Source organism: Aeromonas sp. ASNIH4, assembly GCF_002934425.1.
GTDB lineage: Bacteria > Pseudomonadota > Gammaproteobacteria > Enterobacterales > Aeromonadaceae > Aeromonas > Aeromonas hydrophila.
In genome coordinates, this window is record NZ_CP026217.1 from 2263749 (window position 1) to 2320540 (window position 56792).

A 56792-nucleotide genomic window follows, 5' to 3' on the forward strand; every position below is an offset into this window, starting at 1 on the left:
GGTGCGTGCCCTCGATGAGGCGGGCCTCAAGGTCTATCCGGGTCAGGTGATGGCCCTGCTCGGCGAAAACGGCGCCGGCAAGTCGACCCTGATGAAGGTACTGACCGGCATCTACCAGGCCGATGCGGGCAGCATCAGCTATCGCGGCCAGCCGGTTCACTTCAAGGGCCCTCGCGACTCTCAGGATCAGGGGATCAGCATCATCCACCAGGAGCTGAACCTGCTGCCGGAATTGTCGATTGCCGCCAACATCTTCCTCGGCCGCGAACCCCGTACCCGTTTTGGCAGCATTGACCACAAGCAGCTGCGCGAGCGGGCCAGCGGTCTGCTGGCTCGGCTTGGCGTCAAACACGGCCCGGATACCCGGCTCGGGGATCTCTCCATCGGCGAACAGCAGATGGTGGAGATCGCCAAGGCGCTCTCCTTTGATGCCAGCGTCATCATCATGGACGAGCCCACCGATGCCCTCACCGACACCGAGACCGAGCAGCTGTTCGTGGTTATCCGCGAGCTGCGCGAGCAGGGCTGCGGCATCGTCTACATCTCCCATCGCTTGAAGGAGATCTTCGAAATCTGTGATCGGGTCACCGTGCTGCGCGATGGCAAATGGATCGGCGAGCAGGCGGTGAGCGAGCTCGACGAAGACAGGATCATCGAGATGATGGTGGGTCGCCGGCTGGAAGAGCAGTACCCGCGCCTCGCCCGCGAGCTTGGCCCGGTCAGCCTGCAGGTCAAGGATCTGGCCGGCCCCGGCGTGCGCGGCGTGAGCTTCTCCCTGCGTCAGGGGGAAATTCTGGGCTTCAGCGGCCTGATGGGGTCCGGGCGTACCGAGCTGATGAAGCTCATCTACGGTGCCAGCCCCATCAGCGCCGGTGACATTACCGTGGATGGCCATGCTCTGGTCCCCAAGAGCCCGGCCGATGGCCTGGCCGCCGGCATCGCCTACATCTCCGAGGATCGCAAGGGCGATGGCCTGGTGCTGGAGCTGTCGGTGCGCGAAAACATGAGCCTGTGTGCCCTTGGCGAGTTCATCAACCACGGCAAGATTGACGGCCAGGCCGAGCGCCAGGCGGTGGGCGACTATGTGCGTCTGTTCAACATCAAGACCCCGAGTCAGGATCAGCTGATCAAGCTGCTCTCCGGCGGCAACCAGCAGAAGGTGGCCATCGCCAAGGGGCTGCTGACAAGGCCCAAGGTGCTGATCCTGGATGAGCCGACCCGCGGCGTCGATGTCGGCGCCAAGAAGGAGATCTATCAGCTCATCAACCAGTTCAAGAAGGAGGGGATGAGCATCATCCTGGTCTCCTCCGAAATGCCGGAAGTGCTCGGCATGAGTGATCGCATCATGGTGATGCACGAAGGGCGCATCAGCGCAGAATTCAACACCCGCGATGCCAATCAGGAGAAGCTGATGGCAGCGGCAGTCGGTAAACAGTGGCAAGCAGAGCAAGAGGCAGCACAATGACAACCCAAACCCTTTCCCGCCGCGGCGTCATGAGCAAGGCCTGGTGGATCGAGAACAAATCCTTGGTCGCGCTGCTGGTGCTGATCGGCGTGGTCTCCTTCCTGAGCCCCAACTTCTTCACCGCCGACAACCTGCTCAACATCCTGCGCCAGACCTCGGTCAACGCCATCATGGCGGTCGGCATGACGCTGGTCATCCTCACCGCCGGCATCGATCTGTCGGTCGGCTCGGTACTGGCACTGTGCGGCGCCCTGGCCGCCACCATGGTCGCCATGGAGCTGCCCATCGCCCTGGTGATCCCCCTCACCCTGGGGGCCGGCGCCCTGCTTGGCGGCATCAGCGGCCTCATCATTGCCAAGGGCAAGGTACAGGCCTTCATCGCCACCCTGGTCACCATGACCGCCCTGCGTGGCGTCACCATGGTCTATACCGAGGGGCGCCCAATCTCCACCGGTTTCAGTGACGGCGCCGATCACTTCGCCTGGCTGGGTACCGGTTATCTGTTCGGTCTGCCGGTGCCCATCTGGCTGATGGCCATCGTCTTCCTGCTGGCCTGGTTCATGCTCAACCACACTCGCCTGGGTCGCTACATCTATGCCCTCGGCGGCAACGAATCGGCCACCCGCCTCTCCGGCATCAATGTGGACCGGGTGAAGCTCGCGGTGTATGGTCTGTGCGGCATGCTGTCGGCACTGGCCGGGCTCATCGTCACTTCCCGCCTCTCCTCCGCCCAGCCGACCGCCGGCATGGGGTACGAGCTGGATGCCATCGCCGCCGTGGTGCTGGGTGGCACCAGCCTGATGGGGGGCAAGGGCCGCATCATGGGTACCCTGATCGGGGCGCTCATCATCGGCTTCCTTAACAATGCCCTCAACCTGCTCGACGTATCGTCCTATTACCAGATGATCGCCAAGGCCAGCGTGATTTTGCTCGCCGTGATGATCGATAACAAAAGCAAGTAAGCACACACAAGGAATGAAATGATGAAAAAGCTCAATACCCTGCTCGCTGCCGCCATCATGTCCGTGCTGGGCACCGCCCAGGCCGCCGATCACACCCTGGCCATGGTGGTCTCCACCCTCAACAACCCCTTCTTCGTCACCATGAAGGAAGGGGCCGAAGCCAAGGCCAAGGAGCTTGGCTACGAGCTGGTGGTGCTGGACTCCCAGAATGACCCGGCCAAAGAGCTCTCCAACATGGAAGATCTCACCGTGCGCAAGGTCAACGCCATCCTGATCAACCCGACCGACTCCGAAGCGGTAGGCAACGCCATCCGGCTGGCCAACAAAGCCAACATCCCGGTGCTGACCCTGGACCGCGGCGCGGCGCAGGGTGACGTCAAGGCCCACATCGCCTCCGACAACGTGGCGGGCGGCAAACTGGCCGGCGATTTCATCACCCAGAAGCTGGGTGCCGGTGCCAAGGTGATCCAGCTGGAAGGGATCGCCGGTACCTCCGCCGCCCGTGACCGCGGCGAAGGCTTTGCCCTGGCCGTGGCCGCCAACAAGCTGGAAGTGCTGGCCTCCCAGCCCGCCGACTTTGACCGCACCAAGGGTCTGAACGTCATGGAGAACCTGCTGGCCGCTCACCCGAGCGTACAGGCGGTGTTCGCTCAGAACGACGAGATGGCGCTGGGTGCCATCCGCGCCGTGCAGGCCGCCGGCAAAGAGGTGATGATCGTCGGCTTCGACGGCACCGACGATGGCAAGGCCGCCGTGGCCAAGGGTAAACTGGCCGCCACCGTGGCCCAGCAGCCCGCGCTGATCGGCGCCATCGGCGTGGAAACCGCCGACAAGGTGCTCAAAGGCCAGCCGGTGGAAAAATCCATCCCGGTTCCGCTGCAAGTGGTCAGCAAGTAAGTTGACGGGGGAGGTTCGCCTCCCCCTTTTCACTCAAGGTTTACGGTGCCTCCCGGCCTGGATCCGGCTTTCGTGTCCATGCCAAGATGCATCAGGAGTACTCAACATGAATCGTCTCGTCGTTCTGGGCAGTGTCAATGCAGACCATGTGCTGCGCGTTCCCCATTTTCCTCGCCCGGGTGAAACCCTGACCGGCCACAGCTATCAAGTGGTGCCCGGTGGCAAGGGCGCCAACCAGGCGGTGGCCGCCGCTCGGCTAGGTGCTGAAGTCTCCTTTATCGCCCGCATCGGCGATGACGCCATCGGCCACCAGATGAAGACCGGCTTTGCCAAAGACGGCATCGACGTGAGCGCCATCGAGCTCGACCCCAAGCTCCCCACCGGCATCGCCATCATCTATGTGAGCGATGAGGGGGAGAACAGCATCGGCATCTCCGCCGAAGCCAACGGCGCCCTCACCCCGGCCGTAGTGAAAAGCCACCAGGCGATGATCGCCGCCGCCCACACCCTGCTGCTGCAGCTGGAAGTGCCGCTGGAGAGCGTGCTGGAAGCCGCCCGGCTGGCCCGTGCCCACGGCACCCGGGTGGTGCTCAACCCCGCCCCCGCTCGCCCGCTCTCAAGCGAACTGCTGGCACTGGTCGACCTCATCACCCCCAACCAGACCGAAGCCGAGCTGTTGACCGGCGTCAAGGTCACCGACGAGGCGAGCGCAGCCGAGGCGGCTGCCCGCTTCCACCAGATGGGTATCGGGGAGGTGATGATCACCTTGGGGTCGCAAGGAGTCTATTGCAGCAAGGGGCAGCAACAAGCGCTCATCCCGGGTTTTCGGGTGAAAGCAGTAGACACCACGGCGGCCGGCGATACCTTCAACGGCGCCTTGCTGGCAGCCGAATTGGCCGGCGCCGACTTTGACGCAGCCGTGCGCTTTGCCCACGGCGCCGCGGCGCTCTCCGTCACCCGGTTTGGTGCCCAGAGCTCCATCCCGAGCAAGCAGGAGGTCGACGCCTTCCTGCTTGAGCAGACTGCGCAGGGGCACTGATGGCCAATATCAAGGAGGTGGCGGCGCTGGCGGGGGTGTCGACCACCACCGTCTCCCACGTCATCAACGAGACCCGCTTCGTCGCCGAGGAGACCCGCGAGCGGGTCTTCGCCGCCATGCGTGATCTCAACTATGCCCCGAGCCTGGTGGCCCGCAGCCTCAAGGTGAAGGAGACCAACAGTATCGGCATGCTGGTCACCACCTCCAGCAACCCCTTCTTCGCCGAGGTGGTGCGCGGGGTGGAGCGTTACTGCTTCGAGCAGGGCTACAACCTGATGCTGGGCAACACCGAGGGCCAGGCCGAGACGGCGCTCTCCTACCTCAAGATGATGCTGCGCAAGCGGGTCGACGGCCTGCTCATCATGTGCAGCGAGGGGCAGGAGGTGTTCAACCAGCTCGACTGGCTCAAGAGCCTTCCTGTTGTAGTGATGGACTGGGGAATGGAGAGTGCCGACGTGGATCTCATCGCCGACAACTCCCATCGCGGTGGCTACCTGGCGACCCGCCACCTGCTGGAGCTGGGTCACACCGCCATCGGCTGCATCACCGGCCCCCACAGCCGCGCCCCCGCCAACCAGCGTCAGGCGGGCTTCGAGCAGGCGATGCAGGAGGCCGGGCTCACCGTCAACCCACAGTGGGTCCAGGAGGGTGACTTCGACTGCGCCAGCGGCCATCAGGCGATGACCCGCCTGCTGGCGCTGCCCGCGCGCCCCAGCGCGCTGTTCGTCTGCAACGACATGATGGCGATGGGGGCCATCAGCGCCGCTCATCAGGCTGGGCTGGTGATCCCGCGCGATCTCTCCATCGTCGGCTATGACAACGTGGCGCTGGCCGAATTCATGTCGCCACCGCTCACCACCGTCAATCAGCCGAAAGAGGAGTTGGGTCGGCTTGCCGTCACCCGGCTGCTGGCGCGCATCAATGGCGAGGCGGTGGCGGATCATCTGATCACCGTCGACCCCGACCTGGTGATCAGGGATTCCTGCGCCCCCTGCCCCTGACATTCACCTGCAATAAAAGCGCAAGGCGACCCTGGGGTCGCCTTGCTGTGTTTTGTCTCTGGCCTGTTCAATACCGCTCTTTGTGTTCAGGCCAGCTGCCTTGCCTCACTGCCCGCCAGCACCTGCAGTTGAACCAGCCCCAGTCGCCGGGCGAGCGGCTGCAACAGCTCGCTGTGCTCCGCGTCATCTGGCAGCCAGTAACGGACAGGCCAGCCGGCCGCCAGCTGGGCCGGGGTGGTGCTGCCAATGTCTCTGAGCGCCAGGGCGCAACCCTGCTGCCGCAATCCCGCCAGCAAGGCTGTATCCGGCAACAGCGTTGGCACCAGCAGCACCCGCGGCGTGCGGGAGGCGTCCGGCAGATAGGCCACGACATGGGCCAGCTGGGCCTGGTTGTCGAGCGGAAGCAGCAACGCCCGCCCATCGGCATGCTGCGCCTCGTGCGCTTGCAGCAACCGGGCCAGCACGGGCCCCAGCACGCCGCACTCCTGCAGCCAGCGCATCTGGCATGGCGCCCCCTGCTCACGCCAGTAAAGCGTCATTTGCCACAGGTCATTGCCCTGCCCGTCCGTCAACCCCTGCAACGCCACTCGCAGCGGCGCAGGCTCGCGCCCGGCCAGCCAGTCGCGCAGCTGATGAAGCTGATGCTGGCTCAACTGCAACTGTTGCAGCATGGCCGGCTCAAACCAGCAGATGTCCCCCTCCTGGCTGCGTTTGGCCTGATTGAGGGCCAGAATGGCCTGATCCAGCAGCCGGCCGGCATCTTGCTGCTGCGCCTTGGCCACCCCGAGCCGACAGGCCAGATCGAAGCTACACTCCCGGGTCACGAACTCGAAATGGAGCAGGCTCACCAGCTCATGAATGCGGGTTTCCAGCGCGCCATCCGCGCTGGTCAACACCACCGCAAACTCGTCGCCACCGAGTCGGTAGGCGTGGCCACCGTGGACCTGCTGCAGCTTGTCGGCCACCGTCTGCAACAACCGATCACCTACCTGATAGCCGAGCAGATCATTGACCTGCTTGAAGCGCTTGAGATCGAGCACCACCAGAGCGCTCGCCTCGCCGGCATGCAGGGCGCGGGAGAGCTGCTCCTGCAGGGCACGGCGGTTGCCAAGCCGAGTCAGGGGATCGAGCAGGGCGAGTCGGCGATTCGCCAGATTGGCGCGAATGAGGGCAGCCACCAGGGCGCCGCCGGTCAGCAACAGGATCAGTTGCCAGATCTGCAGCCAGAACAGGCTGCTGCGGATCTGGCTGACCGAACGCTCCCGCTCCTGGCCGGAGAGGATCTGATCCCCTATCTGTTCGATGAGGTGGGTCTGGCTGGCGATCGCCTCCTGCAAGCGGGCAAGCTCGGCCCCCTCGCGCAGCGCACCGGCCTCCATCTGAGGTTCGAGCTGCTTGAACTGCTCGAACAGTCCGGCCAGCGCCTTGCCAAGCCCGTGCCGCTGGCGCGCCTCGGCGGTTTCGCTGCTGATGAGAAAGATATCGAGCCGGTTCCACAGCAGATCGTAATCCAGGCTCAGGGTCTCCATTCCCAACCTGCCGGCCCGATAGAGCTGCAGATCGTAGAGGAAACGCTGGGATTCCAGCATCACCTGGCTGATGTTCCAGTGGATATTGCGGTAGAAGGTATCGACCAGCTGCTCCTGGCGATGCTGCAGATAGAGACTGCTGCCCGAGGAGAGCAGAAACAGCAGCGACACCGCAACCAACAGCAGTTTGTGGCGGGATAGCCCCATCAATCGACGATCTCGATGCGGGTCACCTGCCACACCATGCAATTGTGGATTGCGGGCACGTCCAGCTTGGGATAGGTGGTGAACGGAATGAGCAACCAGAGCGGCCCCTTGTTGCGCCGGGTCAGCGGCTTGCCGTCCTCCTGGCGCACCAGGGTCAGCGGCACGCCGTCGAACAGGGCCAGATCCACCACCTGCTGATAGCCGTTGAGGGCCGAGACGGCGATCTTGCGGGCATCCAGGGTCCCTTGCGCCGCCAGCACGGCTGCCAGGGTCGGCCCGCGATAGTGGTGGGCGCCCTGGGTCCAGGGGGTGGTAGTGGTGAATTCGGTCTGCGGCAGGGCGGACAGGGCCGCCTCATCGAGGGTCACTTGCTGGCCACTTGGCAGCACTAGGGTCATCAGGGGGGTCGAGGCCGATGCACCGGCACTGGCCAGCATCAGGAGGAAAAAAGCGATCCATTGCTTTACTGCGGTCATGGTAATTTGCGCCAACTGCGTCCCATTTTTTGTGGCTGCCAGTGTGGCGATTTCACCGGTTCATTGCAACTGTCCAGTCGCACAATAGCTCAGGGACCGCGCATCTCCATCCAGTTGTGGCCCTCGATCTGCGCCGGCTGGTGGACGCCGCAGCTTTGCAGCAGCTCATCCACGTAGGCCGGCACCAGCAACGAGGCCGGGCCGTAGCGTTTCTCGTCAAACTGGCTGCCCACTTCGCTCGGTTCGAGATTGAGCTCGATGGTGTGGGCCCCGTTCAATCCCGCCTCGTGCACGAAACCGGCTGCCGGATAGACGGCGCCCGAGGTGCCGATGGAGATGAACAGATCGCACTGGGCCAGCGCGCTGTAGATGCGATCCAGCCCGAGCGGCATCTCGCCGAACCAGACCACGTGCGGGCGCAGCGGCTGGGGAAACTGGCAGCAGGTGCACAGCTCCTCCTGCTGCAGATCGCCGCGCCACTCGATCACCTGGCCCGAGCCCGGGCAGCGCGCCTTGAGCAACTCCCCGTGCATGTGAATGAGGTTCTTGCTGCCGGCGCTCTCGTGCAGGTTGTCGATGTTCTGGGTCACCAGGGTGACGCAGCCCGGCAGCAGGCGCTCGAGCCGGGCCAGCGCATAGTGGGCCGGATTGGGGTGGATGTGGGGTTGCTGCAGCTGGTGGCGGCGGGAGTTGTAAAAGCCCTGCACCAGGGCGGGATCCCGTGCGTAGCCCTCCGGCGTCGCCACGTCTTCGACCCTGTGCTCTTCCCACAGACCGTCACAGGCGCGAAAGGTCTTGATGCCCGACTCGGCCGAGATCCCGGCACCGGTAAGAATGACGATGTGTTTCGCTGACTGCACCATGACTGACTCCCTCTGACGACCTCTCTGGCTGACCTTAGCACAGGGTGAAAAACCGGCCTATTCGCCCTTGGTCTTATGACGCGGTTACAGGGTGTCGAGTGCGCTCAGATCGAGTCGCACGAACACCAGCTCACGCCCTGTCACCAGGGTGAGCGGCAAGCCCAGCCCGCGCAGCAGCGCCAGCATGGGGCGATTCTGGGGCAGCACCTCCGCCGTCCACTCGCGAATGCCTTCGGCGCGCGCCAGCAGGGCCAGCGCCAGCAGGATGCGCCGCCCCGCCCCCCGGTGCTGGAAGTGCTGGGCGACGATGCAGGAGAACTCGGCCCGATCCGGGTGCAATCGCCGCCGGATGGACTGGGCCTGAGCCAGTGGTCGCCCCTGACCGTCGGTCAGCAGCAGCCCAATCTGCTGCTCCTTGGGGTAATCGAGGAAGAAGGCGAGCTGCTCGTCACTCGGGATCTGCTTGGCGCGCATGAAACGCAGGTAGACACTCTGTTCGCTGAGCTCGCCATAGGCGGCCCTGATCCGCTCGGGCTCGGTCCCCGCCAGCTCCTGCAAACGGCAGGGAATGCCCCCCACCTCCATCATCAGTGGCAGGGCAGCCCGGGAATGAGGATGCAGCCAGCCGGTCAGGGCGCGCCGCAAGCGGGCCTCGTCCGGTGGCCAGCAGAGGTAGCGGGCCATAGTCTACCAGCGCCCCGCCACGCCCTGATCGCGCCACAGATTGCTGTCCAGCAGGTTGAAGGGATCGTCCAGATAGAGAGCGATCCCAAGCTCCCTGGCCCGGTTGATGAAGCGCCCCAGCAGGGAGTCCGGGGTCATGGCTTCCAGCCCGGGCAGCAGACTCTGTCCCAGCAGCAAGTGCTGCAGCGGCATCCGCTCCAGCAAGTCGAACGGAATGTGCTGATCGTTGTCCAGCAGCAGTGCCAGCTTGGCCCCCGCCAGACTGGCCTGCAGCACCAGGGCAAAACGCTCCGCCTGGCTCAGCAGGTGGTCGCGCCGGTGGATGAGCAGGGTGAGTTCGCCAGGCTCCCGGCCCTGCTGGAGCAGCCACTCGCGCACCCGCTCCCAGCGCGGCGGCAAGCCGGTCACCGCCAGCCAGATGGGCAAGGGCGACGGGGGATCGGACAAGAGCCCGAGCAGCCCTTTATCTTCTCCCTGCCAGGTGCGGATGGTACGGCGCAGGCCGCTCAACCGGCGCTGACGCTGCGGCCCCAGATAGAGCGTCTTGAGCAGCCGCAGCAGATCGTCGGCCAGCAGCGGCTTGGCCAGGGCGGCCAGCACGTTGAAGCCGGCGTCGTGCAGCAGGCGGCGGGCCCCGTCGATCAAGGTCTGATCGTGGGCCGAGAGCAGCACGATGGGCAAGCCACTGTGCTGGTATTGGGGCTGGCTCATCAGCAGGCTGATGGCATCCTGCTCCACCAGACTGAGATCGCTCACCAGCAGCTTGACCTCGCCGTCGGCCAGCGCCTTGATGCAGGCGTTGCCATCCTGCACCCACTGACAAGGCACCCCCAGCCCCTTGATCTCCTGCTGGATGTGAGCCCCCTGAAACGGGTGATCCTCCAGCAGCAGCACCTGGGTCTGGGCCAGCCACTCCTGCCACGCCAGGTAGCGGCCATTGACCCCTGCCAGCCAGTCGTCGGTGAGGCGATAGACACCCTCGGCCTGCGCCGTCAGCTGCGGCAGATAGTCAGCCCCCACATGGGAGTCGGGATCGAACAGGGCGATGGCACCGGCGGCAAACAACCCTTCCCACTGCCAGCAGGCATCGGGACGGGTACGGCGCAAGGTGGCAAACTCGGGCAGCTCGACGGCCTTTGCCGTCCGATAGGCGACCCCATCCAGGGCGTAGATGGTCACGGGGTGGAACAGGCGCTCGTCCGTCTCTTCCGAGTTCAGCAACGCCAGTAACTCTTCATCTGTGATGATCATGTCAGAGCCTCTCACGTAGTCGCCGGCACACCTCATCCAGAGCTTGCCGCAGCGGGGGTAGCAGGGGTTGCCGTGGATCCCGTTTCCACTGCTCGATCACCTGAACAAGCGGGGTGGCTCCCACCATTTTGGCGGCCCCCTTCATCTTGTGTAAAGCGGCTTCAAGCGCCATCTCGTCCCCTTGTGTGACGCAGCGCTCAATGTCGGCCAGATCCTGCCCGGTCGCGTCCAGATAGAGGGGAATAAGCTCCGGCGCCAGCAACGACACTTCCCGCGCTGCCCAGACCTCCCCTTCTGCCGACACGTCGCTTTGAGGGGGCGGCTCGGGTGCGGGCACCTGATCGGGCTCGCCCAGGCTGCGCAGCAGGTTGGCCAAGTCTTTGAGCAGCAGCGGTTTGTCCAGATGCCCACGACAACCACAGCTGGCCAGCTGCGCCGCCGCCTGCTCGCTGAGATCGGCGGTGATGACATAGGTGGGCAGATGCTGCCAGCGCGGCGAATCGCGCAGCTGGCGGCAGAGCTCGGCGCCGTCCATCACCGGCATCTGCAGGTCGGTCAACACCAGATCGACCGTCTCATGCTGCAGGATGTCGAGCGCCAGCTGGCCGTTGGCGGCGCTGATCACCTTGGCCCCCAGCTGGGTCAGCTGCATGCTGATCAACACCCGGTTCACCTCGTGATCTTCAACCAGCAGCACCCGCATCCCCTGCCCCGGCAGCGTGATCATGCCCTGGCTAGAGGGCACCAGCCTTGGCTGCATCAGACTCACCACCGAGCCCGGCACCCAGGGTTCCCCCTGCCAGTCCCAGTAGCGCAGCCCCTGCTCATCCAGCCGGACGCTCAATACCGGGCCGGCCGGATCGTCCTGCAGATCCAGTTCGCCCAGCCAGGGCAGCAGATAGTCCCGCTCCGCCTCGCCGAGTTGCACGTGCACGCTGGCCACCCTTGGCCGCCAGCGCGGCATCTCCTGCAGCAACACCAGTGGCAGCGCACAGAGGAAGCGGCTGCCGCCGGTCGGCCGCGGTTCGACCCGGATCTCGCCCCCCATCTGCTCCATCAGCTGGCGACAGATGGCAAGTCCGAGCCCGGTGCCCTGGGCCCGCGGCTGACCCGCCTCCCCGCCCTGCTCAAAGGGCAGGAACAGCCGCGGCAGCAGCTCGGCACTGATGCCGGGACCCTCGTCGTCCACTCCGCACAACAGCTGGGAGCCAGCGCGGCGGGCCCACAGCACCACCTCGCCACGGGAGCTGAACTTGATGGCATTGGCCAGCAGGTTGTGCAGCACCTGCTGCACCCGGTGGGGATCCAGCTCCACCTGGGCGGGCAGTCGATGATCGAGATCCAGCCGCAGTTGCAGTCGCTTGGAGCGGGCCTTGGACCAGTGCACGGCCGCCACGTGCTCGCACAAATCCACCAGATCGGTGGGTTGCAGCGAGAGCGCCAGCTGCCGGTTCTCGTTGCGACTGAAGTCCAGCACGTCGTTGAGCAGGCCCAGCAGCTCGTCCCCCGCCTGGCGGACGTGGGCCAGTGCCGAGCGCTGCTCGGCATTGAGGGAGGTGTGGCTGAGCCACTCCAACAGCCCCAGAATAGCGTTCATGGGGGTACGAATTTCGTGGCTCACTGCCGCGAGGAAGCGCCCCTTGGCCAGCACCGCCTGCTCGGCCCGCTCGTGGGAGGCCTGCAGCGCCTGCTCCTGCTCGACCCGGGTCGTCACATCCTGCACCACCCCGTACACCCGCCAACCCTGCTCGGACTGGCTGCGTCCCCGGCCGTAGAACTGCAGCCAGCGGGTACCCTTGCCCGGGTGCTCATAGCGCAGCGCGTAGGAAAAAGGCTGACCGGCCTGCAGCATCTCCAGCATGGGGATCTGCATCTTGCGCCTGTCATGTTGATCCAGCCGGCCCAGCGCCTGACCGGGATTGCGGCGGATCTGCTGGCTGGCCAGCCCCAGCAACTCGTAGCTGCCACGGCTGATGAACTCTACCTGGGCGATGCCTTCCCGCTGCAGCAGGAACTGGATCACCACCCCGGGCACCGTATTGGTCAATGCCCGCAGGCGGCGCTCGGCCTGACGCAGCAAGCGGGTGCGCTCACGCAGGGCGCTGATGTTGGAGAGCGCGATGAGATCCCCCGCCGGCGACTGCTTGCCAAGCTGAAGCGGGATCTGGGCATAGGAGTAGACCTGATCGCCCAGGGCCATCTCCCCCTCGCCCCCCTGCAACTGGGCCTCTGGCAGGTGCAGCTCGGCCAGGTAGCGCGCCTCCAGCCGCTTGGCCTGCTTGTTGCGCTTGATGATCTCGCCCTGGTTGTCTCGCAGAAACACCGGCACCGGCAGCGCCTGGAACAGGGACTCCCTGAACTGGCTCTCCAGCGCCAGGGTCTGCTCCATCTCCTGACGCTGGCTCACTTCCCGGGCCAGCTGCTGGCGGGAGCGCCAGATCAGCCAGATGACGCCAGCACTGATCAACAGCGCCAGCGACACCGACCCCAGCCAGATCCCGTAGCTGACGCCGGCTTGCTGGGTCAGCACCAGCCGGCGCCAGCGCTGATTGAGATCGTCATTCTGCCTGCTGGTGAAGGCCATCAGGCTCTGCTCCATCACCCCGGCGAGTCGCGGGCTGTGATGACTGATGGCAAACCCCAGCCCGAAGCGTTGAGGCAGATCCCTGATATCCAGCCCGTCCAGCTGGTTGTTGCGAAGCGGGTATTGCAGCTGGTAGAGCTCGGCCAGCATGGCGTCGGCCTCACCGCTTTGCACCGCCGCAAGCCCCTGCGCCAGGGTGTCGCTTTTGCGCCAATGATGTTCGCCATCCAGCCGGGCCAACATCCCTTCGTCATAGAGGGTGGCGGGCACCACGATGTCGCCCTTCACCGCCGCCAGCGTGTCGAACGACTTCGCCTTGCGACTGACCAGGGCATAGCGATTGAGCGCCATGATGCGGGTGAAGTCGAAGGCATCGGTCAGCGCCGGCGTCTCCAGCAGGCCGGCCATCATGTCCGCCTCACCACTGCGCAGCTTGGCCAGTGCCTCTTCCTTGCTGGCGGTCGGGATCACGTGGAAGTTGAGGCCGGTCTGCTGGCTCACCTGCCGCAGTACGTCGGCGCTCCACCCCTTGAGTTCTCCCTGCTCGTCGAGGCCGCTGTAGGGCATGAAATCCGGGTTGACGACCAGCTTGATGGCACGGGAGGTGCCGACCAGCCAGGCCTGCTCCTTGTCGGTGAAGTGCAGCGGGTTGATGTCCTGCTCCCCCTGTGCCAGATAACGGTCCAGATCCTTGTAGAGGGCGCCGGGCGGCAGATAGCGGATGGCGGTATCGATGAGCTCGCGCAGTTCCGGCTGGTCGCGCATCATCAGCCGGTAGCTCACCACCAGTTCATCGCTGCGCAGGCGGCGCAGCCGCAGCCCCTGATCCGGATATTCGCGCATCAGGTAGCGCAGTTGCAGATAGTCACCGAGGTAGGCGGTCCCCTTGCCCGCCGCCAGCGCCGCGTACCAGTTGTCCGCCTCGGTCAGGGGCAACTGGGTTGAGCGGGGATAAAGCGCCTTGAGCACCTCATTCGCCTGCCAGATGGGGGATACCAGGAAGGTCGCCCGCTCCAGATCGCCGCGATAGAGGATGGCGGATTCGGCCTCCAGCATGGCACGGCTCAGTGCCATGCCCGGCAGGGCCTGCAACGAAGGGCCGACATTGGGAATGAGATCGCAGCGCCCCTCCTGCAAGCCGCGCTGCACCGCCGACCAGTTGGGCAGCTTCTCGTGCAGGAGCGGAAAAGGGAGCTGCTCTGCCAACCGCTCCATCTGATCGATCAGCAAGCCTCCCGACTCCTCGAGATAAGGCGGCCGGATCAGCGCCGGATAACAGATGGTCAGCGACTTGGTGGCATCGGCATACGCCTTGGCCGCCGGAGAGAGGGGGAGATCCATCGCCTGCAGTGGCGCGGCCAGTAGCAGGCCTAACAATAGGCTGGTTTTTCTCATGAAAAAATAAAAGCCAGGCGGCTGCCTGGCTTTTTGTCACTCGTTGGGCTCAACATTTTCGACCCTGGCCTTGAGCTTCTGACCAGGGCGGAAGGTGACCACCCGCCGGGCGCTGATAGGAATATCTTCGCCGGTTTTCGGGTTACGTCCAGGACGCTGGTTCTTCTCACGAAGATCAAAGTTACCGAAGCCTGAAATCTTGACTTGTTCACCACGCTCAAGCGCTTGTCTGATCTCTTCAAAGAAGGCTTCCACCATATCTTTGGCTTCACGCTTGCTCATCCCGAGCTGGGTGAACAGGTGCTCTGCAATGTCGGCTTTGGTAAGCGCCATAGATCAATCCCTCAAGGATGCATTCAACTCTTCACCAAGGGCCCGCACGACATTGTCTACGGTCTCGGCAATCTCTTTCTCCTCCAGAGTGCGCTGGGTGTCTTGCAGAACAAGACTGATGGCCAGGCTCTTCTTGTCCTCTGCCATGCCAGCACCCTGGTATACGTCAAACAAGTTTATTCCAACTACCTGATTTCCGCCAACTTTTTTAATTACTGCGAGGACATCACCGGCCAGGACATGACGATCAACCACCACGGCGATGTCACGACGGTTGGCAGGGAACTTGGAAACCTCGGCAGCAACCGGCACCTTGGCCGGGGTCAGCTTGTCCAGCTCCAGTTCGAACATGACGGCGCGACTCTTCAGACCCAGCTTCTTCTCGAGGCTCGGATGGATCACGCCGATGTGGCCGATGACCACGCCATTGCGCAGGATGGCCGCGCTCTGGCCCGGGTGCAGGGCACTGTGCTCGGCACGCTCGAAGCTGAAGGTAGCCCCTTCGGCGGTCAGATCCAGCACCGCTTCCAGATCCCCTTTCAAATCAAAGAAGTCGGCAGCGCGGCTCTTGATGTCCCAGTGCTCGTCGCTCTGGTTGCCGGTGATGATGCCGGCCAGCATGGGCTCCTGACGAATGCCGTTCTCGGCATTTTCATCCTTGATGAAGCGCAGGCCCTGCTCGAACAGGCGCACCCGCGGCTGCTGGCGGTTCTGGTTGTAAACCACGGCCTGCACCAGACCCGGGAACAGAGAGACGCGCATGGCGGACATCTCGACCGAGATCGGGTTCGGCAGCACGATGGCATCGCTCTGCGGGAACAGGGTCTGCTGAGCCTTGGGATCGACGAAGCTGTAGGTGATCGCTTCCTGGAAGCCGCGATCAACCAGCAGGTCGCGCATGCGCTTCAAGGTCACCTGCCCTTCTGCCTGCTCCACCATCGCCAGAGAGGCAGCGGGTTTGAGATTCGGGATGTTGTTGTAGCCGTAGATGCGGGCTACTTCCTCGATGAGGTCTTCCTCGATGGCGATATCGAAACGCCAGGAGGGGGCCAGCGCGGTCCAGCCGTCGGCTTCAATGGTTACCTGCATGCCCAGACGGGTCAGGATCTCGACCACCTGAGCATCTGCCACGCTGATGCCGATCACCTTGTCGAGCTTGGTACGACGCAGCCTGATGGGGGCAGCCTTGGGCAGATGGGCATCGGATTTGACTTCGATGACCGGGCCCGCTTCACCGCCGCAGATATCCAGCAGCAGACGGGTGGCTCTGTCCATCACCTTGGTCTGCAGCTGCGGATCCACCCCGCGCTCGAAACGGTGGGAAGAGTCGGTGTGCAGACCGTAGGCACGGGCACGGCCGGTGATGGAGAGCGGCGCGAAGAAGGCGCACTCCAGCAGGATGTCGGTAGTGGTCTCGGAGACACCGGTGCGATCGCCACCGAAGATGCCGGCCATGCAGGCAGGACCTTTGGCATCGGCAATCACCAGAGTCGTCTCTTTCAGCTTCACTTCATTGCCATCGAGCAGAGTCATCGGCTCATCGCTACGAGCGCGGCGCACCACCAGTTCCCCTTCAAGCGTCGCCAGATCGAAGGCGTGCATCGGCTGACCGTATTCCAGCAGCAGGTAGTTGGTGATGTCGACGATGGCATCGATGGAACGAATGCCGCCACGGCGCAGCTTCTCCTGCATCCAGAGCGGGCTCTGGGCGTGCAGGTTCAGCCCCTTGATGACACGGCCGAGATAACGGGGGCAATCTGCCGGCGCTTCAACCCGGATCGGGAAGGTAGCGTCGATGGTGGCAACAGCCGGCGCCCAGGTCGGCTCGACCACGTCCACGCTGTTGAGCACGCCGATTTCACGGGCCAGACCCGCGATGCCGAGGCAGTCGGCACGGTTCGGGGTCAGATCCACATCGATGCTGACGTCGTTGAGCGCGAGATATTCACGGATATCGGTCCCGATGGGGGCATCCAGCGGCAGCTCGATGATGCCATCGGCTTCGACGTCGATCCCCAGCTCGCTGAAGGAGCAGAGCATGCCGTGAGACGGCTGGCCACGCAGCTTGGCTTTCTTGATGGTGAAATCACCCGGCAGGGTCGCCCCTACTTTGGCCACGCAGACTTTCAGGCCTTGGCGACAGTTCGGCGCGCCGCAGACGATGTCCAGCAGCTCGGCCTCGCCCACGTTGACCTTGGTCACCCGCAGCTTGTCGGCGTCCGGATGCTGGGCGCACTCGACTACTTCACCCACCACCACGTTGTTGAACTGGCCGGCCACCGCTTCCACGGCATCCACTTCCAGACCGGCCATGGTGATCTGCTCGGCCAGTGCATTGTCACTCAACTCGGTGCGGACCCACTCCATCACCCAGGATTTACTGAATTTCATGTTCTCTCGCCCTTACTTGAACTGCTTGAGGAAGCGCAGGTCGTTTTCGAAGAAGGCACGCAGGTCGTTGACCCCGTAACGCAGCATGGTCAGGCGCTCAACGCCCATGCCGAAGGCAAAGCCGGAGTATTTTTCCGGATCGATGCCGACCGAACGCAGCACGTTCGGGTGCACCATGCCGCAGCCCAGCACTTCCAGCCACTTGCCGTTCTTGCCCATCACGTCCACTTCGGCGCTAGGCTCGGTAAACGGGAAGTAGGAAGGACGGAAGCGAATGGTCAGGTCTTCCTCGAAGTAGTTGCGCAGGAAGTCGTGCAGGATCCCTTTCAGCTCGGTGAAGCTGGCATGCTCGTCGACCAGCAGGCCTTCGACCTGGTGGAACATCGGGGTGTGGGTCATGTCGTAGTCGTTACGATAGACGCGGCCCGGCGCGATGATGCGGATCGGCGGCTGCTGATGTTCCATGGTGCGGATCTGCACACCGGAGGTGTGGGTACGCAACATCAAATCAGGATTGAAGTAGAAGGTATCGTGATCGGTACGCGCCGGGTGATGAGCCGGGATGTTCAACGCATCGAAGTTGTGGAAGCCATCTTCAATCTCGGGACCACGGGCAACCTTGAAGCCCATCTCGCCAAACAGGCGTTCGATGCGCTCGATGGTGCGGGTCACCGGGTGCAGACCGCCATTCTCGATGCGGCGGCCCGGCAGGCTGACGTCGATGGTCTCGGCGGCCAGCTTCTGGTTCAGCACGGCGATTTCGAGGGCTTCACGACGCTCGTTCAGGGCATCCTGAACCTGCTGTTTGGCCTGGTTGATCACGGCGCCCGCGGCGGGACGCTCTTCAGCGGACAGGGCGCCCAGGCCCTTCATCTGCTCGGTAAAAAAGCCCTTTTTACCCAGATATTTGACCCGGATTTCGTCAAGGGCGGCGATGTCGCTTACGCCCTCAATTTCGGCCCTGGCTTGGCCGACTACTTCTTCAAGCTGTTGCATGTCTTCCTCGTCACCACTCCCGATACAGGAGCCTTTAGGCTAAATAAGGTCAAGAGGGGAATAATACAAAAAAAGCCCCTTCACTGACCATAGTTAAGGTGCCCTTTTCTCCCTAGAAATCATTTTGTTATCAAGTAGGGCTTCGAGCCGGACCGGGTTTTTCTTTGCGATTGGCTACACAATTTTAGTTTGATGGCATATGTGGCCATATGTATGGCTATCATGATGGTAAAGTCATCACTGCCTGCAAACGACAAATGACAGACAACAAAAAAGGAGGCCTGAGCCTCCTTTTAGCATTTATAACAGAACCGGATTAGACCAGAGCTGCTTTGGCCTTTTCAACCAGGGCGGTGAAAGCCAGCTTGTCGTGAACGGCGATATCGGACAGGATCTTGCGATCGATCTCGATGGAAGCCTTCTTCAGACCGTTGATCAGACGGCTGTAGGACAGACCGTTCTGACGGGCTGCTGCGTTGATACGAGCAATCCACAGTTGACGGAACTGACGCTTTTTCTGGCGACGGTCACGGTAGGCATACTGACCAGCTTTGGTTACCGCTTGTACCGCTACGCGGTAGACACGGGAACGGGCGCCGTAGTAACCCTTGGCGGCTTTCATTACTTTCTTGTGACGAGCGCGAGCGGTCACACCACGTTTAACTCTTGGCATTTTTCACATCCCCCCTTATGCGTACGGCAGACAAGCGACAACACGTTTGTGGTCGGCAGCGGAAACAAAGAACTTCGGTCCCAGCTGACGCTTACGCTTACTGCTCTTCTTGGTCAGGATGTGACGCAGGTGGTTGTGCTTGCACTTGAAGCGACCTGAGCCAGTCTTCTTGAAGCGCTTTGCGGCGCCCCGGTTGGTTTTCATCTTCGGCATTTCATACTCCGCATTGTGAGTGACAACAAAATCGCAAGGCGAACCGACTCATGGGGCCAGCCCCATGAGTCAATTTCTTGTGGGCCTTAAGATTTCTTCTTAGGTGCGAGGACCATCACAGCTTGACGGCCTTCGACTTTCGGGAACGATTCGACTACGGCCAGCTCTTCCAGATCGTTCTTGACTCGCTCCAGAACCTTGATACCAAGTTCCTGGTGGGCCATTTCACGACCACGGAAGCGCAGGGTGACCTTTGCCTTGTCCCCGTCTTCCAGAAAGCGAACCAGGTTGCGTAGTTTTACCTGATAGTCGCCTTCGTCGGTGCCAGGACGGAATTTGATTTCCTTGACCTGGACGACTTTCTGCTTTTTCTTCTGTTCTTTGGTGGTCTTGCTCTTTTCGTAGAGGAATTTGCCGTAATCCATGATCCGACAAACGGGCGGCTCAGCGTTCGGACTGATCTCGACCAGATCCACTCCGGCCTCAAGGGCCAAGTTCAGAGCATCCTGGATGGAGGTGATGCCAATGGCTTCACCATCCAGACCAGTCAGACGAACTTCTTTCAGACGGATCTCTTCGTTGATCCGGTGAGCGCGGGCTTGCGGTTGCTTGCCCAGTTTTTTTCCGCCTTTTATAGCTTATTCCTCCACTTTCTTTTGTCCGCGGGTCTGAACTTCCTGGGTCAACAGAGCAATCAGCTCTTCAACAGGATAAGTGCCCAGGTCAGCCCCTTTACGAGTACGCACTGCAATCTTGCCGGCTTCTACTTCTTTATCGCCGCAGACCAGCATGAAGGGTACTCGCTTCAAAGTATGCTCGCGGATTTTAAAGCCAATCTTCTCATTTCTCAAGTCCGCTTTTGCGCGAAGGCCCGCATCATTCAATGCTTTGGCTACTTTCACTGCATAATCGGCCTGATTGTCGGTGATATTCATGACCACGGCTTGAGTCGGTGCCAGCCAGGTCGGGAACAGTCCGGCGTACTCTTCGGTCAGGATCCCGATGAAACGTTCCAGCGAGCCCAGAATGGCGCGGTGGATCATCACGGGAACATGACGTTCGTTGTCTTCACCCACGTAGGTGGCGCCCAGACGGCCCGGCAGGGCAAAATCGAGCTGCACGGTACCACATTGCCACGCACGATCAAGGCAATCGTGCAGGGTAAATTCGATCTTGGGACCGTAGAAGGCTCCCTCACCCGGCTGCAGATCGTACTTCAGACCGTTCAGCACCAGGGCCTCGGCCAGCGCGGCCTCGGCGCGATCCCAGGCCTCATCGGAGCCGATACGCTGTTCCGGACGAGTGGAGAGCTTGACCACGATGTTCTCGAAGCCGAAGGTGCCATAGACGTCGTAGACCATGCGGATACAGGCCGACACCTCTTCCATGATCTGCTCTTCGGTACAGAAGATGTGCGCGTCATCCTGGGTGAAACCACGTACCCGCATCAGGCCATGCAGGGAGCCGGACGGCTCGTTGCGGTGGCAGGAGCCGAACTCGGCCATGCGCAGCGGCAGATCGCGGTAGGATTTCAGACCCTGGTTGAAGATCTGCACGTGACCCGGGCAGTTCATCGGCTTGATGGCGTACTCGCGGTTCTCGGACTGGGTGGTGAACATGGCCTGGGCGTATTTCTCCCAGTGACCTGAACGCTCCCACAGCACGCGATCCATCATGAAGGGGCCTTTCACCTCCTGATAGTCGTACTCTTTGAGCTTGCCGCGGATGAAAGTCTCCAGCTCGCGGAAGATGGTCCAGCCATCGTTGTGCCAGAACACCATGCCGGGCGCTTCTTCCTGCATGTGATACAGGTCGAGCTGCTTGCCGATCTTGCGGTGGTCGCGCTTGGCGGCCTCTTCCAGGCGCTGCAGGTAAGCCTTGAGCTGCTTCTTGTCGGCCCAGGCGGTGCCGTAGATGCGCTGCAGCATCTTGTTGTTGGAGTCGCCGCGCCAGTAGGCGCCGGACATCTTCTGCAACTTGAAGTGGTGGCAGTGACGCATGTTGGGCACGTGCGGGCCGCGACACATGTCGATGTACTCTTCGTGATGATACAGACCGGGCTGGTCATCACGGGCAATATTCTGATCCAGGATCTCGACCTTGTAGGTCTCGCCACGGGCTTCGAACACGTCGCGTGCTTCCTGCCAGGAGACCTTCTTCTTGATGACGTCGTAATCCTTGGCGGCCAGCGCCAGCATGCGCTCTTCCAGCGCCGCCAGATCTTCGTCGGTCAGGGTGCGATCGAGATCGATGTCGTAGTAGAAACCGTTGTCGATGACGGGACCGATGGCCATCTTGGTCTGGGGCCAGAGTTGCTTGATGGCATGACCCAGCAGGTGAGCACAGGAGTGGCGCAGGATGTCCAGACCTTCTTCGTCTTTGGCGGTGATGATCGCCAGGGAGGCATCGGCTTCGATCAGCTCGCAGGCATCCACCAGTTCACCGTTTACCCGACCGGCAATGCACGCCTTGGCGAGACCGGGACCGATGTCCGCGGCCACATCCATGACGGAAACGGCGTGGGCAAATTGACGTTGGCTGCCATCAGGCAGAGTAATGATTGGCATTGTGTGTTTCCTTATACAGTGGTGCCCCCTACCAAAGGGCACATGCGGGATGGAAAGATTCATTCAAAAATGGGTGATGTTCTGGCTCTCCACAGCACTTTGCGAAGGCGCCCCGCGACGCAAACAACCCGTTCAACGTCGCAAGACAAACCAAAAACCGGACCATGCTACCAGAAGTAGGCAGGGCTGTATCGGGTTTGCTGAGATTTTCTACAGTCAGATGAAGTGCTTGGCAGCTATTCCCCCAGCAGGGACTGCCAGTTAAAATCGAACGTGGAGCTCCCCTCCTGCGCCAGTTCCAGCTCCTGCAGCACCTTGAGCGCCAGCTGATTGCCCTGCTTGGCGGCCTGATAGAGCCACTCCTTGGCACGGGGCAGATCGACCCGCCCGCTGACCCCCATCAGATGCAGTACGCCCACCTTCAACATGGCGGGTACATCGCCGTTCTTGGCAGCCAGCTCCATCCAGTGAAACGCCTCGCGCAGATCCCGCCTCACCCCGGCCCCCCGCAGGTAGACCTCCCCCAGCCGGTATTGGCCGAAGGCATCCCCCGCCTGCGCCGCCTGACGATAGAGCGTGATGGCCCGGCTGATATCCTGCTCGCTCCCCTGCCCCACTTCATGGCTCCAGCCCATCAGCGCCTGGGCCCGTGGCTGGCCCTGTTCGGCCAGCGGCGACCAGATCCGGGTCGCCTCATCGAAGTGACCGGTGCGCCAGGCGCGATTGGCCGAGGCCAGCTCCTGCTCGGTGGAGAGCGGGATCAGACGCCAGATAACCAGCGCAATGACAGTGATGAAGAGCCAGCGGGAGGTGATGGGTGCCATGATGATTTCCGTGATCCAGTTCGCATTTCGTCTATGTAAACGAAATGTAGCGCCGCGATCAAGCAAGAGATCCCTTTGACATGCTTTTTATGGCGGCCTAGGTCGGCAGCGCTTGCATTCGGCAATGGAGGTCAGCATGATAACTGTATATATAAACAGTAGTGGTAGGGTGCGATGGCTGGTCGAGGCAGTTCTCACAATGTTGATCACCGTTTCAGCGGCCAGCGGGTCGATGCGGTCGACGACGGCTGGTCCCAACCCGAGTGGGAAACGGCATTTACCGCCAGCGATCCCCGCACTGAGGTGACGGAGATCAGCGCCCGCAGCATCATCAGTTACAACAGCTCTCCCGACGTCCCTTTCAGCCGCTCCATCAACCCCTATCAGGGCTGTGAACACGGCTGCATTTATTGCTACGCCAGACCGAGCCACGCCTATCTCGAGCTCTCCCCCGGCCTCGACTTCGAGACCCGCTTGTTCGCCAAACTCAATGCCGCCGAGCTGCTGCGCCAGGAGTTTGCCAGACCTGCCTATCAGCCGCAGACCATAGTGCTGGGAGCCAATACCGACCCCTATCAGCCCATCGAGCATCGCTATCGCCTCACCCGCCAGCTGCTCGAGGTGATGCTGGCCCACCGCCATCCGGTCGGGATCATCACCAAGAGCGCCATGATATTGCGCGACCTCGATCTGCTGACGGAGCTGGCCCGGGAGGAGCTGTGCCAGGTGATGGTGTCGGTCACCACCTTGAATGAGACGTTGCGGCGACAGCTGGAGCCAAGAGCCAGCACCGGGGCCGGCCGGCTCAAGGTGGTGGAGAAACTGGCCGGTGCCGGTGTGCCGGTCGGCGTGCTGGCGGCGCCCATGATCCCGCGCCTCAACGAGCCCGAGCTCGAGCAGATCATCAAAGGCGCTGCCGAGGCCGGCGCCCACTGCGCCGACTATATCCTGTTGCGACTGCCCCACGAACTGGCACCGCTGTTCAGTGACTGGCTTGAGCAACACTATCCCGGCCAGAAGGAGGCTATCCTCAACCAGCTGCGGGCCAGCCGGGACGGCGCCCTCAACAGTCCCGCCTTCGGCAGCCGGATGCGGGGAGAAGGCCAGTTTGCCGATCTGCTGGCCCAGCGCTTTCGGTTGATTGCCAAGCGGCTCGGGCTCGGCAAGCGCCATTTTCAACTGCGCCAGGATGCCTTCATCCGCCCTGGCGAGCAGTTGCGGCTGTTCTAGGCGCCCGTCAAGCCCGCCACGGGCAAAGCCTCAGCCCCTTGGTCGCGACGCACTGGCCTTGCTGCGGTGGGCAATCAACTCGGCGGGCAAACGGGCTGGCTCATGTGCCACCTCAGGTTCATGTTCGCCTGCGTGGGCATCCATCTCTGCCTCGCCCCATACCCGGCTCCACCAGATCTCCCACATTACCCAGCTGGTCATGACATGCTCCTGGCAGGCGTTACCTGCGTTTATGGTGGTTTCTCTCCAACGGGAGCAGCATGGCTGGCCGCCATGACAGAGCAATGACATTCACATGAAGGAGCCGTGTCGAGGACATTCGCCCTTGGGAGCAGCCTGGCAAGCGGGTAGTGCCTGTTCTTCCTGCCATGGCAGGCAAGACTGGACAGGGGAAAAAGGAAGAGAAGGAAGGAGGATAACGGGGGACGCCAGCGACAAGCGAGCCAATGAAAAGAGCGGCCATGTGGCCGCTCTTTGGTATCGGGTAAAGAGGAGCGATTATTCGTCGCCCGCTTCACCTGCATCGACAGCACCGGTGTCCGCTGCGGTATCGGTGCCTTCAGACACCTCCCCTTCAACGGCCAGCACTTCGTTTTCGTCTTCGTCGCTCTCGGCAACCCGCTGCAGACCGACCACGGTCTCGTCTTCACCGGTACGGATCAGACGCACACCGCCGGTGTTGCGGCCGATGACGCTCACCTCGGACACCCGGGTACGTACCAGAGTACCGCCGTTGGTGATCAGCATGATCTGGTCGGTATCTTCGACCTGGATCGCATCGATCACCTTGCCGTTGCGCTCATCCACCTTGATGGAGATGACGCCCTGGGTGCCGCGGCTCTTGGTCGGGTACTCGTCCAGCGCGGTACGCTTGCCGTAACCGTTCTCGGTAGCGGTGAGGATGGCCCCGTCGCCACGCGGCACGATGAGGGACACCACCTTGTCACCGGCGCCCAGCTTGATGCCGCGCACACCGGCAGCGGTACGACCCATGGGACGTACGCCCTTGAAGGTGCCCTTGCTTTCGGTGCCTTCGCCGTTGTCGCTGCCATCATCGTCGTTGCCGGCGTCGTCGTCGGTGTCGACTTCGTCAGTGGCATCGGCATCAGCGCGACCGCTGCCTTCCGCGAAGCGAACAACCTTGCCCGCATCGGAGAACAGCATGATCTCGTTGCTGCCATCGGTGATGTCCACCCCGATCAGCTCATCACCCTCTTTGAGGTTGATGGCGCGGATGCCGGAGGAGAGCGGACGGCTGAAATCGGACAGGCTGGTCTTCTTCACGGTACCGTTGGCGGTGGCGAAGAACACATACTTGTCGGCGTCATATTCTTTAACCGGCAGGATGGCGGTGATGCGCTCACCCTCATCCAGCGGCAGCAGGTTGATGATCGGACGACCGCGGGCGCCACGGGACGCCTCCGGCAGTTGATACACCTTGAGCCAGTAGACCTTGCCACGGGTGGAGAAGCACAGAATGGTGTCGTGGGTGTTGGCCACCAACAGACGTTCCACAAAGTCCTCTTCCTTGATCCGGGTAGCCGACTTGCCACGACCACCGCGGCGCTGGGCCTCGTAGTCGGAGAGCGGCTGATACTTCACGTAACCCTGGTGAGACAAGGTCACGACCACGTCTTCCGGGGTGATCAGATCTTCGATGTTGATCTCGGCACTGGACATGCTGATCTCGGTGCGACGCTCGTCGCCGTACTGCTCGCGCACGGCCAGCAGTTCGTCACGGATCACTTCCATCAACCGCACCGGGCTCGCCAGGATGAACAGCAGCTCGGCGATGAGATCCAGCAGAGACTGGTACTCTTCCAGGATCTTCTCGTGCTCGAGGCCGGTCAGCTTGTGCAGACGCAGGTCAAGGATGGCCTGGGCCTGCTGCTCGGTCAGGTAGTAGTGACCTTCGCGGATGCCGAACTCGGGTTCCAGCCACTCGGGGCGGGCTGCGTCGTCACCGGCTTTCTCCAGCATGGAGGCCACGTTGCCGAGCTCCCAGCCACGGGCAACCAGGCCCGCTTTCGCATCGGCCGGGGTCGCGCTGTGGCGAATGAGCTCGATGACCGGGTCGATGTTGGCCAGCGCCACCGCCAGGCCTTCCAGGATGTGAGCCCGATCCCGCGCCTTGCGCAGTTCGAACACGGTCCGGCGGGTCACCACTTCACGGCGGTGCAGCAGGAACGCATCCAGGATCTCTTTGAGGTTCATCACCTTGGGCTGGTTGTTATCGAGCGCCACCATGTTGATGCCGAACGTGGTCTGCATCTGGGTGTGCTTGTAGAGATTGTTCAGCACAATCTCGCCGGACTCGCCGCGCTTGATCTCGATAACGATGCGCATGCCGTCCTTGTCGGACTCATCGCGCAGGGCACTGATACCCTCGATCTTCTTCTCTTTCACCAGCTCGGCGATCTTCTCGATCAGCCGCGCCTTGTTCACCTGATAGGGGATCTCGTGAACGATGATGGTCTCGCGACTGGTCTTCTCGTCCACCTCCACTTCGGCCTTGGCACGCACATAGACGGAGCCACGACCGGTACGGTACGCCTGCACGATGCCGGAACGACCGTTGATGATGCCACCAGTGGGGAAATCCGGGCCGGTGATGTAGGTCATCAGCTCGTCGATGGTGAGGTCGCCGTTCTCGATCAACGCCAGACAGCCGTTGACTATCTCGGTGAGGTTGTGAGGCGGAATGTTGGTCGCCATACCCACCGCAATACCGGAGGAACCGTTGACCAGCAGGTTGGGAACCTTGGTGGGCATGACAGCCGGGATCATCTCGGTGCCGTCATAGTTCGGCACCCAGTCCACGGTCTCTTTGTCCAGATCGGCCAGCAGCTCGTGGGAGATGCGGGCCATCCGCACTTCGGTGTAACGCATGGCGGCGGCGCTGTCGCCGTCGACCGAACCGAAGTTGCCCTGACCATCGACCAGCATGTAACGCATGGAGAAATCCTGCGCCATGCGAACGATGGTGTCATACACGGCTCTGTCGCCGTGCGGGTGATATTTACCGATTACGTCACCGACCACACGGGCCGATTTTTTATAGGGCTTGTTCCAGTCGTTCCCCAGCTCGTTCATTGCATACAGAACGCGGCGGTGAACCGGTTTCAAGCCATCACGCACATCCGGCAGAGCTCGTCCTACGATCACGCTCATGGCGTAATCAAGATAGGAACTCTTGAGCTCTTCTTCGATGTTGACCGGCGTGATCTCTCTGGCCAGATCGCTCATAGAAAGCCTTAATCCCTAATTAGTTGTTCTTTGGCTTAAACAGCGCGACATGGTAACACACTGAGCCAAATACCTTAAGCCACAAATCCGGTAACAAGTCGGGCTGGTGTGACAAAGTCCGTCCGTTATAATGCCCGCCAGGACAACAGATTGCGCGCGCCCCACCCAGCCTGCGCGCCCTTGCCACAGGATCATCAAAAAATGCACAGTGATGCCAATGTCGATCTGACAGAAATTGCCAAATTCGAAGCCATCGCCTCCCGCTGGTGGGACATGGAGGGAGAGTTCAAGCCGCTGCACCAGATAAACCCGGTGCGCCTTGACTGGATCACCGACAAGAGCAGCGGCCTGTTCGGCAAGCGCATCCTCGACATCGGCTGCGGCGGCGGCATTCTCGCCGAGAGCATGGCCCGCCGGGGCGCCAAGGTCACCGGCATCGACATGGGCAAGGAGCCCCTCGGGGTCGCCCGCCTCCATGCCCTCGAAGCGGGCGTGGAGCTCGAGTATCGCCAGATCACCGCCGAAGCCCACGCCGATGAGGCCCCCGCCCAGTACGACGTGGTCACCTGCATGGAGATGCTGGAGCATGTGCCGGACCCCGCCTCCGTGCTGCGCGCCATCGCCACCCTGGTACGCCCGGGCGGCAAGGTGTTCGTCTCCACCATCAACCGCAACCCGAAAGCCTATCTGATGATGATCCTCGGCGCCGAGTACCTGATGAAGATGGTGCCCAAGGGTACCCACGACCACAAGAAGTTCATCACCCCCGCCGAACTGTGTCACATGGGTGAAGCGGCAGGCCTGCTGGTACGGGACATGAGCGGGGTGCACTACGCACCGCTCTCCAACAGCTTCAAGCTCGGTCGCAACGTCGACGTCAACTACATGGTGGCGTTCGAGCGCCCGGAGCAAGGCTGATGACGACTCACTCCGCTGCACCCCTTGGCTGCGTGCTGTTCGATCTGGACGGCACCCTGCTCGACACCGCGCCCGATCTGGGGGCTGCCGTCAACCACGTGCTGATAAGTGAAGGCTTTGCCCCCCTCTCTGACGACATCATCCGTCAGACCACCTCCCACGGGGCGCTCGGGCTGCTCAGGGCCGGTCTTGGTGACGAGCTGCTCGAAGAGCTGGGCGCCACCCGCCTGCGCACCGCCCTGCTCGACTACTATGCCGCCAACCTCTGCGTTGGCACCCGCCCCTATGAGGGGATGGTGGATCTCATCGAGTGGCTCGACGAGAAGCAGCTGCCCTGGGGCATCGTCACCAACAAGCCAGGCTTTCTCACCGAGCCGCTGCTGGCTGCCCTGCCCGAGTTCGCCAGTTGCGGCGTGACCGTCAGCGCCGACACCCTGCCGGTGCGCAAGCCCGACCCCGCCCCCATGTACTTTGCCTGCGACCAGCTGGGCGTCGAGGCGAGCCACTGCCTTTATGTAGGGGATCACGTGCGCGACATCGAGGCCGGCCGCAACGCCGGCATGCGCACTGCGGTCGCCGGCTGGGGTTATCTCAATGACGACGAGGATCCGGCCCAGTGGGGCGCCGATCTGCACTTTGACACCGTGCAGGCCCTGCACCACTGGCTGCGCTACGAGCTGGGCTGAGATTGCCAACCCGTGCCGGGCCCCCCTGGTACAGGAAGCAGACAACAGAGATGGATCACAAAGGCAGCTTTGCCGCCAAAGGGTGGCCAGATGAGCACTGTTGACTGATCGCGGCAGAGCCTTGCCAGTACCAATGGGGGATCCCCAGCGATCCCCCGTTTTGGCGGTTTGACAAGCAGGGAAGCGGCGAGATCGGACACCTTTTGACCCTTGCTGCACAAGGGATAATCAGGCTGAATTTGCTAGTAAAAACACCCCCTTTTCGCAAGCAAAAAAAGTTATTTAAATTTTCCATGTTCGATCATCAGACTTGCATTTACCGGATCGGACGGATGAAAACCCACTCGCTGTGAGCGTCCACTAACACAGAGCGGAACACCCACAATTTATCCACAGCTAATCCCTTATCCACAGATTGCAAAGCCGGGCCGACCTCACTATCTTGTAGCTCGAAATCAAAATAACACTATATCTTGTGATTCATCGCACAATAGGTCCCCACCTCCCACGCCTCTCACAGGCCTGGAGGCGAACGCCGTGCGATGGTTTTTCGGGAATCAACTAAAGGTCATCAGCCAATGAACTTGTTTGTGACGAAGCGTAACGGCCACAAAGAACCCATCGATCTGGATAAAATTCACCGCGTGCTCGACTGGGCTGCCGAGGGTCTCGACAACGTGTCGGTCTCCCAGGTGGAACTCAAGTCCCACATCCAGTTCTATGACGGCATCCGTACCGCCGATATCCACGAAACCGTCATCAAGGCCGCTGCTGACCTGATCTCCGAGCAAAGCCCGGACTACCAGTACATGGCCGCCCGCCTGGCCATCTTCCACCTGCGCAAGAAGGCCTACGGCCAGTTCGAGCCGCCCCACCTCTATCAGCATGTCGCCAAGCTGGTGGACATGGGCAAGTACGACAAGCACCTGCTGGAAGACTACAGCCAGGCCGAATTCGAGGAGCTGAACCAGCACCTGGATCACTGGCGCGACATGGACTTCTCCTACGCGGCGGTCAAGCAGCTGGAAGGCAAGTACCTGGTCCAGAACCGCGTCACCGGCGAAATCTATGAGAGCCCGCAGTTCCTCTACATCCTGGTAGCGGCCTGCCTCTTCTCCAAGTATCCGAAAGATACCCGTCTGGACTACATCAAGCGCTTCTATGATGCGGTCTCGACCTTCAAGATCTCGCTGCCGACCCCGATCATGAGCGGCGTGCGCACCCCGACCCGTCAGTTCAGCTCCTGCGTGCTGATCGAGTGCGACGACAGCCTGGATTCCATCAATGCCACCGCCAGCGCCATCGTGCGTTACGTATCCCAGCGCGCCGGTATCGGCATCAACGCCGGCCGCATCCGTGGTCTGGGCAGCCCGATCCGTGGCGGCGAAGCGTTCCACACCGGTTGCATCCCCTTCTACAAGTACTTCCAGACTGCCGTGAAGTGCTGCTCCCAGGGCGGCGTGCGCGGCGGTGCGGCCACCCTGTTCTACCCGCTGTGGCACACCGAAGTGGAGAGCCTGCTGGTTCTGAAGAACAACCGCGGCGTGGAGGAGAACCGGGTCCGTCACATGGACTACGGCGTGCAGATCAACAAGCTGATGTATCAGCGCCTCATCAAGGGCGGCGACATCACATTGTTCTCCCCGTCCGATGCACCTGGCCTGTACGATGCCTTCTTCGCGGATCAGGACAAGTTCGAAGCGCTCTACGTCAAGTACGAGCAGGACCCGAGCATTCGCAAGAAGACCCTCAAGGCGGTCGATCTCTTCTCCCTGATGATGCAGGAGCGCGCCGGTACCGGTCGCATCTACATCCAGAACGTGGACCACTGCAACACCCACAGCCCGTTCGATCCGAGCGTGGCGCCGGTACGCCAGTCCAACCTCTGCCTCGAGATTGCGCTGCCCACCAAGCCGCTCAACAACGTGGATGACGAAGAGGGCGAGATCGCGCTCTGTACCCTGTCTGCCTTCAACCTGGGTGCCATCGAGAAGCTGGAAGATCTGGAAGAGATGGCGGATCTCGCCGTGCGCGCTCTGGATGCCCTGCTCGACTATCAGGACTACCCGCTCAAAGCCGCGATGAAGGGCAGCATGAACCGCCGTACCCTGGGGATCGGCGTCATCAACTACGCCTACTACCTGGCGAAGAACGGTGCCCGCTACTCCGACGGTTCCGGTCTGGCGCTGACCCACCGCACCTTCGAGGCGATCCAGTACTACCTGTTGAAGGCTTCCGTGCAGCTGGCCCGCGAGTTCGGCCCCTGCCCGGCCTTCAACGAGACCACCTATGCCCAGGGGATCCTGCCCATCGATACCTATAAAAAGGATCTGGACAACCTGTGCAACGAGCCGCTGCACCTGGACTGGGAAGCGCTGCGCGAAGAGATCCGCACCGTGGGTCTGCGCAACTCCACCCTGACCGCCCTGATGCCGAGCGAGACCTCCAGCCAGATCTCCAACGCCACCAACGGCATCGAGCCGCCGCGCGGCCTGGTGTCGGTCAAGGCCTCCAAGGACGGCATCCTCAAGCAGGTGGTGCCCGAGTATGACCGCCTCAAGGATCAATACGAATTGCTCTGGAAGCAACCGAGCGTCGATGGTTACCTGCAGCTGGTCGGTATCATGCAGAAGTTTGTGGATCAGGCGATCTCCGCCAACACCAACTACGATCCCGCCCGTTTCGAAGGCAACAAGGTACCGATGAAGCAGCTGCTGAAGGACTTGCTGACCGCCTACAAATACGGCCTCAAGACCCTCTACTATCACAACACCCGTGATGGTGCGGACGATGCCCAGACCGATCTGCAAGATGACGGTTGTGCCGGCGGCGCCTGCAAGATCTGATGAACCGGGCGGGAGCATGAAGCTCCCGCCCTCCTGTTTCCCCTTATTCAAGACATTCAAATCACCATGGCCTATTCAACGTTCTGCCAGACCCAAAACGACCAGCTCAAGGAGCCGATGTTTTTCGGCCAATCGGTCAACGTGGCCCGTTATGACCAGCAAAAACACGAAGTGTTCGAACGGCTGATCGAAAAGCAGCTCTCCTTCTTCTGGCGCCCGGAAGAGGTGGACGTCTCCCACGACCGCATCGACTTCCAGGCTCTGCCGCCCCACGAGCAGCACATCTTCATCTCCAACCTGAAGTACCAGACCCTGCTGGACTCCATCCAGGGTCGCAGCCCCAACGTGGCGCTACTGCCGCTGGTCTCCATTCCAGAGCTGGAAACCTGGATCGAGACCTGGGCCTTCTCGGAGACCATCCACTCTCGCTCCTACACCCACATCATCCGCAACATCGTCAACACCCCCGCCCAGGTGTTCGACGACATCGTCACCAACGAGCAGATCTTGAAGCGCGCCGGTTCCATCAGCCACTTCTACGACGATCTGATCGAGGCGACCGCGCTCTACAACCTGCACGGTGAAGGCACCCACCGGGTGGCCGGTCGTGACGTGACCATCACCTTGCGCGAGCTGAAAAAGAAACTCTACCTGTGCCTGATGAGCGTCAACGCGCTGGAAGCGATCCGCTTCTACGTCAGCTTCGCCTGCTCCTTCGCCTTCGCCGAGCGCGAGCTGATGGAGGGCAACGCCAAGATCATCAAGATGATCGCCCGCGACGAAGCGCTGCACCTGACCGGGACCCAGCACATGCTGAACCTGATGCGCAGCGGCCAGGACGACCCCGAGATGGCCGAGATTGCCGCCGAGTGCGAGCAGGCCTGCTTCGAGCTGTTCAAGGAAGCCGCCATCCAGGAGAAGGAGTGGGCCGAGTACCTGTTCCAGGACGGCTCCATGATCGGCCTGAACAAGGACATCCTCTGCCAGTACGTGGAGTACATCACCAACCTGCGCATGAATGCGGTGGGTCTGCAGCCAGCCTTTGCCGGGGCCAAGCAAAACCCGATCCCCTGGATCAACACCTGGCTGTCGTCCGACAACGTGCAGGTCGCCCCGCAGGAAGTGGAAGTGAGTTCCTACCTGGTGGGTCAGATCGACAGCGAAGTAAATGCCGAAGACCTGGGTGATTTCGAGCTGTGAGTGACGCCACCGGCATGCTGACCCCTGCCCCGCACGCGGCCCCCGCCCAGAGCGACGCAGGCTCGCCACGGGTGCATACCCAGGATGGCGTGCTGCACGCCCATCCCGGCGAGAGCGTGCTGGAAACCCTGGAGCGCCACGGTCATCACGTGGAGTTCCAGTGCCGCAGCGGCTATTGCGGCGCCTGCCGCACGCCGCTGCTGGCAGGCAAGGTGCACTATGCCGCCGTGCCGCTCGCCTTTGTCTCAGAGGGAGAGTGCCTGCCCTGCTGCTGCAAACCGGTGGGCGCCATCCGGCTGGACATCAAGAAGCGCTGAGCCTCCCTCAGGTTCGCGTCAGCAAACAAAAAGCCGCCGGATTGCTCCGGCGGCTTTTTTACATCCATCTCTATGCCTGGTGGGCGGGCGGTAGATGCGCCATCCGCCCCCGCAGGGTCTTACAGCCAGGGCGCGGCGGTCGGCCCATGGTGCAGACCCAGCTTCCAGACCCGGCCGAAGTGCTTGTAGTGACCGGCCGCGACACCGGCCTTCTCACCCATGCCGTGGTACAGATCGAGGTGACCCTTCTTCACCGCACCGCCCACATCCAGCGCAATCAACAGCCGCAGCTGATGCTTGCCGGTCCAGTTGCCCTCTTTGTCCAGCAACGGCACTTCCGCCAGGATAGGCGTGCCCATCGGCAGCAGGGTCTTGTCGGCGGCCACTGCCGCCATCGGCAGCAGCGGAATGCCGGCGGCCCCGATCACGTCGTTGGTGGGGCGACGCTCGAAGAAGACATAGGAGGGGTTCTGCTCCACCAGCTCCTTGACGCTCTCCTCCGGCTGGCGGTTGGCCCACTCCTTGATGGCCTTCATGGACATCTGTTCCTTGGGCACTTCGCCACGATCGATCAGCACCCGGCCGATGCTGACGTAACCGTGACCGTTCTTGCCGCTGTAACCCAGATATTGCAGCCGATCGTCGTCACCATAGTGGACGAAGCCCGAGCCCTGCACGTCCATCAGGAAGTTGTCGATGAGGGATTTGCTGTAACCCAGCTCCAGCCCGCGGTTGGCCAGGGCCCCCTGATGGATCTGGGCCCGACTCGGGCAGCGTCCGCCGCATTTGGGCATGGCATAGATGGGGTACTTGTACTTGGCATCCGGGCGGTGACGCACCTCCAGCACCGGCGAGTAGTAACCGGTGAACAGCACGTTGCCCATCCGATCCGAGCCACCCAGCTGGGCCAGGCTGATGCCGTAACGGGTGATCTGAGCGGGATCGCCGCCATTGGCCACCCAGCGGGAGAGTTGATGGTAAAGCTCGCCATAGCGGCGGGTCATCTTGCCGGAGCGCTCCAGCACCAGCCGGCTCTGGGGGCCGAACTTGCTGTAGTCGGCGCGCTGTCGGCTGTTGACCCGCTCCACTCGCACCAGATCATCAGGCAGGGGACCGTCCAGATACTGCTTGCCCAGATTTTCCGGCACCTCGCAGTTGAGAAAACATCTGGCATCAGGTTTGTTTTTGGGCACCTGGGCTTGCTCAGAGTTGCCCGCACAACCGGCCAACCCCAGCACTGCGGCGGTCAGCCAGTAAGCGTGTTTATTCATATGTCCTCATATAACACCAAGGGTTATGTTCGGCGGGGAAGATGCCAAATTTGCAGGGGGAAAGCAAACGCCTTCAGGCCTGGGACGGCGGATTTCTCCAAAGGGGATCTTCTGGGTTATAACAAGGTAACAGGGTGTGAGAGGCCATGGATGGAACAGCTCGAAATCTTCCCGCTGCAGAGCCCCTGCATCGGGGTCTGCGAAGTAAACAACAAGGGCTACTGCAAGGGGTGCCTGCGCAGCCGCGAGGAGCGTTTCAACTGGCTCACCATGAGCCATGCCCAGCAACAAGAGGTGATGCGCCTGTGCCGGGGTCGCAAGGCGCGGGTGGAAGCCGCCCGCCGCAAGGCGCAGGAGGGGCCCCAACCCGAGCCGCCGGAGCAACCGGGCTGGGATTTTTAAACCCCGCCCCTCTCTTATCCCTCTTTACCCCTCCCTTTGCGCCACCCGCACCAGCTCGCTGAACGCCACGAACAGGTGATAGAAGGTGCTGGCCGGTGCATGGCCTGCCAACGGCGCCCCCGTCACATCCACCTGATCTAGCCACTGACCCGGCAGGGCCGGCATCAGGTAATAGCCAAAGATCCGCCCCACCACGGCGCCAATCCGGTGGGCTGTCTCAGCCTCCCCTCGCCGCTCGTAGGCTGCCAGCAGCGCCTTGAGCTGCTCGGTCTGACACCAGAGCCGGCTGGTCGCCCGATGGGGCCGCCCGTCATCGGTGAGCTCATCCAGCACCAGCCCGGTCGGTCCGTGGCCGTGAGCAGCGGCAAAACCGGTCAGGATGGCGATCCCCTCGTCTATCTCGCGCTCACTCGGCCCACATTCCCACCTTTGCGCCAATGCCCGGTAACGGGCCAGCAGCCAACACCACTCGTAATGATGGCCCGGGTCGATCAGGTGCGAATCGGGATGGGTCGGGAACAGCCGCTCATCGAAGAACTCCCGCAGCAAGGCGGGCTCAAGAAAGCGCTGGCGAAACAGCTGATAGAGCCGATGGGCACGCCCTTGCCAGCGCGGCTCATCAAAGCTCTCCGCCGCCACCAGCAGCGCTTCGAACAGATGCATATGGGGGTTTTGACTGCGCAGCGCGCTTGCTGGAAAGCGGGAGTGAAACCCGCCGTACAGGTGATCGGCAAAGAGCAGTTCGATGGCCTGATAACGCGACTCGGCCTGTTGCTGCCAGCGCGGCTCGCCGCTCAAGCGGTAGAGCCAGCACTCGGCCAGCAGGGCAAAGGCGTATTCGTAGCAGCACACCGCACTGTCGGCGGGCGAGCCATCGGCATTGAGGGAAAACAGCTGGTTGCCGGCACCATCAGCAAAGTGCCTCATGCCGAACATGGCGCAGCGCTCTGCCAGCTCGCCCCCCTCATACCAGCCGAGCAGGGCGGCGTGGCTGAACACATAGATCTGGCGGCTCTGCACCCGAAAACGAATGGGCTGCCAGAGCGGCGCGCCTGCGCCATCCAGCCCTTCGGCAAACAGCCCCTGCGCCCAATCAAAACCCCTTGCCCCCCAGTGAGGCAGCGCCTCCTCCAGCAGCCAGCGTTGGCAGCGCTGCGCGGCCTCTCTTATCTCGTCATGCATCTCATCACCTCTCCAGCCAACCCATCATCCAGCCCATAAAAAGGGAGAGCCCTGCTCTCCCCTGTCTGTGTTCACCTCAACCCTTGAGCGGCCTAGAAGAGCCCGACGGCGACCCCGACAAAGGCCACGACCAGCAGCCCCAGCATGGCCTTGACCGGCGAGACGTTGCGTCTGGCCATCAGATACCAGGTGCCAAGCACCACCAGCAGCGGCATCAGTTTGGGAAAGATGCCGTCCAGCATGGCCTGCAGCTGGATGTTGACCCCGTCGGAGGTGACGAAATCGAGCCCGGTGGAGAGATTGACGTAACTGGCTGCCACCCCGCCCATCACGAAGACCCCGAGCAGGGAAAGCGCCTCACGCAGCTTGACCGACTCCGAGCTCACCAGCGCCTCCACCGAGCCGGTCCCCATCCGGTAGCCCTTCATGAACAGCATGTAGGAGCCGGTGATGACGATGGCGTTGAAGCTGATGATGTAAAAGAGCGGCCCCAGCACGCTGCCGCCGGCGGCCAGCGCCATGCCGATGCTGAGCAGAATGGGCACCAGCATGCCCGGGATCATGGAATCCCCGATCCCGGCGATGGGCCCCATCAACCCCACTTTCAGGGTGTTGATGGTCTCGCCATCGATCTTCTCTCCGTTAGCCCGCTTCTCCTCCAGCCCCACCGCCAACCCGTTGATGATGGCGCCAAGCTGAGGCTCGGTGTTGTAGAAGGAGGCGTGACGCTTCATCGCCTCCGTCCGCTCCGCCTTGCCGGGATAGAGTTTTTTCAGCGCCGGCATCATGCCAAGGCAGAAGCCGAAGGATTCGAGCCGCTCGAAGCTCATAGAGGAGAGGTTGTACATCATCCAGGCGCGCCAGCAGGCACGCAGATCCTTGGGAGTGAGGGCCACCGGCGCCTTGTTCACCGGCTGGCCCGCTTGCAGCTGTGCGTCCATCAGAATTCATCCTCATCGTCGGTCTGGGTGGCAGCGCGGGCAGCCGGCGCAGGGCGCGGCTCCGGCTTGTAGTTGTAGTGGATGAGCGCGAGCAGGGCGCCGATCATCACCAGCCCCACCATGTTGAGCTTGAGAAAGACGATGCCGACAAAGCCCACCAGGAAGTAGATCAGCATGCTGCTCTGCTTGATGATCTGCTTGAGCAGGATGGCGATGCCGACCGCCGGCAGGATGCCGCCCACCACCGTCATGGTGCGGATCACCAGCTCCGGCAGGCTGTTCATGAAGCCTTCGATGTACTGGTTGCCAAAATAGACGGCGATGAAGGTGGGCACGAAGCGCAGCACGAAGTTGCTGGCCTGCGGGAAGATGGCGCTGTTGAGGTAGACCCCCTGCTCGTCCCCCTGCTCCAGTGCCACGTCGGCCCTGTGGTTCCAGTAGGAGTTGAGCACCATCATGAAGTTGAAGAGGATGGTGCCGGCGATGCCGATGGTGGCGGCAATGGCCACCGCCACCGACGGTTCCTTGCCCGACAGGATACCCAGCGCAATGGCCGGAAAGGCGACGAAGTTGAGATCCGCCGGCATGGAACCACCCGGCGTCACCATGGCGATATAGACCGCCTGCACCGCCACCCCGATGAGGATCCCGGTCTGGATATCACCGAGGATGGCCCCCACCAGCATGCCCGAGACCAGCGGACGGGTGATGGTGTACCAGCCCCCGGTCAATCCCAGCAGCCAAGGGCTGCTGAGGGCACCGAGATAACAGAGTATCCCGATGAGAGTTGCTTCCAGAAACATGATGTCTGCTCCCTATTTCAACTTTTTCTGGGCATCCGCCCAGCTGTAGTGGCTGGCATCCGGCACCAGCCGAAAGTCAATGTCGTGGCCAAGGCCGGCCAGGTAGTCAAAGGCGGCGATCTCCTGCGCCGTGACCGACTGGTTGGGGCCTATGGTGGTGGTCTGCTCGCGGGCACTCATGGGCCCGACGTTGATCTTGCCGTTGTGGTTCTCAAGGGAGATGCCGGCGGCGCAGAGCCGCTGCAGGGTGACCGGTGACTTGCCGATCACGAAGTAGCGCTTGTCGCTGGCGATCACCTTGGGCAGCTTGGCAATCGCCGTCGCCACGTCGAACAGCCACACCCGGGTGTCCGGCACGGCACCGATCATCACCTGGGAGAGCAGCGGATCGGCCGCCACCTCGTCATCGATCGCGACTATGCCGTCGCAAGGCAGCTCCCTGGCCCAGCGCGTCACCAGCTGACCGTGGATCACCCGATCGTCAATGCGTACAAATGAAATGGCCATCTCGCTCTCCTAGAAGTTGTCATCTTGCTGGTGCGCAGCCGCCGGGGCCGCGATCACCATGGATTCCAGCGCCTGAACCAGCAACTGGCGGGCCGCCTCGTGCACATCCACGGCATCCAGCAGATCGGCGCTCATCAGCAGCATGGGGAAGTTGACCCCGGTCACCACCGCCAGCGGCTGTGGCCATTCGGGATCAAACGCGAAGCGGCACGCCACGTTGTAGGGGGTGCCGCACTCCATGTCACACAGCACCAGCACCCCGTCAGCCCCTGCGCCATGGCGGCGCAGGGTCTGTGCAAACTCGGAGCGAAAGGCCTCGATCCCCCCCTCTTCGGTGAGGGAGACGGTCGCCACCGCGGGCAGTTCGCCGTAAACCATGCTGGCGCTGGCCAGCAGGGCCGGCGCCAGTGAACCATGGGTTGCGATAAGGATCCTCAGCATCTTGGTTACCCCCTCACATAGGCCTTGATGGTGGCGATGGTCGCCCCTTCACTCTCGCCGCTCGGGCGGATGCGATAGCGCCCTACCGAGGCCGGGACGATGAAGGTCTCGGCGTAGTGCACCACAAACGGCGCGAACGCATGGTCGGGACTCTCCACCGTCGCCTCTCGCCCCTCGATCAGATTGAGTACCTGCACGGTACCACCGGTGTCGTGCTCCACCGGCACGCTGAACCAGTGGCGACGGGTCTCGATGAATTCCCGCTCGTGCAGCCCGGTGCGCTCCTCGCGCCAGCCCGGCCCCTCGGCAATGGGTTCGATGCGATTGACCAGATGTTCACGGGTCCAGTCGGTGTCGCGTTCCCACTGGATCACCTTGCTGCCGTGCGCCAGATGGATGGGGCGCGGGATGCCGTCGAGCCCGACCCGACCCCAGTCCCACAGCTTGAAGGTGAAGATGTAGGGGGTGGCGCTGATCTCGAGCACCATGGCTCCCTCCCCCGAGCAGTGGACGGTCCCGGCCGGGATCAGGAAGTGATCGTGTTTACGGGCCGGAAAACGGTTGATGAAGCGCTCGTCATCGAAGGGCTTCTCGCCGCGCTGGGCGGCAGCCAGATCCGCCAGCATCGCCTGCGGGTCGATACCGTTGCGGGTGCCGAGGTAGACGCAAGAGTCCGGCTTGGCATCGAGCAGGTAGTAGCTCTCGTCCTGGGTGTAGTGCATGCCGAACTCCTGCTGGATGTATTCGGTCAGCGGGTGCACCTGCAGGCTGAGCGGCTGCCCCCCCACCGTGTCGAGAAAATCGAACCGGATCGGGAACTCGGCGCCAAAGCGGGCGTGTACCCGCTCCCCGAGCAGGGCGCTGGGCTGGCACAGCACCAGGTTTTGCGACGGGATCTCCACCCGCACCTCGCCAATGCGCAGGTAGAGGCTGTTCTCTTCCGGTACGCAATCAAAGCACCAAGCGTAGTTGGGTTGGGCCGGGTCCAGATCGCACACCTGCTTCATCCACTGCCCGCCCCAGACCCCGGGGTCGAAGAAGGGCACCACCCGAAACGGCTGGCGCGCCGCCTGATGCAACCCCGCCAGCAGCGCCTGCCCCGTCACCAGGGTCGGCTTGCCTCGGGTGTTGGTGTCGAGCAGGAAATCGATGGTGGGCAGCTGGGCCAGTTTATGGCGGTCAAACACCCGCCACTCGATGAAGAAGGCGCGTTTGTAGCGGCGCAGTATGTCCTCCTCCTCGTTGCCGGCCCCCCAGTTGCCCAGCTCCTTGCGCCGCAGTCGCTGCTGGCTCTCCCAGCGGGCGAGATCGGCATAGACCCGCACATCCCCTTTCACCACCAGCGAAGCGCCGCTGCCCATCACCACCACCAGGCCACCGGTTATCTCTGCGACCTGCCGCTGCAGGCTAGCCAGCGCGGCCGGGTCAAAAAACTCCACCATCTTGTGGGGGGCCAGCACGCCAAACACCCGGTCGTCGGTGATGAAGCGCTCCAGCATCGCCAGCACTTTTGATTCGGGCAGGCGGGCCTGCTCCACCTCGATGAGCGTGTGGGGTCCAAGCCTCGCCAGCAGCTGGCTACGCAGCTCGTCCTGATCCACGCCGTGATAGCAGTCGATCACCAGCACCACCCTTGCCCCACCTTGCCCGTCTGCCGCGGCCTGCAGTCGCCGGGCTATCTCGTGCCAGCCGGCGCAGGCGGCGCCCTCATGGCCGGCGACCACCACTTCCGGGAATTTGTCGTAGTTGGAGACGTAACTCGAATGAATCATTGGCTTGCTCTCTCGTTGACACCTGGGAGAGAGATAAATCGATTAACCTGTTAACCACAACCTGATAAACAAGATTAACCTCATAAAATGGTGTATTTGATCGCCAACATGGGCGAAATATGTGATCATGACGGCAATTTTATCATGGCAAGTTAACAACTAAAGGTTAATCGATATACCTTTGAGGCCTACTCCCTGACAGGATCCATCCCATGAGCAATGTGACCGTTGCCGACATCGCCCGCCATCTGGGGGTGTCGACTGCCACCGTCTCCATGACCCTGCGCAACAAGGGGCGCATCTCCGAGCACACCCGCCAGCGGGTACTCAGGGCCATCGACGAGCTCGGCTATGTCTACAACCAGACCGCCGCCAACCTGCGCAACAAGAGCAGCAACCAGGTCGGTCTGTTGCTGCACGACATCACCAACCCCTTCTATGCGGAGATGACGGCGGGCCTGAGCCGGGAGATGGAGCATCACGATCTGATGCTGTTTCTGGCCAACAGCGAGGAGTCGGCCACCCGGCAGCAGCAGTTCACCGACTCGCTGCAGCGCAACAACGCCGCCGGCATGGTGATCTGCGCCACCCAGACCACCCCCCGCAGCTTCTTCGAGAGCCTGCAACGCCGCCGCATGCCCACCATCCTGATCGTGCGGCCGGTGCCGGATGTGGCGATCGACTTCGTCGGCACCGACAATTTCCTGGGCTGCCAGCTGGCGACCGAACACCTGCTGAAGCTGGGCCACCGCCACATCGCCTTTGTCGGGGGCAACCCCGCCTCCATCAGCCGCTCCCAGCGCCTCGGTGGCTACATGAGCAAGTTGCTCGAACACGGCATCTCCCCCAGGCCGGAGTGGATCATCGGCTGCGGCGCCAGCCGGGTGGAAGGCACCCGTGCCATCACGGCGCTGCTGGAACAGCATCCCGAGGTAACGGCGGCGGTCTGCTATCAGGACGTGGTGGCGCTCGGCGCCATTCTGGCGCTGCGCAAGCTGGGGCGAGTCATCGGTCAGGACTTTGCACTGGTGGGCTTTGACGATCTGCCGGAAACCGCGCTGGTGGACCCGCCCCTCACCACCGTCTCGGTGGCGTCGCGGGAGATCGGCCGAAAAGCCGGCGAACTGCTGCTCGAGCGGATGGCCGGCAACGACGAACCCGCCAAGAGCATCATACTGCCCCCCACCCTGGTGGTGCGCCAATCTTGCGGCAGCCCCTAGCGGGCCGCCGCAAGCGCTGTTTCAAGTGGCTTGCCCAGAGAAGTGACAATGCGGGGCGTGCCATCCTCCCCGGCCAGCACCCGCAGGCCAAAACCGCGCGATCCCAGCGCTTCGTAATCGTGGCCGGCGACGGCGGGCCAGACCGCCAGCGCCGAGAGCTGCGTCTCGCCGGTGTTGATGAGTCGATGGGCCACATGGCCTGGGATATGGTGAACGCTGCCGGCAAAGACCCGCTCCAGCCGGCAGACACCGGCCATATCCTGCAGCAGCAACAACCCCTGCCCGCACAACCCGAAGTAGTATTCCGCCTGCTCGGCGCGTGCATGGAGATGACCGCGGGTCATGAAGAATTCCCGGCCGACCCGGCCCGCCTCCAGATAGGTGACGCCCATGTTGAGATCCCCCTCGCCGCCATGGCCGGGCAGCATGGCGACCCGATAGAGCCGGGTATCAGGCGAAAGCGCCGCCTCGGCGTGCGGGTCGGCAAAAAGCCCCTGCAGGTCGGCCAGGGTGGTGCTCTTTTCCACCAGTTCGGCGCCGCCGAGCTTGCCGGTCGCAAAATCGAGAATCGGGGGGATCATGGGGGTCATCATCTGCTCCTGAGGATCGGGTTATCGGCAGGCGCGGTGGCGCCCTTCGGGGTTCCACGCTAGAGGGTTAATCCATTAACCACAAGCCAGATTGCCCTACCCTCGTCACTTTTTGGACAATAAATTTGGGCAATAAAAAAGCGGCCAAAAGGCCGCTCTCTTGTATGGCGTGTTGCTGGCTGGCGGATTATGCCGTGGCCAGCTTGGCCTGCTCTTCACCGCGCTTGAGCATGGCGTAGGAGACGCCGGTCAGCAGCGAGCCTGCCGCAATCGCCACGATATACATCATGACGTTGCTGATGGCGTGCGGGATGAACAGCACGAACAGACCGCCGTGGGGCGCCATCAGCTCACAACCGAACAGCATGGAGAGCGCACCGGTCAGGGCGCCACCCACCATGCAGGCCGGGATGACTCGCATCGGATCCTTGGCGGCAAACGGGATGGCCCCCTCGGAGATGAAGCACAGACCCAGCACGAAGGAGGCCTTGCCTGCTTCCTGCTCCGCCTTGATGAACTTGGTGCGGGCCAGGAAGGTGGCGATCCCCATCCCCAGTGCCGGCACCATACCGGCGGCCATCACCGCTGCCATGGGGGCGTAGGTTTTAGAGGCCAGCAAGCCGACACCGAAGGCGTAGGCTGCCTTGTTGACCGGGCCGCCCATGTCGAAGCACATCATGGCGCCGATGATGACACCCAGCAGCACGGCGTTGGCGGAGCCCATGTTGTTGAGGAAGGTGGTCATGGCATTCATGATGCCGGCCACCGGGCCACCCACCACGTAGATCATCACCAGGCCGGTAAACAGGCTGGCAAACAGCGGAATGATCAGGATGGGCTTGAGCGCTTCCAGGGTCACCGGCAGGCGCACCTTGTCACTCAGGTACTTGGCGCTGTAACCGGCCAGGAAACCGGCAACTATGCCGCCAAGGAAACCGGCGCCCAGCGAGCTTGCCAGCATGCCGCCGATCATGCCGGGGGCGAGGCCCGGACGGTCAGCGATGGAGTAGGCAATGTAGCCGGCCAGCACCGGGATCATCAGGGCGAAGGCGGAACCGCCACCGATCTTCATCAGGGCCGCAGCCAGGGTGCCTTCCACCTTGAACGCCTCGATCCCGAACACGAACGAGAGCGCGATGATGAGGCCGCCTGCCACCACCATGGGCAGCATGAAGGAAACCCCGGTCAGCAGGTGCTTGTAGGGGCCAGCCTTCTCTTCTTTCTTGGGTTGACTGGCGCCGCTGTGGCGATAGGTCTTGGCCTCGCTCCAGGCCTTGTCGAGCTCGGCACGGGTTTTCTTGAGCGCCGCGCCCGTGCTGGTGCGATAGACTGGCTTGCCGTCGAAACGAGCCATGTCCACCTCGATGTCGGTGGCGAGGAACACCAGATCGGCGGATGCAATCTCCTCGGCAGTCAGGGCGTTCTGGGCACCGACCGAGCCTTGGGTCTCGACACGGATCTGATGACCCAGCTGTTTGGCCATGGTCTCCAGCGCTTCTGCCGACATGAAGGTGTGGGCCACCCCGGTCGGACAGGCAGTCACCACGACGATGCGCTTGCCTGCGGCGGCCGGTTTTGCAGCGGCGGGCGCGGCTTGATGGCGATAGAGACTGGCGCCGCTGGCGGCGGCTTCCAGCAAGGCGGCCGGATCCTGCAGGGCGAGCTCCATGCTGCCCTGATAGACCCGCTTGCCGTCATAGGCGGCGAGATCCACCGGGGCGCTGGCGACAACCAGCACCAGGTCGGCTGCGGCAATCTGCGCCTTGTCCGGTACCTGACGGGGCTGCACGCTGGAGCCGACGTCGAGGGTGAGCTCCCAGCCAGCCAGTTTGGCCTGCTGTTCTATCCGTTTTGCAGCGAGAAAGCTGGTGGCAATGCCCGCCGGGCAAGCCGTAACCAAGATTGCTTTCATTGGGCATCTCCTGAGTTTTCCATTGAGGGGGTATGGCATTGAACCGGTGCCAGCGCATCCAGACGCTGTACGCGCACCTGTTCAAGCAAGGGGTTGAGCACACTCATATCACTAAAGCCGACCGCCACCTGGCTGACCGCCAGCGCCGAGACGGCGGTGGCCAGCCGCAGGGTCTGCTCCGGCGTCCAGCCAAGGCTGAGACCATGGGCGAGACCGGCCACCAGGGAATCGCCGGCACCGACCGTGCTGACCACCTGCATGCGCGGCGGAATCGCCTGCCAGACGGCATCCGGTGCAAACCAGATGAGGCCATCGGCGCCGTTGGAGATCACCACGTTGGGGATCCCGCTGGCCTGCAGCGCGCGGGCACACTCGGCCTGCTCGCTCAAAGTCTTGATGGGGCGGCCCGCCCACTGGCTCAGCTCTTCCAGATTGGGTTTGACCAGGGTCGGCGCCGCCTTGATCCCTTCGCTCAAGGCCGCGCCGCTGCAATCGAAGATCACCTGCTTGCCTTTGGCCTTGAGCAGGCGGATCAGATGGGCGCAGTAATCGGGGGCCACCCCTTTGGGCAGGCTGCCCGCCAGCACGAACCAGTCGGCGCGCGCTGCCAGCTCGTCGATGGCCTGCTCCAGGGCGCTCACTTCCCCTTGGTGGATGGTGAGCCCCGGCAGATTGAGATCGGTGACCCGACCGGATTGCTCGGAAATCTTGACGTTGATGCGGGTGCTGCCCGCCACGCGCACGAAGTGATCGGCCAGGGCACGCTCCGTAAACAAGGAGTCAAAGCTCTGCTGGTTATCGGCGCCAAGCCAGCCGGTGACGCCCACCTCGCGGCCCAAGTCCTTGAGCACCATGGCGACGTTGATCCCCTTGCCCGCCGCACGCAGGTTGGCCTCGCTCACCAGGTTCACCTCGCCCAGGCTCATCGCCTCGAGACGGGTGGTGAGATCGAGCGCAGGGTTGAGGGTGATGGTCACTAGGTCCATCAGTGCACCCCCTCGCCCAGCCCGGCCGCAATGGCGGCGCCTATGCCCTTTAGCGCGGCTTCTGCATCCGGGCCTTCGACGCGAAACGCCAGACGGTGCCCGCACTTGACGCCCAGACCGATGACCTTCATCAGGCTCTTGGCGGAGACCGCCTCGCCGCTGCCATCCAGATTCGCTACCCGGATGTCGGATTCATACTCTTTGGCCACCTTGACCAGCATGGCACCGGGACGGGCGTGCAACCCATGGGGGTTGATGATGGTGAAGGTGTCACTGAGACCGCTGGCCGGCCCCGCTTGCAGCATGGCCAGCCCCTCGCCCCCTGCCAGCGTGGCCAGCTGACCGGCAGCGGCCAGTTTGGCCAGGTTGTCGAGCTGCGCCAGATGGCCGCTATCTGCGGCGCACAGCAGCAGCAGGGCGCTGACCGGTTGCTCCCCTGCGTTCAGTGCAGTGCTAGGCGTTGCCAGCACCCAGCCGGTCTGGGCTGCTTGTGCCCGCGCCAGCCAGATGCCTTCGCCCAGGTAGGCAGGTTCACTTGCCAGCAGGGCACTCACCATGGCGGCATCCCCCCAGCCGGCGGATTTGGCGCGGGCGGCTGCGCCCAGCAGCAGCTGGTCGCGATCGTCCGCCGGGAAGTCGGCCAGGGTCAGGAACTGCACCTCTTTGGCCGCCGTCGCACCGGTCAGGATATTGATGATGGTGTCGGCATCGGTAGCCTCTTTCAATTGTGCCGCCGCCTGCTCGTCCCCCAGCACATGGGTGAGCTGGCGCAAAATACCCAGATGCTCGTCGGACTTGGCGGCGATGCCGATGGCGACGTAGGCGATCTGCCCCTCGTCCCACTCGATGCCCTGCGGGAACTGGGCCACCATGACGCCGGTGTTCTTCACCAGATGCCGGGTGTCGGTGGTGCCGTGGGGAATGGCGATGCCGCTGCCAAGATAGGTGGCGTGCTGCGCTTCACGCGCCAGCATGCCATCTACATATCCCGCTTCCACCAGACCGGCTTCGGTCAGTTTGCCTGCCAACAGGGCAATGGCTTCGGCCTTGGTCGCCACCGACTGCCCCAGCAAGATCTGCTGTCGCGCCAACTTCAACATAGAGATTCTCCATCAGGTGCCGGGCGGCCTGGCCGTACCGGCTCATCAAACATAACCATTCGTACCACTCGCCTGCTGACAATAGACCGGATTGCATCCCTTCGCGGGTCATACCCGGTTTTTATGCCCGGCCATCGATTGTCTGCTGACAAGCTGAATCGTTTCACTTACACTCAGACTGAATCGTTTCAGCGAATTGATCAAGTACCCACAAAGAGTGCTTTTCAATGATATGATCCCGCGCACACTTTTCGGTGCCCTCACCAGGCAGTGCCCGTGGGCCTTGCAACTCAAACAGAGCCAACATGATGAAACTGGATGAAATCGCCGCCCTCGCCGGTGTCTCGCGCACCACGGCCAGCTATGTGATCAATGGCAAGGCCGACCAATACCGCATCAGCCAGGCCACCCGCGACAAGGTGATGGCGGTGGTCACCGCCCACAACTACCAGCCGGACAGCCGCGCCGCCTCCCTGCGTGGTGGCCAGACCAAGACCCTGGGCTTCATCCTGCCCGACCTGGAGAACGCCAGTTACGCCAAGCTCGCCAAACGGCTGGAGCAAGGGGCGCGGGTACAGGGCTATCAGCTGCTGATCGTCTGCTCGGAAGATGACCCCGCCACCGAGAAAGAACTGGCCGAGATGCTGGCCAGCCGCCACGTGGATGCGCTGCTGGTGGCCAGCTGCCTGCCACCCGAAGACCCCTTCTACCTCGGCCTGCAGACGCGTGGCATCCAGGTGCTCGCCATCGACCGGGCCATGGCGGCCGACAAGTTCGTCACCGTGGCCAGCGAAAACCAGAAGGCAAGCTGCGATCTCACCGCCTCCCTGCTCTCGCCGGCAATCAAGCACATCGCCCTGATCACCGCGCTGCCGGCGCTCACGATCAGTCGGGAACGCAAGGCAGGCTTCGAGCAGGCCGTCGCCAGCCACAGCACGGCTTGCCATCTGTGTGAAGGGGCCCACTTCTCCCGCGCCGAGGGCTACCGCCTGATCAAGACGCTGCATCAACAGCTCGGCCAGCTGCCCCAGGCACTGGTAGCCACCTCCTACATCCTGATGGAGGGGGTGCTCGACTATCTGCTGGAACAGGAGACCGACATGAGCCGGCTGGCCATGGCCACCTTCGGCGACGATCGCCTGCTCGATTTTCTCCCCTTCGGCATCAACTCCCTGCCCCAGCAGCACGATGCCCTCGCCAGCCAGGCGCTGGAGCTGGCCCTCAAGGCGATTGGCGGTGAATATCAGTGCGGGCTGCACTATGTGAGCCGTACCCTCAAGCGCCGCCGTTAATCCTCTCTGCATCACGCGCCGCTGCGACCTGGTTCGCAGCGGCGCGTTTTTTCACCAGTCAAAGCGCACTCCTGTCATTTTTTATTTCCACTTATTCTGCCCACTCAGTACAAAATCCGCCTTTACACGCTTGTATCCAACATTTTAATTCGCTAAGTTGGCAACCATCTTTTACAACCAGCGGGTTTTTCGTAACGATGGGTTAACTCCGATATTGCTAGCCTCCGGTCTCGACCCCGGAGGCGCCTTGCCAACACCTCATATGCCTGCTGCGCACGGCGCAGTTTCTCGATTCGGATGGACACCATGAATACCAAAACCCTGGGATGTACCCTGTTGATTGCCGGCACCACCATAGGCGCCGGCATGCTGGCCCTGCCGCTGGCCTCCTCCTCCCTTGGCGGGCCCGCCACCCTGCTGCTGATGATCGGCCTGTGGGGCCTGATGGCCTTTACCGCCATGCTGCAGGTGGAAGCCAGCCTCAACACTGGCAAGTGGTACCTGCACCAGCTGGCGGATCACCTGCTCGGCCCCTGGGGCAAGCGCATTGCCTCCTTCTGCATCCTGATGCTGTTCTACTCGCTGGCCTCCGCCTACATCAGCGGCGGCAGCAGCCTGCTGGCCCAGGCACTGGCCGATGCCGGCCTGCCCCTCAGCCAGGAGCAGGCGGCCTGGGCCTTTACCCTGCTGTTTGGCGGCATGGTCTGCGTCGGCACCAAACAGGTGGATTACCTCAACCGACTGATGTTCACCGTCAAGCTGGTGATCATGGTGGCCGTCCTCGGGCTGCTGCTGCCGCGCGCAGAGGGGCAGCACCTGCTCTCCATGCCGCTCGGTCAGGGCTTGTTGCTGGCGGGCCTGCCGGTCATCTTCACCTCGTTCGGTTTTCACGGCTCCATCCCGAGCGTGATGCTCTACCTGGGGGACTGCCCCAAGCAGCTGCGTCGGGTCTTCGTGTGGGGCTCCGCCCTGCCGCTCATCCTCTACGTGCTGTGGCAAATCGCCATCCTGGGGCTGCTCGGTCAGCAATCCCTGATCCAGACCGGCGGGGCGCTGGACAGCCTGCTGGCCAACGTCGGCAATCTGGTGAGCTGGCCCGCCTTCAACCAGGCGATGCACCTGTTCGCCGATCTGGCGCTGGCCACCTCCTTCCTCGGGGTGACGCTGGGACTGTTCGACTTCATGGCCAAGGTGACTCGTCGCAAGGACAACTGGCAGGGCCGCACCCAGACCGGCCTCATCACCTTTGTGCCGCCCCTGCTGTTTGCCCTCTACTTCCCGCAGGGCTTCATCATGGCGCTCGGCTACGCCGCCATCGCGCTGGCGGTGCTGGCGGTGCTGCTGCCGGTGGCCCTGGTGTGGCAGAGCCGCAAGCAGGCCGAGGCGCACCACTACCGCGCCCCGGGCGGCGTGCTGGCTCTGGGCCTTGCCGGTGCCATGGGGGTGCTGATCGTCGGGGTGCAGATAAGCGTCAGCATGGGACTGCTGCCCGCGCTCTAAGCCAGAGCCGGTATTGCATGCCCCGATAGCAAAAAAGCAAAAGCCCCGCCAACCCAGTTGGCGGGGCTTTTTCTATACCATCGGTATATGCCATCGATATAAAGAGGTCCGCCAGCACGGTGATCATCTCCCTGATGCATCAAACGTTCATATATGCACCATGTATCGACACTCTGTATATATATGAACAATTCTTGTACACTGATAACAGATCGCCTTCTTGGCAACAGAACACACGCTCAATTCAGCAAGGAGCCTGACATGGTCGCAACCGCACACCTTCAACGGCAAGATGGCGCCGTTGATCCCAGCAAGGCGCTGCCGGTGGTGTTTCGCATCCTCGACAAATGGCAGTGCAACACAGATGAACAGTTGCGACTGCTCGGTATATCTTCGCGTTCAACCTTGAACAAGTACAAAGAGTCCCACGGCGGGATCAGACTGAGTGCGGATCTACAGGAGCGAATGAGCTACCTGCTCAACATTCACAAGAGCCTGCGGGTGTTGTTCAGCGCGGACGAGAGCATCTATGGCTGGGTACGCAAGTCCAACAGCCACCCCTTCTTCGCCGGCCGCAGCGCCATGGAGGTGATGCAAGGTGGCCGCGTGGCCGATCTCTATGAGGTCGCTACCCGCCTGCACGCCTGGCGCGGAGGCATGGCCTGATGCAGACTCCCCCGCAGCGTGCATTCAAGGACGAGTCCGCCTACCGGATCATCCCGAGCCGCTACCCCACCATCTGCCTCTATGAGGATGTGGCCAACGCCGACGAGCTGGAGGCGGTCTGGGCCATCGAGGCATTGACCAACGACAGGCTGAGGGAAGAGGCCGGCGAGCTGACGCGGGTACCGAAAGCGGACTGGCTGGTGGGCTTGCCCGGCGGCAGCCATGTGATGGCCGCCTTCACCCACCTCAATCCGGGGGGGGCCCGCTTCACCACCGGCGATGTTGGCGGTTATTACTGCGCTCCCAGCCTCGACACCGCCATCAAGGAGACGGTCTACCACCAGGAGCGCGTCTTCGGCTACACCCGTGAACCCGCCCAGAAGGTGCAGATGCGGGTGATCCATGCCGAGTTCAGCGCCAGCCTGGTTGACATTACCGGCGAGGCCTTTCTCGCCACACCGCTCTACCATGCGACCGACTACGGGTATTCCCAGGCCTTCGCTCGCGAGCAGAAAGCCCTGGATGTGGACGGTATCTGTTATCGCTCGGTGCGCCACAGCGGCCACAACTGCTACCTGCTCTATCGCCCGCGCCTGGTCAGCCGCGTTCATCAGCCCCGCCATCTGGAGTACCACTGGAACGGCAGCGCCATCGCCAACGTGCTGCAGATCACCCTCTATGGCGAGTGACGGGCACTGCCCGCCTCACTCGGCCGATTCCCGGATATAGAAAAGCCCCGCCAGATTGGCGGGGCTTTTTACATCAACCGAGCGAGGGAGCAGGCTCCCAGGCCGCTTACTGGTTGTGGGTAGCGCGACGGGGACGACGAGCCTGAGCCGGTTTGCCGGCGCCGCCTTCCGGACGCTGACCGCCCTGGGGTTTGGGCTTGCCAGCGTTGCCGGAGCGGTTACCGCCGCCATTGCCACCGTTGGCAGAGCGACCGGCACCCTGACGCTGGCCTTGACCTTGCGGGCGCGGCGCACGGCGCTGCTCGCTCGGATCGCGCGGCTCTTTGCGCAGCGGCGCGCCGATGCCACGGGCGATGTTGTCGAGGGTCTCGCGGGAGGCTTCAAAACCGGCCACCTGCTCGCACGGAATGTTCTGCTTGGTCAGCCGCTCGATGGCCTTGATGAGCTTGCCTTCATCGGCAGCAACCAGGGAGATGGCGTGACCGGCGGCGCCAGCACGGCCGGTACGGCCGATACGGTGCACGTAATCTTCCGCCACGTTCGGCAGCTCGAAGTTGACTACCTGCGGCAACTTGTCGATGTCCAGGCCACGGGCGGCGATGTCGGTCGCCACCAGCACCTTGACGCTGCCATCCTTGAAACCGGCCAGGGCGCGGGTACGGGCACCCTGGCTCTTGTTGCCGTGGATGGCGGCGGCGCTGACGCCGTTCTTGTCGAGGGTCTCGGCAACGCGGTTGGCCATGTGCTTGGTACGGGTGAACACCAGCACCTGCTGCCAGTTGTTGCTGGTGACCAGGTGGCTCAGCAGGGCAATCTTGTTGGCCTTGTCACAGGGGTGTACCAGCTGCTCGATACGCTCGGCGGTGCTGTTGCGCGGGGTCACTTCGATCACCGCCGGGTTGTCCAGCAGGCCGGTGGCCAGCTCGCGGATCTCGTCGGCGAAGGTGGCGGAGAACAGCAGATTCTGGCGCTTCTTCGGCAGCAGGGCCAGGATGCGGCGGATGTCGCGGATAAAGCCCATGTCGAGCATGCGATCCGCTTCGTCCAGCACCAGGATTTCCACTTCGTCGAACTTGACGGCGTTCTGGTTGTACAGATCCATCAGGCGGCCCGGGCAGGCCACCAGCACGTCCAGACCACGGCGGGTGGCCATCATCTGCGGGTTGATGCTCACGCCGCCAAATACCACGTGGCTGCGGATCGGCAGGTGTTTGCCGTAGTTGCGCACGCTCTCGCCCACCTGGGCGGCCAGCTCGCGAGTCGGGGTCAGCACCAGGGCACGGATGCGATTCGGGGAGACCTTGCGCTTGCTTTCAGTCAGACGCTGCAGCATCGGCAGGGTAAAACCTGCGGTCTTGCCGGTCCCGGTCTGGGCGGCGGCCATCAGATCACGGCCAGCCAGTACCGCCGGGATCGCTTGTTGCTGAATGGGAGACGGGGTGTCGTAGCCTTGCTCGGCAACGGCACGCAACAAGGGTTCGGCCAGACCGAGGGAAGTAAAACTCATAGTTACCTGCTAGGGATAGGGGCGCCGACAATCCGGGATGGGGCTCCTCTGCTGAGCCGATGCCATCTCGCCAGACTCGGGCCTGTTGAGAACACAACGATTTCCCCGGGGAGCAGAGCAAAGGGGAAAGAATAGGGGCGCAGTCTAACGGAGTTATTGAGGAGAAACGAGAAAAATGTGACGTTCCTCCCAGCATGTTTGCCAAAAGCAGGTCACCGTCCCGCCCGGAAAAGCCGCTCAAGAACTCATTCGAATCAGGCTATGCTTGATGCCAGATAACGGCGATACCGCCGCATCCGTCCTGTACAAGGAGGTTCAGGTTCATGCGTGTTCATCTTCTGTCGGCCACCCCTGGCTGGCTCTTGCTCTCCCTGCTGGCGATTGGGCTCTCTCTGCCGCTGCAGGCCAAGCCCAGGTTGTCAGTGGCCTGGAGCCACTGGCCACCGTTCAGTTACATCAATCCCCAGGGGACGCTGGATGGACTGGACGTCACCCTGACCCGCCAGATCCTGAGTCAGGCGGGGCTGGAATCCCACTTTCGCAACCTGCCCTGGGCCAGGGCCATCCATCTGCTCGAGCAGCAGCAGCTGGACGTGGCCATGGGGGCGCTCGATACGCCGGAGCGGCGCGCCTTTGCCCGCTTCTCGGTGCCCTATCGGCGCAGTACCTTCGTGCTGCTGAGCAACAACCCCATCCCGGGCCAGCGTGATCCCTGGCTGGCGGTGTCAGACCTGTCACAGCTTTGCCAGCAAAGCCAGCTGCGCCTTGGCAAGCTGCGCGGCACCCGCCCCATCCAGCTGATGGAAGCGTGTCCCGCCCTCAAGAACGCGAGCGAATACAACGCAGATGACCGACTGGTCGATCTGCTGCTGGCCCGTCGGCTGGACGGCGTCATCATGGAGTGGCAATACGCCCGCTACCGGCTGCAACAGCTGGGGGCCGACGGCTTTATCCGCTGTCAGTTGCTGCTCCATCACCAGCCGGTCAGCCTGATGTTTGCCAGCTCGGCCGTCACCGATGCGCAGCTCGCCCGGGTCAATGAGGTGATTGCCGGCCTGCCCCCACCCGGCCGTGACGTGGCACCGCCCCCCTGCCGGCTCGACAACCCGGCGGCTGAGCAGGTGGCCCCCGGCCAGTGATCCAGCGCGATGAATACCCATGAAAAAGGCGACCCGGAGGTCGCCTTTTGACTGTGTCTGTGGCTGCACCACGCGATCAGCCGAGCGGTGAGCAGGCCGATCAGCGCAGTTGCGGGGTATGGGTCAGCACGCCCTGATTCTGGGCACGGTGGCGCAGCAGGTGATCCATCAGCACCAGTGCCAGCATCGCCTCGGCGATGGGCACGGCACGGATGCCGACGCAAGGATCGTGGCGCCCCTTGGTGATCATCTCGGTGGCCTCACCCTCGGTGGTGATTGTCTTGCCCGGTACCGTGATGCTGGAGGTGGGCTTTAAGCCTAAGCTCACCACGATGTCCTGACCCGACGAGATGCCGCCCAGAATGCCGCCCGCATGGTTGCTGGCAAAGCCGGCCGGGGTCATCTCGTCGCGGTGCTCGGAGCCTTTTTGCTCCACCACCGCAAACCCGTCACCGATCTCCACCCCTTTCACCGCATTGATGCCCATCATGGCGTGGGCGATGTCGGCGTCGAGCCGGTCGAACACCGGCTCACCGAGGCCCACCGGCACATTGCTGGCGATGACCTGCACCTTGGCACCGATACTGTTGCCCTCTTTTTTCAGGTCGCGCATGTATTGATCGAGCGCTTCCAGTTTGCCCGCATCGGGGAAGAAGAAGGGATTCTGCTCGATCTGCGCCGCGTCGAAGGCTTCTGCCTTGATGGGGCCGAGCTGGGAGAGGAAACCGGTGATCTCGATGCCGTGCACCTGTTTCAGGTACTTCTTGGCAATGGCCCCCGCCGCCACCCGCATCGCGGTTTCACGGGCGGAGGAGCGACCGCCGCCGCGATAGTCGCGCTGGCCGTACTTCTGGTGATAGGTGTAATCGGCGTGGCCCGGACGGAACAAGTCCTTGATGTCGGAGTAGTCCTTGGAGCGCTGATCGGTGTTCTCGATCAAGAGCCCGATGGAGGTGCCGGTGGTCTTGCCCTCGAACACCCCGGAGAGGATCTTCACCTCGTCCGGCTCGCGGCGCGGCGTGGTGTAGCGGGAGGTGCCGGGCTTGCGCCGGTCCAGATCCCCCTGCAGATCCGCTTCGCTGATCTCCAGTCCCGGCGGGCAGCCGTCGACCACGGCGCCCAGCGCCAGGCCGTGACTCTCGCCGAAGGTCGTCACACGAAAGAGTTGGCCGAAACTGTTCCCTGCCATGAGTGCTCCTGCTTAGCTCTTGTAAATCGCGAAATGGTCCTGGTATTGCACCAGATCGGCACGGCTCATCACGAACACGCCGTGACCGCCGTTCTCGAACTCGACCCAGGTAAAGGGCACGTCCGGGAACTGGGCTTCCAGATGGATCATGCTGTTGCCCACCTCGACCACCAGCACGCCATCCTCTTTGAGGAAGTCGGCGGCATTGGCCAGCAGGCGTTTGGTGAGCTTGAGGCCGTCGGAGCCGGAGGCCAGCGCCAGCTCGGGTTCGTGACGAAACTCGTCCGGCAGATCCGACATGTCTTCGGAATCCACGTAGGGCGGGTTGGAGACGATGAGATCGTACTTGTCGCCGACCGGCAGATCGCGGAACAGATCGGAGCGGATCGGAATGACCTGCTGCTCCAGCCCGTGATCGTTGATGTTGCGCTCGGCCACGTTGAGGGCATCGACGCTGATGTCGATGGCATCCACTTCGGCTTGTGGGAACTCGTGGGCCATGATGATGGCGATGCAGCCGGAGCCGGTGCACAGGTCCATGATCCGGGTCGGTTCATGCTTGAGGAAGGGAGCGAAGCGGTTGGCCACCATCTCGGCGATGGGGGAACGGGGAATGAGCACCCGCTCGTCCACGTAGAACTCCCAACCGGCATACCAGGCCTTGTTGGTCAGGTAGGCGGCCGGTACCCGCTCCTGCACGCGGCGGATGATGAGCTCGGCGATGCGGTGCCGTTCGCTGGTGGTCAGACGGGAGTGGCGCATGCCCGGATCCACGTCCGGCGGCAGATGTAGCGCGGGCAGTACCAGCTGCACGGCTTCATCCCAGGCGTTGTCGGTACCATGTCCGTAGAAGATCCCGGCGTCGTTGAAACGACTCATGGCCCAGCGCAACATGTCCTGGATGGTGTGCATCTCGGCAACCACCTCATCGATAAATATCTTGTCCAAATCCACCTCCAAGTCGAGTAATATCCGGCCCGAGAATTCTATACAGCGAGCAAGACGAGTACCTGATGAAAAAAACGCCCTCACCGACAGACGAGGAAACCCAGCTGTTCCGCGATGCGATAAAAGGTACCCGGAAAATCAAGCAAGATACCATAAGGGCCGACCTGCGCCCGGTCAAGCAGAAACGCGAACTGCGTGAGAGCCGCGAAAAGCTTGGGGTTGACCACTATTTCAGCGATGAGTACCAACCCCATCTCGAGGCCGATGGGCCGACCCGTTACGTGCGCGAAGATGTGTCAAAATTCGAGCTGAAAAAGCTCAAGCGCGGCAGCTATCCACCCGAGATCTACCTCGACCTGCACGGCATGAACCAGCAGCAGGCCAAACAGGAGCTGGCGGCCCTGCTGACCCTCTGCCAAAAAGAGAACATCCACGTCGCCTCCGTGATGCACGGCATCGGCAAACACATCCTCAAGCAGCGCATTCCAAGCTGGCTGGCCCAGCACCCCAACGTGCAGGCGTTCCATCAGGCCCCCCGCGAGTGGGGCGGCGACAGCGCCATCCTGGTGCTGCTGGATATCGAGGAGTAGCCCTCGTCCTCTGGCATGCTCTGACGCACGTGCAAAGCAGCATAAAAAAAACCACCGCGACCTGGCGGTGGTTTTTTTATGGGCGCAGGCGCCTCCCCTAGCCTGCCGCCTCCACATAACGCTTGAAGTTGTTTAGGATCCCCTGCCAGCCCGCCTGCTGCTGGGCCGGGGTGTGGCTCGTCTCGGCATCGAAGGTTTCCTGCACCCAGGTGCCACCCGGTTCGCTCGCAAACTGCACATCCACCTCGCGCCCGTCATCCATCACGAACGAGAGGCGGGTCGGCGCCTCCACCCGGGTAAAGGTGCCGGTGAAATCAAAACCGGCGCTGCCATCCTTGGCGGCCATGTGATGACAGAAACGCCCGCCCACCACCAAGTCGACCCGGCTACCGGTGGTGTGCCAGTCGCTGGAGGCCGCATTCCATCTGGCGATGCAGTCCGGATCGTTCCAGGCCCACCAGACGGCCTCTATCTCCTGCTCGATATGTGCCTCGATGCTGATCTTCATGACGCGCTCCGTGCCAGTTTGCTGTGGGATGACTGGCCATGCCGGCCAGCTCGCTTGCGGATGCCAGCAAGTAAAGCCCAGTCGATGGCGTCGAGCCAGTCCATCTGGCGGGGCTCATCACCGCCAATCCAGTGGCAAGGCGTTGCTTCTGCCTGCGGGACAAGGATCAAAAACGGCCGCACTATACTGAATATCAATACGTTATTCGCCATGGAGGTTGCATGTTCACACAGGGTTCCCATGCCGACATCAAGTCGTCTCTCGATGCCATCGGTGCCGCCGTTGCGGTGTTTTCCCTCGACGACGACGATCGCTTTACCCTGGTCTCCGCCAACGATACCTTTGCCCAAGCCTTTGAACTGGACGTGCTCGGCAGCATCGGCAAGCGCCTGAACGAAATGTTTCCCCGCTACATCACCGGCAGCATCGAGCAGCCGATGCACGAGTGCGTGAGCCAGCAGACGGGGCTCGAGAGCGAACTGCCCATCGACACCCTGTCGCGCACCAGCTGGTGGCGTTTCGTCATCTCCCCCATCATTCCCGAGCAGTCACGCATCACCCGCATCATGGTCACCGCCATCGACATCACTGCCAAAAAGCAGCTGGAGGAGGCGCTCAAGATGAGCCGCAAGCGCTTCGAGGCGGTGGTCAACTCCGCCTACGACGGCATCATCAGCGTCAGCAGCGAGTCGCGTATCGAACTTATCAACACCGCCGCCTGCGAGATGTTCGGGGTGGACGAGAGCTACCTCGGCAAACGGCTGGAGACCCTGCTGCCTCAGCGCTTTCGAGCCAACCACGACGGCTACTTCAAGGCCTTCAGCAACTCCCCCATCAACTCGCG

The 56792-nt window shown here is 62.5% G+C and carries 51 protein-coding genes (2 of these 51 cut by a window edge); 20 read left to right on the forward strand and 31 right to left on the reverse strand.

The features are described from left to right. From rbsA to C2U40_RS10400, 5 genes are all read left to right on the forward strand, one after another. On the forward strand, positions 1-1465 hold the 3' portion of the coding sequence (gene rbsA, locus C2U40_RS10380; protein WP_181014696.1) for a ribose ABC transporter ATP-binding protein RbsA. Its footprint begins 68 nt before the window's first position; 1465 of the gene's 1533 nt are visible here — the last part of the coding sequence; its start codon lies off the left edge, out of view; its stop codon occupies positions 1463-1465. Next, a complete protein-coding gene (gene rbsC / locus C2U40_RS10385; RefSeq protein ID WP_011706157.1) occupies positions 1462-2427 on the forward strand; it encodes a ribose ABC transporter permease in 966 nt (321 codons plus the stop codon). Before rbsA ends, rbsC begins: the two co-directional genes overlap by 4 nt. 21 nt (positions 2428-2448) lie before the next feature. After that, positions 2449-3324, forward strand: coding sequence for a ribose ABC transporter substrate-binding protein RbsB (gene rbsB, locus C2U40_RS10390; protein ID WP_010634030.1), 876 nt, complete (start codon positions 2449-2451; stop codon positions 3322-3324). 106 nt (positions 3325-3430) lie between these two features. Then, positions 3431-4363, forward strand: coding sequence for a ribokinase (gene rbsK / locus C2U40_RS10395; protein ID WP_103826868.1), 933 nt, complete (start codon positions 3431-3433; stop codon positions 4361-4363). After that, on the forward strand, positions 4363-5364 hold the full coding sequence (locus tag C2U40_RS10400; RefSeq protein WP_103826867.1) for a substrate-binding domain-containing protein: 1002 nt from the start codon (positions 4363-4365) through the stop codon (positions 5362-5364). The genes rbsK and C2U40_RS10400 overlap by 1 nt, the downstream gene beginning before the upstream one ends. A gap of 86 nt (positions 5365-5450) precedes the next feature. On the opposite strand, the gene C2U40_RS10405 is transcribed toward C2U40_RS10400, so the two are convergent. The 14 genes from C2U40_RS10405 to C2U40_RS10470 form a co-directional block, all read right to left on the reverse strand. Beyond that, positions 5451-7100, reverse strand: coding sequence for a GGDEF domain-containing protein (locus C2U40_RS10405; protein ID WP_181014700.1), 1650 nt, complete (start codon positions 7098-7100; stop codon positions 5451-5453). Then, positions 7100-7576: a hypothetical protein gene (locus C2U40_RS10410; RefSeq protein ID WP_103826899.1), complete on the reverse strand. Its 477-nt coding sequence runs from the start codon at positions 7574-7576 to the stop codon at positions 7100-7102. Before C2U40_RS10410 ends, C2U40_RS10405 begins: the two co-directional genes overlap by 1 nt. A gap of 89 nt (positions 7577-7665) precedes the next feature. Beyond that, positions 7666-8439, reverse strand: coding sequence for a Sir2 family NAD+-dependent deacetylase (gene cobB, locus C2U40_RS10415; protein ID WP_011706162.1), 774 nt, complete (start codon positions 8437-8439; stop codon positions 7666-7668). A gap of 84 nt (positions 8440-8523) precedes the next feature. After that, positions 8524-9123 (reverse strand): GNAT family N-acetyltransferase, encoded by a 600-nt coding sequence (locus C2U40_RS10420; RefSeq protein ID WP_103826865.1) that lies wholly within the window; start codon positions 9121-9123, stop codon positions 8524-8526. A gap of 3 nt (positions 9124-9126) precedes the next feature. Beyond that, on the reverse strand, positions 9127-10374 hold the full coding sequence (locus C2U40_RS10425; protein WP_103826864.1) for a response regulator: 1248 nt from the start codon (positions 10372-10374) through the stop codon (positions 9127-9129). 1 nt (position 10375) lies between these two features. Beyond that, complete coding sequence (locus C2U40_RS10430; protein WP_181014699.1) at positions 10376-14335, reverse strand: ATP-binding protein; 3960 nt, start codon at positions 14333-14335, stop codon at positions 10376-10378. Positions 14336-14389: 54 nt separating this feature from the next. Then, positions 14390-14686 (reverse strand): integration host factor subunit alpha, encoded by a 297-nt coding sequence (gene ihfA / locus C2U40_RS10435; RefSeq protein WP_005300715.1) that lies wholly within the window; start codon positions 14684-14686, stop codon positions 14390-14392. A 3-nt stretch (positions 14687-14689) separates the two neighbouring features. After that, the gene (pheT, locus tag C2U40_RS10440; RefSeq protein WP_103826863.1) at positions 14690-17077 is read right to left on the reverse strand and encodes a phenylalanine--tRNA ligase subunit beta; all 2388 of its coding nucleotides are present in this window, start codon (positions 17075-17077) and stop codon (positions 14690-14692) included. 12 nt (positions 17078-17089) lie between these two features. Further along, positions 17090-18073 carry a phenylalanine--tRNA ligase subunit alpha gene (gene pheS / locus C2U40_RS10445; RefSeq protein WP_011706167.1) on the reverse strand — a complete coding sequence of 328 codons (984 nt, stop codon included), beginning with the start codon at positions 18071-18073 and terminating at the stop codon, positions 17090-17092. 316 nt (positions 18074-18389) lie between these two features. Then, a complete protein-coding gene (gene rplT, locus C2U40_RS10450) occupies positions 18390-18746 on the reverse strand; it encodes a 50S ribosomal protein L20 (RefSeq protein WP_005300683.1) in 357 nt (118 codons plus the stop codon). Between the two features lie 15 nt (positions 18747-18761). Further along, the gene (rpmI, locus tag C2U40_RS10455) at positions 18762-18959 is read right to left on the reverse strand and encodes a 50S ribosomal protein L35 (protein ID WP_005300673.1); all 198 of its coding nucleotides are present in this window, start codon (positions 18957-18959) and stop codon (positions 18762-18764) included. Between the two features lie 86 nt (positions 18960-19045). Further along, positions 19046-19594, reverse strand: coding sequence for a translation initiation factor IF-3 (gene infC, locus C2U40_RS10460; protein WP_026080374.1), 549 nt, complete (start codon positions 19592-19594; stop codon positions 19046-19048). Between the two features lie 3 nt (positions 19595-19597). After that, positions 19598-21526: a threonine--tRNA ligase gene (thrS, locus tag C2U40_RS10465; RefSeq protein ID WP_039213599.1), complete on the reverse strand. Its 1929-nt coding sequence runs from the start codon at positions 21524-21526 to the stop codon at positions 19598-19600. Positions 21527-21762: 236 nt separating this feature from the next. Continuing rightward, complete coding sequence (locus C2U40_RS10470; RefSeq protein ID WP_181014695.1) at positions 21763-22350, reverse strand: tetratricopeptide repeat protein; 588 nt, start codon at positions 22348-22350, stop codon at positions 21763-21765. Between the two features lie 174 nt (positions 22351-22524). Here C2U40_RS10470 and C2U40_RS10475 point away from each other — a divergent pair, with 174 nt between their 5' ends. Further along, positions 22525-23580 carry a PA0069 family radical SAM protein gene (locus C2U40_RS10475; RefSeq protein ID WP_103826861.1) on the forward strand — a complete coding sequence of 352 codons (1056 nt, stop codon included), beginning with the start codon at positions 22525-22527 and terminating at the stop codon, positions 23578-23580. A 30-nt stretch (positions 23581-23610) separates the two neighbouring features. Here the strand turns inward: C2U40_RS10475 and C2U40_RS26520 are convergent, their stop codons facing one another. Both C2U40_RS26520 and gyrA read right to left on the reverse strand, forming a co-directional pair. Next, a complete protein-coding gene (locus C2U40_RS26520; RefSeq protein ID WP_181014694.1) occupies positions 23611-23781 on the reverse strand; it encodes a hypothetical protein in 171 nt (56 codons plus the stop codon). A gap of 297 nt (positions 23782-24078) precedes the next feature. After that, positions 24079-26826 (reverse strand): DNA topoisomerase (ATP-hydrolyzing) subunit A, encoded by a 2748-nt coding sequence (gyrA, locus tag C2U40_RS10480; protein ID WP_103826860.1) that lies wholly within the window; start codon positions 26824-26826, stop codon positions 24079-24081. 201 nt (positions 26827-27027) lie between these two features. Between gyrA and ubiG the strand changes: the two genes are divergently transcribed. The 5 genes from ubiG (at position 27028) to yfaE (ending at position 32793) form a co-directional block, all read left to right on the forward strand. Next, positions 27028-27744 (forward strand): bifunctional 2-polyprenyl-6-hydroxyphenol methylase/3-demethylubiquinol 3-O-methyltransferase UbiG, encoded by a 717-nt coding sequence (ubiG, locus tag C2U40_RS10485; RefSeq protein WP_181014693.1) that lies wholly within the window; start codon positions 27028-27030, stop codon positions 27742-27744. Then, positions 27744-28430 carry an HAD family hydrolase gene (locus C2U40_RS10490; protein WP_103826858.1) on the forward strand — a complete coding sequence of 229 codons (687 nt, stop codon included), beginning with the start codon at positions 27744-27746 and terminating at the stop codon, positions 28428-28430. Before ubiG ends, C2U40_RS10490 begins: the two co-directional genes overlap by 1 nt. 578 nt (positions 28431-29008) lie before the next feature. Continuing rightward, entirely contained in the window at positions 29009-31276 is a 2268-nt protein-coding gene (gene nrdA, locus C2U40_RS10495; protein WP_016350655.1) for a class 1a ribonucleoside-diphosphate reductase subunit alpha, read from the forward strand. A gap of 66 nt (positions 31277-31342) precedes the next feature. Next, positions 31343-32476 carry a class Ia ribonucleoside-diphosphate reductase subunit beta gene (gene nrdB, locus C2U40_RS10500; protein ID WP_011706176.1) on the forward strand — a complete coding sequence of 378 codons (1134 nt, stop codon included), beginning with the start codon at positions 31343-31345 and terminating at the stop codon, positions 32474-32476. Beyond that, the gene (gene yfaE, locus C2U40_RS10505) at positions 32473-32793 is read left to right on the forward strand and encodes a class I ribonucleotide reductase maintenance protein YfaE (protein ID WP_162498775.1); all 321 of its coding nucleotides are present in this window, start codon (positions 32473-32475) and stop codon (positions 32791-32793) included. The genes nrdB and yfaE overlap by 4 nt, the downstream gene beginning before the upstream one ends. Before the next feature lie 119 nt (positions 32794-32912). Here the strand turns inward: yfaE and mltA are convergent, their stop codons facing one another. Beyond that, positions 32913-34064, reverse strand: a complete 1152-nt coding sequence (gene mltA / locus C2U40_RS10510; protein ID WP_011706178.1) for a murein transglycosylase A — start codon at positions 34062-34064, stop codon at positions 32913-32915. 150 nt (positions 34065-34214) lie between these two features. Between mltA and C2U40_RS10515 the strand changes: the two genes are divergently transcribed. Continuing rightward, a complete protein-coding gene (locus C2U40_RS10515; protein WP_103826857.1) occupies positions 34215-34466 on the forward strand; it encodes a DUF1289 domain-containing protein in 252 nt (83 codons plus the stop codon). Positions 34467-34490: 24 nt separating this feature from the next. Here the strand turns inward: C2U40_RS10515 and C2U40_RS10520 are convergent, their stop codons facing one another. The 6 genes from C2U40_RS10520 to C2U40_RS10545 all read right to left on the reverse strand — a co-directional run bounded on the left by C2U40_RS10520 (position 34491) and on the right by C2U40_RS10545 (position 40112). Next, positions 34491-35648 carry an AGE family epimerase/isomerase gene (locus tag C2U40_RS10520; protein ID WP_103826856.1) on the reverse strand — a complete coding sequence of 386 codons (1158 nt, stop codon included), beginning with the start codon at positions 35646-35648 and terminating at the stop codon, positions 34491-34493. Between the two features lie 92 nt (positions 35649-35740). Beyond that, on the reverse strand, positions 35741-36589 hold the full coding sequence (locus C2U40_RS10525; RefSeq protein ID WP_103826855.1) for a PTS system mannose/fructose/sorbose family transporter subunit IID: 849 nt from the start codon (positions 36587-36589) through the stop codon (positions 35741-35743). Then, positions 36589-37392, reverse strand: a complete 804-nt coding sequence (locus C2U40_RS10530) for a PTS mannose/fructose/sorbose/N-acetylgalactosamine transporter subunit IIC (RefSeq protein WP_011706182.1) — start codon at positions 37390-37392, stop codon at positions 36589-36591. Before C2U40_RS10530 ends, C2U40_RS10525 begins: the two co-directional genes overlap by 1 nt. 12 nt (positions 37393-37404) lie before the next feature. Next, positions 37405-37899 (reverse strand): PTS system mannose/fructose/N-acetylgalactosamine-transporter subunit IIB, encoded by a 495-nt coding sequence (locus tag C2U40_RS10535; RefSeq protein WP_016350649.1) that lies wholly within the window; start codon positions 37897-37899, stop codon positions 37405-37407. 9 nt (positions 37900-37908) lie between these two features. Then, on the reverse strand, positions 37909-38340 hold the full coding sequence (locus tag C2U40_RS10540; RefSeq protein WP_103826854.1) for a PTS sugar transporter subunit IIA: 432 nt from the start codon (positions 38338-38340) through the stop codon (positions 37909-37911). 5 nt (positions 38341-38345) lie between these two features. Then, positions 38346-40112 carry a class I mannose-6-phosphate isomerase gene (locus C2U40_RS10545; RefSeq protein WP_103826853.1) on the reverse strand — a complete coding sequence of 589 codons (1767 nt, stop codon included), beginning with the start codon at positions 40110-40112 and terminating at the stop codon, positions 38346-38348. Positions 40113-40324: 212 nt separating this feature from the next. Between C2U40_RS10545 and C2U40_RS10550 the strand changes: the two genes are divergently transcribed. After that, complete coding sequence (locus C2U40_RS10550; protein WP_016350646.1) at positions 40325-41332, forward strand: LacI family DNA-binding transcriptional regulator; 1008 nt, start codon at positions 40325-40327, stop codon at positions 41330-41332. Here C2U40_RS10550 and C2U40_RS10555 read toward each other — a convergent pair. From C2U40_RS10555 to fruB, 4 genes are all read right to left on the reverse strand, one after another. Further along, on the reverse strand, positions 41329-41913 hold the full coding sequence (locus C2U40_RS10555; protein WP_233768835.1) for a glucose-6-phosphate isomerase family protein: 585 nt from the start codon (positions 41911-41913) through the stop codon (positions 41329-41331). The genes C2U40_RS10550 and C2U40_RS10555 overlap by 4 nt on opposite strands. A 196-nt stretch (positions 41914-42109) precedes the next feature. Continuing rightward, entirely contained in the window at positions 42110-43834 is a 1725-nt protein-coding gene (fruA, locus tag C2U40_RS10560) for a PTS fructose transporter subunit IIBC (RefSeq protein WP_103826851.1), read from the reverse strand. Beyond that, on the reverse strand, positions 43831-44820 hold the full coding sequence (pfkB, locus tag C2U40_RS10565; RefSeq protein WP_103826850.1) for a 1-phosphofructokinase: 990 nt from the start codon (positions 44818-44820) through the stop codon (positions 43831-43833). Before pfkB ends, fruA begins: the two co-directional genes overlap by 4 nt. After that, entirely contained in the window at positions 44820-45920 is a 1101-nt protein-coding gene (fruB, locus tag C2U40_RS10570; protein WP_103826849.1) for a fused PTS fructose transporter subunit IIA/HPr protein, read from the reverse strand. The genes pfkB and fruB overlap by 1 nt, the downstream gene beginning before the upstream one ends. A 305-nt stretch (positions 45921-46225) precedes the next feature. On the opposite strand from fruB, the gene cra reads away from it, so the two are divergent. From cra to C2U40_RS10590, 4 genes are all read left to right on the forward strand, one after another. Beyond that, on the forward strand, positions 46226-47212 hold the full coding sequence (gene cra / locus C2U40_RS10575; protein ID WP_017410145.1) for a catabolite repressor/activator: 987 nt from the start codon (positions 46226-46228) through the stop codon (positions 47210-47212). Positions 47213-47518: 306 nt separating this feature from the next. Beyond that, positions 47519-48712, forward strand: coding sequence for an aromatic amino acid transport family protein (locus tag C2U40_RS10580; protein WP_043163732.1), 1194 nt, complete (start codon positions 47519-47521; stop codon positions 48710-48712). 261 nt (positions 48713-48973) lie between these two features. Continuing rightward, the gene (locus tag C2U40_RS10585) at positions 48974-49378 is read left to right on the forward strand and encodes an antitoxin Xre-like helix-turn-helix domain-containing protein (protein ID WP_103826848.1); all 405 of its coding nucleotides are present in this window, start codon (positions 48974-48976) and stop codon (positions 49376-49378) included. Then, positions 49378-50067 (forward strand): RES family NAD+ phosphorylase, encoded by a 690-nt coding sequence (locus C2U40_RS10590; protein ID WP_103826847.1) that lies wholly within the window; start codon positions 49378-49380, stop codon positions 50065-50067. The genes C2U40_RS10585 and C2U40_RS10590 overlap by 1 nt, the downstream gene beginning before the upstream one ends. 106 nt (positions 50068-50173) lie before the next feature. On the opposite strand, the gene C2U40_RS10595 is transcribed toward C2U40_RS10590, so the two are convergent. Continuing rightward, complete coding sequence (locus C2U40_RS10595; protein ID WP_103826846.1) at positions 50174-51574, reverse strand: DEAD/DEAH box helicase; 1401 nt, start codon at positions 51572-51574, stop codon at positions 50174-50176. A gap of 323 nt (positions 51575-51897) precedes the next feature. On the opposite strand from C2U40_RS10595, the gene C2U40_RS10600 reads away from it, so the two are divergent. Then, positions 51898-52713, forward strand: coding sequence for a substrate-binding periplasmic protein (locus tag C2U40_RS10600; RefSeq protein ID WP_103826845.1), 816 nt, complete (start codon positions 51898-51900; stop codon positions 52711-52713). Between the two features lie 100 nt (positions 52714-52813). Here C2U40_RS10600 and aroC read toward each other — a convergent pair whose 3' ends face one another. Together aroC and prmB are read right to left on the reverse strand one after the other, a co-directional pair. Continuing rightward, positions 52814-53902, reverse strand: a complete 1089-nt coding sequence (aroC, locus tag C2U40_RS10605; protein ID WP_016350634.1) for a chorismate synthase — start codon at positions 53900-53902, stop codon at positions 52814-52816. A 12-nt stretch (positions 53903-53914) separates the two neighbouring features. Then, positions 53915-54850 (reverse strand): 50S ribosomal protein L3 N(5)-glutamine methyltransferase, encoded by a 936-nt coding sequence (gene prmB / locus C2U40_RS10610; RefSeq protein ID WP_103826897.1) that lies wholly within the window; start codon positions 54848-54850, stop codon positions 53915-53917. 65 nt (positions 54851-54915) lie between these two features. Here prmB and smrB point away from each other — a divergent pair, with 65 nt between their 5' ends. Continuing rightward, positions 54916-55440, forward strand: a complete 525-nt coding sequence (gene smrB / locus C2U40_RS10615; protein WP_011706199.1) for an endonuclease SmrB — start codon at positions 54916-54918, stop codon at positions 55438-55440. Between the two features lie 97 nt (positions 55441-55537). Here smrB and C2U40_RS10620 read toward each other — a convergent pair whose 3' ends face one another. Then, the gene (locus C2U40_RS10620; RefSeq protein ID WP_103826844.1) at positions 55538-55948 is read right to left on the reverse strand and encodes an SRPBCC family protein; all 411 of its coding nucleotides are present in this window, start codon (positions 55946-55948) and stop codon (positions 55538-55540) included. A gap of 221 nt (positions 55949-56169) precedes the next feature. Between C2U40_RS10620 and C2U40_RS10625 the strand changes: the two genes are divergently transcribed. Continuing rightward, on the forward strand, positions 56170-56792 hold the 5' portion of the coding sequence (locus C2U40_RS10625) for a sensor domain-containing diguanylate cyclase (RefSeq protein ID WP_103826843.1). It continues 673 nt past the right edge of the window; the window shows 623 of its 1296 coding nt (coding positions 1-623); it begins with the start codon at positions 56170-56172; its stop codon lies off the right edge, out of view.

Excerpts from the sequence above, each read along its gene's own strand:
- C2U40_RS10590 (WP_103826847.1), top strand. The coding sequence starts at position 49,378 with ATGCAGACTCCCCCGCAGCGTGCATTCAAGGACGAGTCCGCCTACCGG.
- C2U40_RS10585 (WP_103826848.1), top strand. The coding sequence starts at position 48,974 with ATGGTCGCAACCGCACACCTTCAACGGCAAGATGGCGCCGTTGATCCC.
- gyrA (WP_103826860.1), bottom strand. The coding sequence starts at position 26,826 with ATGAGCGATCTGGCCAGAGAGATCACGCCGGTCAACATCGAAGAAGAG.
- thrS (WP_039213599.1), bottom strand. The coding sequence starts at position 21,526 with ATGCCAATCATTACTCTGCCTGATGGCAGCCAACGTCAATTTGCCCAC.
- C2U40_RS10400 (WP_103826867.1), top strand. The coding sequence starts at position 4,363 with ATGGCCAATATCAAGGAGGTGGCGGCGCTGGCGGGGGTGTCGACCACC.
- C2U40_RS10420 (WP_103826865.1), bottom strand. The coding sequence starts at position 9,123 with ATGGCCCGCTACCTCTGCTGGCCACCGGACGAGGCCCGCTTGCGGCGC.
- rbsC (WP_011706157.1), top strand. The coding sequence starts at position 1,462 with ATGACAACCCAAACCCTTTCCCGCCGCGGCGTCATGAGCAAGGCCTGG.
- cobB (WP_011706162.1), bottom strand. The coding sequence starts at position 8,439 with ATGGTGCAGTCAGCGAAACACATCGTCATTCTTACCGGTGCCGGGATC.
- C2U40_RS10540 (WP_103826854.1), bottom strand. The coding sequence starts at position 38,340 with ATGCTGAGGATCCTTATCGCAACCCATGGTTCACTGGCGCCGGCCCTG.
- smrB (WP_011706199.1), top strand. The coding sequence starts at position 54,916 with ATGAAAAAAACGCCCTCACCGACAGACGAGGAAACCCAGCTGTTCCGC.
- pfkB (WP_103826850.1), bottom strand. The coding sequence starts at position 44,820 with ATGGACCTAGTGACCATCACCCTCAACCCTGCGCTCGATCTCACCACC.
- C2U40_RS10545 (WP_103826853.1), bottom strand. The coding sequence starts at position 40,112 with ATGATTCATTCGAGTTACGTCTCCAACTACGACAAATTCCCGGAAGTG.
- nrdB (WP_011706176.1), top strand. The coding sequence starts at position 31,343 with ATGGCCTATTCAACGTTCTGCCAGACCCAAAACGACCAGCTCAAGGAG.
- rbsK (WP_103826868.1), top strand. The coding sequence starts at position 3,431 with ATGAATCGTCTCGTCGTTCTGGGCAGTGTCAATGCAGACCATGTGCTG.
- C2U40_RS10535 (WP_016350649.1), bottom strand. The coding sequence starts at position 37,899 with ATGGCCATTTCATTTGTACGCATTGACGATCGGGTGATCCACGGTCAG.
- cra (WP_017410145.1), top strand. The coding sequence starts at position 46,226 with ATGATGAAACTGGATGAAATCGCCGCCCTCGCCGGTGTCTCGCGCACC.
- rpmI (WP_005300673.1), bottom strand. The coding sequence starts at position 18,959 with ATGCCGAAGATGAAAACCAACCGGGGCGCCGCAAAGCGCTTCAAGAAG.
- C2U40_RS10595 (WP_103826846.1), bottom strand. The coding sequence starts at position 51,574 with ATGAGTTTTACTTCCCTCGGTCTGGCCGAACCCTTGTTGCGTGCCGTT.
- C2U40_RS10555 (WP_233768835.1), bottom strand. The coding sequence starts at position 41,913 with ATGATCCCCCCGATTCTCGATTTTGCGACCGGCAAGCTCGGCGGCGCC.
- C2U40_RS10475 (WP_103826861.1), top strand. The coding sequence starts at position 22,525 with ATGGCTGGTCGAGGCAGTTCTCACAATGTTGATCACCGTTTCAGCGGC.
- C2U40_RS10600 (WP_103826845.1), top strand. The coding sequence starts at position 51,898 with ATGCGTGTTCATCTTCTGTCGGCCACCCCTGGCTGGCTCTTGCTCTCC.
- C2U40_RS10515 (WP_103826857.1), top strand. The coding sequence starts at position 34,215 with ATGGAACAGCTCGAAATCTTCCCGCTGCAGAGCCCCTGCATCGGGGTC.
- pheS (WP_011706167.1), bottom strand. The coding sequence starts at position 18,073 with ATGCAACAGCTTGAAGAAGTAGTCGGCCAAGCCAGGGCCGAAATTGAG.
- mltA (WP_011706178.1), bottom strand. The coding sequence starts at position 34,064 with ATGAATAAACACGCTTACTGGCTGACCGCCGCAGTGCTGGGGTTGGCC.
- fruA (WP_103826851.1), bottom strand. The coding sequence starts at position 43,834 with ATGAAAGCAATCTTGGTTACGGCTTGCCCGGCGGGCATTGCCACCAGC.
- rplT (WP_005300683.1), bottom strand. The coding sequence starts at position 18,746 with ATGCCAAGAGTTAAACGTGGTGTGACCGCTCGCGCTCGTCACAAGAAA.
- ihfA (WP_005300715.1), bottom strand. The coding sequence starts at position 14,686 with ATGGCGCTTACCAAAGCCGACATTGCAGAGCACCTGTTCACCCAGCTC.
- C2U40_RS10425 (WP_103826864.1), bottom strand. The coding sequence starts at position 10,374 with ATGATCATCACAGATGAAGAGTTACTGGCGTTGCTGAACTCGGAAGAG.
- rbsB (WP_010634030.1), top strand. The coding sequence starts at position 2,449 with ATGAAAAAGCTCAATACCCTGCTCGCTGCCGCCATCATGTCCGTGCTG.
- C2U40_RS10410 (WP_103826899.1), bottom strand. The coding sequence starts at position 7,576 with ATGACCGCAGTAAAGCAATGGATCGCTTTTTTCCTCCTGATGCTGGCC.
- C2U40_RS26520 (WP_181014694.1), bottom strand. The coding sequence starts at position 23,781 with ATGACCAGCTGGGTAATGTGGGAGATCTGGTGGAGCCGGGTATGGGGC.
- C2U40_RS10550 (WP_016350646.1), top strand. The coding sequence starts at position 40,325 with ATGAGCAATGTGACCGTTGCCGACATCGCCCGCCATCTGGGGGTGTCG.
- C2U40_RS10490 (WP_103826858.1), top strand. The coding sequence starts at position 27,744 with ATGACGACTCACTCCGCTGCACCCCTTGGCTGCGTGCTGTTCGATCTG.
- fruB (WP_103826849.1), bottom strand. The coding sequence starts at position 45,920 with ATGTTGAAGTTGGCGCGACAGCAGATCTTGCTGGGGCAGTCGGTGGCG.
- pheT (WP_103826863.1), bottom strand. The coding sequence starts at position 17,077 with ATGAAATTCAGTAAATCCTGGGTGATGGAGTGGGTCCGCACCGAGTTG.
- C2U40_RS10580 (WP_043163732.1), top strand. The coding sequence starts at position 47,519 with ATGAATACCAAAACCCTGGGATGTACCCTGTTGATTGCCGGCACCACC.
- C2U40_RS10525 (WP_103826855.1), bottom strand. The coding sequence starts at position 36,589 with ATGGACGCACAGCTGCAAGCGGGCCAGCCGGTGAACAAGGCGCCGGTG.
- nrdA (WP_016350655.1), top strand. The coding sequence starts at position 29,009 with ATGAACTTGTTTGTGACGAAGCGTAACGGCCACAAAGAACCCATCGAT.
- C2U40_RS10530 (WP_011706182.1), bottom strand. The coding sequence starts at position 37,392 with ATGTTTCTGGAAGCAACTCTCATCGGGATACTCTGTTATCTCGGTGCC.
- ubiG (WP_181014693.1), top strand. The coding sequence starts at position 27,028 with ATGCACAGTGATGCCAATGTCGATCTGACAGAAATTGCCAAATTCGAA.
- C2U40_RS10405 (WP_181014700.1), bottom strand. The coding sequence starts at position 7,100 with ATGGGGCTATCCCGCCACAAACTGCTGTTGGTTGCGGTGTCGCTGCTG.
- C2U40_RS10520 (WP_103826856.1), bottom strand. The coding sequence starts at position 35,648 with ATGCATGACGAGATAAGAGAGGCCGCGCAGCGCTGCCAACGCTGGCTG.
- aroC (WP_016350634.1), bottom strand. The coding sequence starts at position 53,902 with ATGGCAGGGAACAGTTTCGGCCAACTCTTTCGTGTGACGACCTTCGGC.
- C2U40_RS10470 (WP_181014695.1), bottom strand. The coding sequence starts at position 22,350 with ATGGCACCCATCACCTCCCGCTGGCTCTTCATCACTGTCATTGCGCTG.
- C2U40_RS10620 (WP_103826844.1), bottom strand. The coding sequence starts at position 55,948 with ATGAAGATCAGCATCGAGGCACATATCGAGCAGGAGATAGAGGCCGTC.